The 55871-nt window shown below is 72.5% G+C and carries 53 protein-coding genes and 1 pseudogene (1 of these 54 running past the window's edge); 22 read left to right on the top strand and 32 right to left on the bottom strand.

Annotated elements, in window-relative coordinates:
- From ACIBD9_RS18965 to ACIBD9_RS18935, 7 genes are all read right to left on the bottom strand, one after another.
- Window positions 1-1006, bottom strand: the 5' portion of a protein-coding gene (locus tag ACIBD9_RS18965) for an FHA domain-containing protein (RefSeq protein WP_396719275.1). Its footprint begins 149 nt before the window's first position; only the first 1006 of its 1155 coding nucleotides appear in the window; it begins with the start codon at window positions 1004-1006; its stop codon lies off the left edge, out of view.
- Window positions 1003-1296, bottom strand: a complete 294-nt coding sequence (locus tag ACIBD9_RS18960; RefSeq protein ID WP_396719273.1) for a 4a-hydroxytetrahydrobiopterin dehydratase — start codon at window positions 1294-1296, stop codon at window positions 1003-1005. Before ACIBD9_RS18960 ends, ACIBD9_RS18965 begins: the two co-directional genes overlap by 4 nt.
- A gap of 122 nt (window positions 1297-1418) precedes the next feature.
- Window positions 1419-2468 carry a fatty acid desaturase family protein gene (locus ACIBD9_RS18955; RefSeq protein WP_387168758.1) on the bottom strand — a complete coding sequence of 350 codons (1050 nt, stop codon included), beginning with the start codon at window positions 2466-2468 and terminating at the stop codon, window positions 1419-1421.
- Between the two features lie 137 nt (window positions 2469-2605).
- On the bottom strand, window positions 2606-6064 hold the full coding sequence (locus tag ACIBD9_RS18950) for an SCO7613 C-terminal domain-containing membrane protein (RefSeq protein WP_396719271.1): 3459 nt from the start codon (window positions 6062-6064) through the stop codon (window positions 2606-2608).
- 48 nt (window positions 6065-6112) lie between these two features.
- The gene (cutA, locus tag ACIBD9_RS18945) at window positions 6113-6433 is read right to left on the bottom strand and encodes a divalent-cation tolerance protein CutA (protein WP_396719269.1); all 321 of its coding nucleotides are present in this window, start codon (window positions 6431-6433) and stop codon (window positions 6113-6115) included.
- Window positions 6434-6576: 143 nt separating this feature from the next.
- Window positions 6577-7581 carry a 1-acyl-sn-glycerol-3-phosphate acyltransferase gene (locus tag ACIBD9_RS18940; RefSeq protein ID WP_396719267.1) on the bottom strand — a complete coding sequence of 335 codons (1005 nt, stop codon included), beginning with the start codon at window positions 7579-7581 and terminating at the stop codon, window positions 6577-6579.
- Window positions 7581-8414: a patatin-like phospholipase family protein gene (locus tag ACIBD9_RS18935; protein ID WP_238661642.1), complete on the bottom strand. Its 834-nt coding sequence runs from the start codon at window positions 8412-8414 to the stop codon at window positions 7581-7583. The genes ACIBD9_RS18940 and ACIBD9_RS18935 overlap by 1 nt, the downstream gene beginning before the upstream one ends.
- Window positions 8415-8579: 165 nt before the next feature.
- On the opposite strand from ACIBD9_RS18935, the gene ACIBD9_RS18930 reads away from it, so the two are divergent.
- Window positions 8580-10079, top strand: a complete 1500-nt coding sequence (locus ACIBD9_RS18930) for a protein kinase (protein ID WP_396719265.1) — start codon at window positions 8580-8582, stop codon at window positions 10077-10079.
- Between the two features lie 18 nt (window positions 10080-10097).
- Here the strand turns inward: ACIBD9_RS18930 and ACIBD9_RS18925 are convergent, their stop codons facing one another.
- The 9 genes from ACIBD9_RS18925 to ACIBD9_RS18885 all read right to left on the bottom strand — a co-directional run bounded on the left by ACIBD9_RS18925 (window position 10098) and on the right by ACIBD9_RS18885 (window position 19470).
- On the bottom strand, window positions 10098-11153 hold the full coding sequence (locus tag ACIBD9_RS18925; RefSeq protein WP_396719474.1) for a glycosyltransferase family 4 protein: 1056 nt from the start codon (window positions 11151-11153) through the stop codon (window positions 10098-10100).
- Between the two features lie 164 nt (window positions 11154-11317).
- The gene (locus tag ACIBD9_RS18920) at window positions 11318-11986 is read right to left on the bottom strand and encodes a BON domain-containing protein (protein ID WP_387168773.1); all 669 of its coding nucleotides are present in this window, start codon (window positions 11984-11986) and stop codon (window positions 11318-11320) included.
- A 185-nt stretch (window positions 11987-12171) separates the two neighbouring features.
- On the bottom strand, window positions 12172-13794 hold the full coding sequence (locus ACIBD9_RS18915) for a trypsin-like peptidase domain-containing protein (RefSeq protein WP_396719263.1): 1623 nt from the start codon (window positions 13792-13794) through the stop codon (window positions 12172-12174).
- Window positions 13795-13856: 62 nt separating this feature from the next.
- Window positions 13857-15419, bottom strand: coding sequence for a sensor histidine kinase (locus tag ACIBD9_RS18910; protein ID WP_396719261.1), 1563 nt, complete (start codon window positions 15417-15419; stop codon window positions 13857-13859).
- Window positions 15416-16117, bottom strand: coding sequence for a response regulator transcription factor (locus ACIBD9_RS18905; RefSeq protein ID WP_110561683.1), 702 nt, complete (start codon window positions 16115-16117; stop codon window positions 15416-15418). Before ACIBD9_RS18905 ends, ACIBD9_RS18910 begins: the two co-directional genes overlap by 4 nt.
- Before the next feature lie 86 nt (window positions 16118-16203).
- Window positions 16204-16815, bottom strand: coding sequence for a PadR family transcriptional regulator (locus tag ACIBD9_RS18900; RefSeq protein WP_387168783.1), 612 nt, complete (start codon window positions 16813-16815; stop codon window positions 16204-16206).
- A complete protein-coding gene (locus tag ACIBD9_RS18895) occupies window positions 16812-17636 on the bottom strand; it encodes a DUF4097 family beta strand repeat-containing protein (RefSeq protein WP_396719259.1) in 825 nt (274 codons plus the stop codon). Before ACIBD9_RS18895 ends, ACIBD9_RS18900 begins: the two co-directional genes overlap by 4 nt.
- 125 nt (window positions 17637-17761) lie before the next feature.
- Complete coding sequence (locus tag ACIBD9_RS18890) at window positions 17762-18700, bottom strand: lysophospholipid acyltransferase family protein (protein ID WP_396719257.1); 939 nt, start codon at window positions 18698-18700, stop codon at window positions 17762-17764.
- Window positions 18697-19470 (bottom strand): GNAT family N-acetyltransferase, encoded by a 774-nt coding sequence (locus ACIBD9_RS18885; RefSeq protein WP_396719255.1) that lies wholly within the window; start codon window positions 19468-19470, stop codon window positions 18697-18699. Before ACIBD9_RS18885 ends, ACIBD9_RS18890 begins: the two co-directional genes overlap by 4 nt.
- A gap of 159 nt (window positions 19471-19629) precedes the next feature.
- Between ACIBD9_RS18885 and ACIBD9_RS18880 the strand changes: the two genes are divergently transcribed.
- The 7 genes from ACIBD9_RS18880 (at window position 19630) to ACIBD9_RS18850 (ending at window position 29774) form a co-directional block, all read left to right on the top strand.
- Window positions 19630-20277, top strand: a complete 648-nt coding sequence (locus tag ACIBD9_RS18880) for a hypothetical protein (protein WP_396719253.1) — start codon at window positions 19630-19632, stop codon at window positions 20275-20277.
- A gap of 141 nt (window positions 20278-20418) precedes the next feature.
- A complete protein-coding gene (locus tag ACIBD9_RS18875) occupies window positions 20419-21354 on the top strand; it encodes an ATP-binding cassette domain-containing protein (RefSeq protein ID WP_387168797.1) in 936 nt (311 codons plus the stop codon).
- Complete coding sequence (locus tag ACIBD9_RS18870; RefSeq protein WP_238659492.1) at window positions 21351-22175, top strand: ABC transporter permease subunit; 825 nt, start codon at window positions 21351-21353, stop codon at window positions 22173-22175. Before ACIBD9_RS18875 ends, ACIBD9_RS18870 begins: the two co-directional genes overlap by 4 nt.
- Before the next feature lie 255 nt (window positions 22176-22430).
- Window positions 22431-26186 carry a multifunctional oxoglutarate decarboxylase/oxoglutarate dehydrogenase thiamine pyrophosphate-binding subunit/dihydrolipoyllysine-residue succinyltransferase subunit gene (locus ACIBD9_RS18865; RefSeq protein WP_396719250.1) on the top strand — a complete coding sequence of 1252 codons (3756 nt, stop codon included), beginning with the start codon at window positions 22431-22433 and terminating at the stop codon, window positions 26184-26186.
- Between the two features lie 129 nt (window positions 26187-26315).
- Window positions 26316-26501, top strand: a complete 186-nt coding sequence (locus tag ACIBD9_RS18860) for a DUF6104 family protein (RefSeq protein ID WP_030490374.1) — start codon at window positions 26316-26318, stop codon at window positions 26499-26501.
- Between the two features lie 91 nt (window positions 26502-26592).
- On the top strand, window positions 26593-28662 hold the full coding sequence (pta, locus tag ACIBD9_RS18855; RefSeq protein WP_396719248.1) for a phosphate acetyltransferase: 2070 nt from the start codon (window positions 26593-26595) through the stop codon (window positions 28660-28662).
- Window positions 28659-29774: an acetate/propionate family kinase gene (locus tag ACIBD9_RS18850; protein WP_396719246.1), complete on the top strand. Its 1116-nt coding sequence runs from the start codon at window positions 28659-28661 to the stop codon at window positions 29772-29774. Before pta ends, ACIBD9_RS18850 begins: the two co-directional genes overlap by 4 nt.
- Window positions 29775-29889: 115 nt before the next feature.
- Here ACIBD9_RS18850 and ACIBD9_RS18845 read toward each other — a convergent pair whose 3' ends face one another.
- Window positions 29890-30063 carry a hypothetical protein gene (locus tag ACIBD9_RS18845; protein ID WP_238677859.1) on the bottom strand — a complete coding sequence of 58 codons (174 nt, stop codon included), beginning with the start codon at window positions 30061-30063 and terminating at the stop codon, window positions 29890-29892.
- Window positions 30064-30220: 157 nt separating this feature from the next.
- On the opposite strand from ACIBD9_RS18845, the gene ACIBD9_RS18840 reads away from it, so the two are divergent.
- Window positions 30221-31117 carry an alpha/beta hydrolase family protein gene (locus ACIBD9_RS18840; protein ID WP_396719244.1) on the top strand — a complete coding sequence of 299 codons (897 nt, stop codon included), beginning with the start codon at window positions 30221-30223 and terminating at the stop codon, window positions 31115-31117.
- A gap of 28 nt (window positions 31118-31145) precedes the next feature.
- A complete protein-coding gene (locus ACIBD9_RS18835; RefSeq protein WP_396719242.1) occupies window positions 31146-31337 on the top strand; it encodes a hypothetical protein in 192 nt (63 codons plus the stop codon).
- On the opposite strand, the gene ACIBD9_RS18830 is transcribed toward ACIBD9_RS18835, so the two are convergent.
- Complete coding sequence (locus ACIBD9_RS18830; protein WP_396719240.1) at window positions 31294-31680, bottom strand: MerR family transcriptional regulator; 387 nt, start codon at window positions 31678-31680, stop codon at window positions 31294-31296. The genes ACIBD9_RS18835 and ACIBD9_RS18830 overlap by 44 nt on opposite strands.
- 90 nt (window positions 31681-31770) lie before the next feature.
- Here ACIBD9_RS18830 and ACIBD9_RS18825 point away from each other — a divergent pair, with 90 nt between their 5' ends.
- Window positions 31771-32820, top strand: coding sequence for an aldo/keto reductase (locus tag ACIBD9_RS18825; RefSeq protein ID WP_396719238.1), 1050 nt, complete (start codon window positions 31771-31773; stop codon window positions 32818-32820).
- Between the two features lie 88 nt (window positions 32821-32908).
- On the top strand, window positions 32909-33874 hold the full coding sequence (locus tag ACIBD9_RS18820; RefSeq protein WP_396719236.1) for an alpha/beta hydrolase family protein: 966 nt from the start codon (window positions 32909-32911) through the stop codon (window positions 33872-33874).
- A 123-nt stretch (window positions 33875-33997) separates the two neighbouring features.
- On the opposite strand, the gene ACIBD9_RS18815 is transcribed toward ACIBD9_RS18820, so the two are convergent.
- The 3 genes from ACIBD9_RS18815 to ACIBD9_RS18805 all read right to left on the bottom strand — a co-directional run bounded on the left by ACIBD9_RS18815 (window position 33998) and on the right by ACIBD9_RS18805 (window position 36671).
- Window positions 33998-34960: a zinc-binding dehydrogenase gene (locus ACIBD9_RS18815; protein WP_387168820.1), complete on the bottom strand. Its 963-nt coding sequence runs from the start codon at window positions 34958-34960 to the stop codon at window positions 33998-34000.
- Between the two features lie 36 nt (window positions 34961-34996).
- Window positions 34997-36175: an NADP-dependent malic enzyme gene (locus ACIBD9_RS18810; protein WP_396719234.1), complete on the bottom strand. Its 1179-nt coding sequence runs from the start codon at window positions 36173-36175 to the stop codon at window positions 34997-34999.
- Window positions 36176-36320: 145 nt separating this feature from the next.
- On the bottom strand, window positions 36321-36671 hold the full coding sequence (locus ACIBD9_RS18805) for a S24/S26 family peptidase (protein ID WP_238687480.1): 351 nt from the start codon (window positions 36669-36671) through the stop codon (window positions 36321-36323).
- An 84-nt stretch (window positions 36672-36755) separates the two neighbouring features.
- On the opposite strand from ACIBD9_RS18805, the gene sodN reads away from it, so the two are divergent.
- The 3 genes from sodN to ACIBD9_RS18790 are packed head-to-tail and all read left to right on the top strand — an operon-like array spanning window position 36756 to window position 38172.
- Window positions 36756-37160, top strand: coding sequence for a superoxide dismutase, Ni (gene sodN / locus ACIBD9_RS18800; RefSeq protein WP_203149355.1), 405 nt, complete (start codon window positions 36756-36758; stop codon window positions 37158-37160).
- Window positions 37157-37732 (top strand): GNAT family N-acetyltransferase, encoded by a 576-nt coding sequence (locus tag ACIBD9_RS18795; protein WP_396719231.1) that lies wholly within the window; start codon window positions 37157-37159, stop codon window positions 37730-37732. The genes sodN and ACIBD9_RS18795 overlap by 4 nt, the downstream gene beginning before the upstream one ends.
- A 32-nt stretch (window positions 37733-37764) precedes the next feature.
- Entirely contained in the window at window positions 37765-38172 is a 408-nt protein-coding gene (locus ACIBD9_RS18790) for an ATP-binding protein (protein ID WP_030336681.1), read from the top strand.
- A gap of 22 nt (window positions 38173-38194) precedes the next feature.
- Here the strand turns inward: ACIBD9_RS18790 and ACIBD9_RS18785 are convergent, their stop codons facing one another.
- Entirely contained in the window at window positions 38195-38584 is a 390-nt protein-coding gene (locus tag ACIBD9_RS18785; RefSeq protein ID WP_396719229.1) for a hypothetical protein, read from the bottom strand.
- A gap of 43 nt (window positions 38585-38627) precedes the next feature.
- Here ACIBD9_RS18785 and ACIBD9_RS18780 point away from each other — a divergent pair, with 43 nt between their 5' ends.
- Window positions 38628-39578: a diacylglycerol/lipid kinase family protein gene (locus ACIBD9_RS18780; protein WP_396719227.1), complete on the top strand. Its 951-nt coding sequence runs from the start codon at window positions 38628-38630 to the stop codon at window positions 39576-39578.
- A 449-nt stretch (window positions 39579-40027) separates the two neighbouring features.
- Window positions 40028-40285 (top strand): WhiB family transcriptional regulator, encoded by a 258-nt coding sequence (locus tag ACIBD9_RS18775; RefSeq protein ID WP_007072794.1) that lies wholly within the window; start codon window positions 40028-40030, stop codon window positions 40283-40285.
- Between the two features lie 86 nt (window positions 40286-40371).
- Here the strand turns inward: ACIBD9_RS18775 and ACIBD9_RS18770 are convergent, their stop codons facing one another.
- The 5 genes from ACIBD9_RS18770 to ACIBD9_RS18750 all read right to left on the bottom strand — a co-directional run bounded on the left by ACIBD9_RS18770 (window position 40372) and on the right by ACIBD9_RS18750 (window position 44988).
- Window positions 40372-41175, bottom strand: coding sequence for a sirohydrochlorin chelatase (locus tag ACIBD9_RS18770; protein ID WP_396719225.1), 804 nt, complete (start codon window positions 41173-41175; stop codon window positions 40372-40374).
- Window positions 41157-41918, bottom strand: coding sequence for a phosphoadenylyl-sulfate reductase (locus tag ACIBD9_RS18765; RefSeq protein ID WP_396709646.1), 762 nt, complete (start codon window positions 41916-41918; stop codon window positions 41157-41159). The genes ACIBD9_RS18770 and ACIBD9_RS18765 overlap by 19 nt, the downstream gene beginning before the upstream one ends.
- Window positions 41915-42076 carry an IS1 family transposase gene (locus ACIBD9_RS18760; protein WP_124776219.1) on the bottom strand — a complete coding sequence of 54 codons (162 nt, stop codon included), beginning with the start codon at window positions 42074-42076 and terminating at the stop codon, window positions 41915-41917. Before ACIBD9_RS18760 ends, ACIBD9_RS18765 begins: the two co-directional genes overlap by 4 nt.
- On the bottom strand, window positions 42073-43785 hold the full coding sequence (locus ACIBD9_RS18755) for a nitrite/sulfite reductase (protein WP_387168842.1): 1713 nt from the start codon (window positions 43783-43785) through the stop codon (window positions 42073-42075). The genes ACIBD9_RS18760 and ACIBD9_RS18755 overlap by 4 nt, the downstream gene beginning before the upstream one ends.
- A 291-nt stretch (window positions 43786-44076) precedes the next feature.
- Window positions 44077-44988 (bottom strand): ArsR/SmtB family transcription factor, encoded by a 912-nt coding sequence (locus ACIBD9_RS18750; RefSeq protein WP_396719222.1) that lies wholly within the window; start codon window positions 44986-44988, stop codon window positions 44077-44079.
- A gap of 62 nt (window positions 44989-45050) precedes the next feature.
- Between ACIBD9_RS18750 and ACIBD9_RS18745 the strand changes: the two genes are divergently transcribed.
- Both ACIBD9_RS18745 and ACIBD9_RS18740 read left to right on the top strand, forming a co-directional pair.
- Window positions 45051-46076 carry an aldo/keto reductase family protein gene (locus ACIBD9_RS18745; RefSeq protein ID WP_396719220.1) on the top strand — a complete coding sequence of 342 codons (1026 nt, stop codon included), beginning with the start codon at window positions 45051-45053 and terminating at the stop codon, window positions 46074-46076.
- A 45-nt stretch (window positions 46077-46121) separates the two neighbouring features.
- Window positions 46122-47621: a glycosyltransferase family 39 protein gene (locus ACIBD9_RS18740; RefSeq protein WP_396719218.1), complete on the top strand. Its 1500-nt coding sequence runs from the start codon at window positions 46122-46124 to the stop codon at window positions 47619-47621.
- A 42-nt stretch (window positions 47622-47663) separates the two neighbouring features.
- Here ACIBD9_RS18740 and ACIBD9_RS18735 read toward each other — a convergent pair whose 3' ends face one another.
- Entirely contained in the window at window positions 47664-49256 is a 1593-nt protein-coding gene (locus ACIBD9_RS18735; protein WP_396719216.1) for a histidine kinase N-terminal domain-containing protein, read from the bottom strand.
- 25 nt (window positions 49257-49281) lie between these two features.
- Window positions 49282-50313 (bottom strand): SIS domain-containing protein, encoded by a 1032-nt coding sequence (locus ACIBD9_RS18730; protein ID WP_396719472.1) that lies wholly within the window; start codon window positions 50311-50313, stop codon window positions 49282-49284.
- 189 nt (window positions 50314-50502) lie between these two features.
- Here ACIBD9_RS18730 and ACIBD9_RS18725 point away from each other — a divergent pair, with 189 nt between their 5' ends.
- On the top strand, window positions 50503-52344 hold the full coding sequence (locus tag ACIBD9_RS18725) for a tetratricopeptide repeat protein (protein WP_396719214.1): 1842 nt from the start codon (window positions 50503-50505) through the stop codon (window positions 52342-52344).
- Between the two features lie 30 nt (window positions 52345-52374).
- On the opposite strand, the gene ACIBD9_RS18720 is transcribed toward ACIBD9_RS18725, so the two are convergent.
- Entirely contained in the window at window positions 52375-53964 is a 1590-nt protein-coding gene (locus ACIBD9_RS18720; RefSeq protein ID WP_396719212.1) for an MDR family MFS transporter, read from the bottom strand.
- Window positions 53965-54069: 105 nt separating this feature from the next.
- Here ACIBD9_RS18720 and ACIBD9_RS18715 point away from each other — a divergent pair.
- A pseudogene (locus ACIBD9_RS18715) lies at window positions 54070-54796 on the top strand (TetR/AcrR family transcriptional regulator).
- Here the strand turns inward: ACIBD9_RS18715 and ACIBD9_RS18710 are convergent.
- The gene (locus ACIBD9_RS18710; protein ID WP_396719210.1) at window positions 54697-55206 is read right to left on the bottom strand and encodes a GNAT family N-acetyltransferase; all 510 of its coding nucleotides are present in this window, start codon (window positions 55204-55206) and stop codon (window positions 54697-54699) included. The pseudogene ACIBD9_RS18715 and the gene ACIBD9_RS18710 overlap by 100 nt on opposite strands.
- On the bottom strand, window positions 55203-55424 hold the full coding sequence (locus ACIBD9_RS18705; RefSeq protein WP_396719470.1) for a biotin/lipoyl-binding carrier protein: 222 nt from the start codon (window positions 55422-55424) through the stop codon (window positions 55203-55205). Before ACIBD9_RS18705 ends, ACIBD9_RS18710 begins: the two co-directional genes overlap by 4 nt.
- 182 nt (window positions 55425-55606) lie before the next feature.
- On the opposite strand from ACIBD9_RS18705, the gene ACIBD9_RS18700 reads away from it, so the two are divergent.
- A complete protein-coding gene (locus ACIBD9_RS18700) occupies window positions 55607-55720 on the top strand; it encodes a 50S ribosomal protein bL37 (RefSeq protein ID WP_370453046.1) in 114 nt (37 codons plus the stop codon).
- The last annotated feature ends 151 nt before the right edge of the window (window positions 55721-55871 follow it).

Raw genomic sequence — 55871 nt, 5'->3', positions numbered from 1 at the left:
ACTGCTGCGGGGCCAGCGGGATCCGGTCCGACTCGGTCATCGAGCCGGCCGGGCGGATGCCGGAGCCGTTGGTGCTGACGTCGGTGACGATGACCTCGCCGACCCGCAGCTCGAAGCGGACGTGACCACGGCTGATCCAGCGTCGGGCCTCGTCGTTGAGCCACTGCCCGAGCATGATCCCGCCGTCCTGCTCGGGTGCCCGACCGGCCACGATCGGCTGCTCCTCGCTGAGCACGAACCGCCGCCGGACCAGGCCGCCGACGCGCACCGCGAGCACCTCGGTACGCGGACGCGGGCCGGTGTCACCGAGCCGTGCGCCGTGCCGGGGGCACGTCGGCACGCCGTTGCGCAGCGCGGGCGGCGGCTGCGCGGCGGGGCTGCGGTCGGCACCCCCGGCCAGGTCGGCGAACGCGCCACCCCCACCACCGCCGCCGAACAACGCGCAACCCGACTCCGGGCAGCGCCACTGGCGGGCCAGCAGCTTGGCACCGGTCGGCGACCGCTTGCCGGCCACCGGCGAGTGGCCACCGCCGACGTGTGCGATGAATACCGGCCCGCCGGCGCCGGGCACCGGGGCGACCACCCGACCGGGCTGCTCGACCAGCCACGGGAACCGACCGCGCAACCCGTCGAAGCGGACCCGGCTGAGCACCGGCAGACCGAGCAGGTCGGCGACCTCCAACATCCGGTCACCCGGGTTGTCGAGCACCTCGACGAGCCCGTCGTCGGCCCAGCGGCGGACGACCATCCGCTCGTTGGAGGTGAGGTCGGCGTCGGAGAGCAACGCCCGGTGCACCACCGCGTAGACCTGGACGCTGTCTTCCTCCAGCTCGCGGGAGAGCGCGTCGATGACCATGCCGAGGCGGAGCAGGCTGGCCGGGCGACCGCCGTCGATGTCCTGGTAGCGGATCACCTCGGCCAGGTCGACCACGGCTCGGGCCAGCGACGGGTCGGTGCAGACCCGTCCCTCGATGGCGTCCAGCACCTTGCTGATCTCGAATCTCATGCCGCACTCCGGACGATGTCGTCAATGTGCCGAGCCAGCTCGATGTCCCGGTGGGTGACCCCACCGGCCGAGTGCGTGACACAGCGGAAGGTCAGGGTCCGCCATCGGATGTCGATGTCGGGATGGTGGTCGAGCTCCTCGGCCACCGCCGCCACCCGGTCCACCACCGCGATGGCCGCCGGGAAACTGCCGAGCTGGACGGTACGACCAATGCCGGTCGGGTCACCCGACCAGTCGGGCAACCGGCTCAGCTCTTCTCGCACCGCGTCCGCGGTGAGCAGGTCTGCCATGCGCCGACCCTACCGGGGACGACGGCCGGCATCGACCAGCGGTAGCGGGGTGTCGATCGGCCCGATACGCGCAGGCGGGGGCGGTGCCGTTTGGCACCGCCCCCGCCATCCCCCTGGTGTGTTCAGCCGCGCAGCGGCCGCCCCACCTCGTGCAGGTGACCGAGCGCCTGCCGGTACGACTCGACCAGCCCGGTCTCGGCGTACGGGATGCCCTGCTCCACGCAGTAGGCACGGACGATCGGCTGGGCCCGGCGCAGGTTGGCGCGGGGCATGTTCGGGAACAGGTGGTGCTCGATCTGGTAGTTGAGACCGCCGAGCGTGGTGTCCACCAGTCGGCTGCCCCGCACGTTGCGGGAGGTCAGCACCTGCTTACGCAGGAAGTCCAGCTCGTCCTCGGCGGTCGGCATCGGCATGCCCTTGTGGTTGGGCGCGAACGCGCAGCCCATGTAGAGGCCCCACAGCGCCTGGTGCACGACGGCGAAGAGCAGCGCCTTGACCGGCGACATGACCGCCAACAGCAGTGCCACGTAGGCGGCGGTGTGCGCGACGAGCAACGCTGCCTCGACCGCCCGGCGCCGCATCGGGACGGTGTACTTGCCGTCCTCCCGGCCGACGATCGCCCGGATGCTCGCCACGTGCAGGTTCATGCCCTCCAGCAGGAGCATCGGGAAGAAGAGGTACGCCTGCCGCTTGGCCATCCAGCGACCGATCCCACGGGTCTCCAACGCCTGCTCGGGCGTCCACACCAGGGCCCCCGCGCCGACGTCCGGGTCCTCGTCCTCGTGGTTCGGGTTGGCGTGGTGCCGGTTGTGCTTGTCGACCCACCAGCCGTAGCTGATCCCCACCGCCACGTTGCCGGCGAGCAGCCCCACCAACTCGCTGGGCCCACGCCGACGGAACATCTGGCGGTGCCCGGCGTCGTGACCGAGGAACGCGACCTGGGTGGTGGCCACCGCCATCAGGGCCGCGAGCGGAAGCTGCCACCAGGAGTCGCCGAGCAGGAACACGGCCACCCAGCCGGCCAGGAAGGCACCGAGGGTGAACACGATGCGGGTGACATACCAGCCGGGACGCCGCTCCAGCAGGCCCGCCTGGCTGATCCGTCGGGACAACTGTGCGTAGTCACTACCTCGCCGTCGTACCGGCGGTTCCGCCACCGCTCCGAGCGCCATCGCTGCTCCCGTTCCGCTTGCGCCCGTACCGGGGTGGTTCGGGCTTATTGTCAAGTGTCCCGATCGCGGTAGCGCTGAGTAACCCCGACAACCCCCGAATGGGAGGTAGGGAGAGCCCTACCTTCCTGACTTCAAACTCAAATCAGCCGCCCAACCGCGGCGCGCAGCCGGGCCAGGTCACGACGCCGCCGCTCGTAGGTGGCGGCGAGCCCGACCAGCGCCAGCCCGCCGACCCCCAGATAGATCCACCGGGGCAGCAGATCCCACCCCCGGGCCAGTTCGTGTAGCGCCAACAGCGTCAGCACGCCGCCGCCGAGCAGCACCGGCGCCTGCCATCGGCGGGTCGCGCCGGCCAGCACCGCGCCGGTCGCCGCGGCGCCGAGGAGCAGTCGCCGCCACGGCTGCGCGTCCGCCCCGGCCAGCACCGACACGAGGCTGGGCAGCAACGCCGCGACCAGCCCCGGGCCGAGGGCCGGCCAGCTGGTCAGCCCCGGCCGGGTGCGCAGCGCCAGCAGACCCGCGCCGACGGCGAGCGCCGCGGCCGGCAGGGTGTACGCCTCCAGCACGGTGACCCCACCGGCGGCGAGCAGCACCCAGGCCCCGAGCAACTCGCTGCCGGCGGCGATCCCGGCGAACGCCCACCGCCGACCGGCCGGTTCAGCCCGGCGCAGCAGTCGCAGCGCGACGGCGACACCCCAGAGCACGCACACGGTGGCGAGGTGCCGCGCCACCTCGACGGCGAGCACCGCCGCCACCAGCGCGACGGCCTGCGCGGCAGCGTCCAGCACCCGTCCCAGCCGGGCCCGCGCCGGGGTGACCGCCGCGGCGGCCAGCACCAACGCGGCCACCGCCAGCAGTGGGTACGCGGCAGCCCGCACCGGTAGCCCACCGGCGAGCGGGGCGGTCACCGCCAACGCGGACGCCGCGCCCACGGCGGCGAGACAACCGGCGACCCGTACCGCGAACCGGCGCGCCCCGACGGCGACCGCGACCGCCGCCACCAGCAGCGTCCCCTCGGCCGCGAGCGTCCCGGCCCGGGTGGCCAGCAGACCGAGCACACCGGAGGCCACCAGCACCACGCCCACCGGTACGGCGACCGGTGCGGGCGCCGGGCGGGCCCCGGCCAGCGCGGTGAACAGCAGCGCGGCCAGGCCGGCGAGCAGGACGGCGGCCGGCAGCACCGGCCACGGCGCGCCGATCGCGATGAGCAGCACCGGCAGCGCCGCCGCCACGAACGGCAGCGCGGGCGCCACCGGCAGGCCGACCCGCCGACCGGCCAGCACGCCGGCCACCGCCAGCACGACCAGCGCGAACCCGACCGGGAGCACCGTCGGGTCGGCGACGACTGTGGGCACCCCCGACCACACCCGGTCCCGAACGCCGTAGGGCGACCAGAGCGCGGTCAGCACCGTCGGCAGGGCCGCCAGCACGGCGACCACCGCCAGCGTTCCGCCGGCCGCCAACAACAGCGCCGACCGGGTCGGCTCACGCCCGTCGGCCGTCGGCCGCTCCCCGAGGGCCGCCCGGCCGGAGGCGCTCGCCGACGGCAGCAAGTAGGCGACGAACGCGACGCCGAGCCCGGCCAGCGCGGCGTACAGCGTGAGCGGCTCGTCACCGGCCCCGACCAGCGGCGCGAGGCCGGGCACGGCTACCGCCACGACGGCGCCGGTCACGGCGTACCCGATCAGCTCCACCCTGTGGCGACGCGCCGCGAGCGCCGCGACCAGCGACAGCCCGGCGGCGGCCAGCGCGAGCCGGGCCTGCCACCACGGCGGCGCGCCCGCCGCGAACAGCGCCACCGCCGCGATCCCGGGCAGCGCGAGCTGCCCCACCAGCAGACCCGTGCCGGCCACCTCCCGGTACGCCCCGGCCCCCCGTCGTACGGCCAGTGCCAGCCCGACCACGGCGAGCACGCCGAGCGCCACCAGGGCACCGGTCGGGGCGGCCAGGGCGACAAGCAGCCCGTGCCCGAGCAGGACGGCACCGCCGAGCGCACGGGTGCGCAGGGCGATCGATGGGGTGGTCGGGCGGGCCAGTACGGCGAGCAGCAGCGCGACCCCGCCGACCAGATCGATGGCCACCACCTGAGGCCAGGACACCGCCCAGCCGGCGGGCACGGCGAACAGCACCGCCACCGCACCGGCCGTGGCGAGCACCGCCCGCGCGTTCCGGGGCAGCAGGAGCACCGTCGCGCCGATCGTCAGCGCCACGGCGGGTGCCAGCTGCCAGCCCCAGCGCAGGTCCGGCCCCGTCCCGGCCCCGCCCCAGGGCGGCAGCGACCGGCCGACGGCCACGACCGCCAGCCCGACGGTGATCAGCACGGTGACCTGTGCCGTCCCCGCGGCGACGAACAGCGCACCGGCACGCGGGCCGGTCCGCCAACCGCCGCCACCGTCCACCGCCGGCAGTAGCCGCACGGCAACGGCCAGCCCGAGCGCCACCGTCGCCGCCGCGAGCAGCAGCAGGGACGGCCGCAGCTCCGCCACCGGACGCAGCAGCGCGGCGGCGAGCACCGGCACCAGCAGCCCGGCCGCCACCGCCCGCAGCGCCCGCCCCCCGACGAGCCAGGCCGCACCGAGCCCGGTCAGCGCGACCAGCACCAGCGGCACCCCGGCCAGCAGTGGCGAGCCCCCCGCCCGCCCACCGACCAGCGGCACCACCGCGCACGCCGAGGCGCCAACCACCGCGGCGACGTGACCCGCGCCGGCCAGCACCCGGCCGACGAGCTGCGCCGCCCCTCCCCGGCCACGCAGCGCGGTCAGCACGGCCAGGTTCAGCAACGCCACCCCGAGCAGGACCAACGCCCACCCCGCCGCACCCAGCCCGGCCTCGGCGGCGAGCAGCGGCAACGCCGGCTGGACGGCCACCAGCGCGGCGAACCAGGGCCCCGTCAACCCGCTCCACCGGCCGTACGCCACGGCCACCGCCGCGCTGGCCCCCCCGACCAGCGCGGCGTACCGGCTGCCCGGCCAGTCGGCCACTCCGGCCAGGTCCACCGACCAGGCCGCGTAACCGTCCAGCACTACCAGCAGCAACCCCACCGCGGCGAACGTCTCCGCCGTACCCCGCAGCCCCCGGCGGACCGCCAGCAGCGGTACGCCCAACGCGAGCGCGGTGAACGCCGCCAGGATCAACGCCCGACCGCCGACCCCCACCGCCGCCCAGGCGACCGCGGTGAACACCACCGCAGCGGTGCCCAGCAGGAGTCCACCGAGGACGAAGAGCAGACCCTGGACGGTCCGGGTCGAGGTCTCCGCAGCACCCGGCCGCGAATCCGCCGCGACCCCGGGACCCGGGCCGATGGACGGCTCCGGCCCGACCAGAGACGCCGGGCGCGCCACGACCGGGGCAACCAACCCGGCACGGACGACCGCCGCCAGTTCGGCCCGCCGTCGCGACACGGCCGACAGACGTCCGGCCAACTCGGTGTACGCGCGGCGGGCCCGCTCCACCTGCGGCTCAAGCTCGGCGGCCTCCCGGCTGAGCCGAACCACCTCGGCGGCGATCGGGTCGGGCGCGCGCCGGCAACCGGAGCAACCGGCACTCAGATCGGCCGGCGCACCGCAGGCGGGGCAGGGGTAACGGGTGTCGTCCACCCGGTCATCATCGACAGCCGACCGGGGTGCGACCCAGAGTGCGCGTACTCAGGTTCTGGTGTGCTCGTACACCCAGGTGGCGTAGTCGGGGTTGCCGCTCTCCACCCTGGACACCAGGATCTCCGGCACCTCGTACGGGTGGCTGACCCGGATCTGGTCCAGCAGCGCGGTGAGCCGATCCGGTGCGGTCTTGAACTGCACCGACCACTCGGTGCTCGTCTCCATCCCGGACCGCCACCAGTAGGTGCTGTCCACCTGACCACCCACCTGGGCGCAGGCGGCGAGCCTGCCGGCGACGGCCGCAGCCGCCAACACGTCGGCGACCGACCGTGCATCCACCACCGTTGTCACCACGCAGATCTCGTCCACGCCCGCACCCTACGCGGCCAAACGCCGCGGAGCCCGCCTTTCGTTCGCGACTGCGGGGCTCCGCTTCGCTACACTCCTCGCGCTCACCGGAGCCCGCCTTTCGTTCGCGACTGCGGGGCTCCGCTTCGCTACACTCCTCGCGCTCACCGGTTAGCGGCGATCCAGGCGTCAATCTGCGCCCACCAATCGAAGAGCCAGTCGATGCGTTGCTGCCGTCCGGTCGGTACGTCCTCCGGTGGCACGGACCAGAACCGCATCACGATCCGCTTGTCCATCGGCAGTTCCCGCCACACGTCGGCGACGGTGAGCATCCGGTCCAGCCCGGTGTGGGCGACAAAGATGACCCCGGCGTCCGGGGCGGCGTCCAGTGCGGCGAGCATCCCACCGGGCTGCGGGGCGAGCACGTGGCGCATCCGCTCGGCGCGCAGGGCCATCCGTTCCAGGCCGAGGGAGCGCAACCGGGCGATGGCACGCAGCCGTCGTTTGGGGGTGAAGTTGCCACCCTCGGGGAAGATCACGAACGCGTCGTTGTCGTCCAGGCCGGTGGCCAGGTGCCCGACCTGGCGTACCGTCTCCTCGCCGCGCTCCGGGGTCGGCGCGATGAACCGGTTGGGTAGCCGGTTGAGCAGCACGTCGATGGCCGGATCCCACTGGAGGCTGTCCTTCAGGACGATCCGTGGCTCCCGGTGGAACCAGTTGACCAGCCCGTGGATCAGGATGAACGAGTCGCCCGGCCCGGCGTGCCGACAGAGCACCAGCTCGGGCCGACCGGGCAGCGCGGTGTCCGGGTCGGTGCCCACCACGTCGATGCGCAACCGCAGTGTCCAATGTGCCTGCCAGAACAGCACCCGCAGGAACCAGCCGGCCAGCACGTAGTGCGCGCGTTGGAAGGCCGGCGACCGGGTCCGCCAGCCGAAACCGGAGACGACCCACAGCACGAAGAGCGCGAGCAGCGCGGCAGCGTCCCAGACCAGGTAGAAGCAGCCGATCCAGAGCAGTCGCAGCGGGCGCAACCGGCCCGGGACCAGCGGGGACGCGGCTGCGGCGAGCAGCGCCCAGATCGGCAACGTGGTGACCACGAGGAAGGCGAGCAGCACGACGGCGGGGGCGAGTAGCAGCCGACGCAGCCACCGGGGAGGCAGCGGCATCACCGCTCCAGGTGGGTGGCGAGATAGCGCCGGGAGGCGGTGTACGCGCGGCTGATCCGCCGTCCCACCGCCGCCATGTCCCGGTACGCCCACGGCGTGTCGTCGCGGGGGTTGAGCCCGCCGGTCGGCAGGACGTGCACCTCCACCCCCTCGGGCAGCGCCGCCATCTCCCGGAAGAAGCGGTGCCGGCGGGAGATCTCGAACGCGACCTGCGCGATCTCCCACGGCCGGCGGGGCGGGGTCAGCTCCCGTTCGATCCGACCCACCTGGAGGACGTAGATCCGGCGGGCGCCGACGGCCACCGCCTCGCCGATCGGGATGGAGTTGACGATCCCACCGTCCACGTAGTGCGCGCCGTCGATCTGCATCGGCGGAAGCAGGCCCGGCACCGAGGCCGACGCCATCACCGCCGGCACCACCGGACCGCTGTCGAACCAGTGCTCGGCGGCCCGCTCGATGTGGGCGGCGCAACAGCGGAACGGCACCCGCAGGTCGGCGAAGGTGGTGTCCACCCCCAGCTCGGTCTCGAGCAGGCGGCGCAGCGGCCGGGGCGAGTGCAGGTGGGTGCGGGCGGCGAAACGGCGCAACTGCCGGGCGACCGAGTCGCCGTACACCTCGCTCGCCTCTGGTGAGGCCCAGAGCCGGACCAACCGGTCGGTCACCGCCTCGGACGGGTCGGCGGCGACCAGCGCGCCGTTCACCGCGCCGATCGAGGTGCCGAGCACCATGTCGGGTTGGATGCCGGCGCGGAACAGCGCGCGCAACATGCCGACCTCGACCGCGCCGAGCACTCCCCCGCCGCCGAGCACGAACGCCACCGGTCCCCCCGCCATGCCTGTCATCCTGGCACGGGCCCGCCGCCGACCGGTGGGCCGCCGTCAACCGACGGTCAGCGCACGGCAGGCGCCGCCCGTCGACGGCGGGTGGCGACGGCGTTGACAGGCAGGACACATTCGCGCAACCTGATACGGCTCCCACCCCTGAGGCAGGTGCGATCCGTGAAGGCAGCACTGCATCCGGGCCGATTGCTGGCTCGCAGATACCGACTTCTGGACCAGATCGGCGCCGGTGGCATGTCGGTCATCTGGCGTGCCCGGGACGAGGTACTGGACCGGGTGGTCGCCCTGAAGGTGCTCGCCCCGTCACTCGCCGCCGACGCGCGGTTCCGGGGCATGGTGCGCGAGGAGGCCCGCGCCGCCGCCCAGCTGGTGCACCCGCACCTGACCTCCGTGCACGACTACGGCGAGACGGTCGACCCGGACGGCTCGATCACCTCGTTCGTGGTGATGGAGCTGCTCAGCGGCGAGGAGTTGAAGCTACGGCTCACCGAGGGGCCGTTGCCGTGGGCCGAGGCGGTCCAGGTGGGCGCGCAGGTCGCGGACGCGCTGGCCGCCGCGCACCGGCTCGGCATCGTGCACCGGGACATCACCCCGGCCAACGTGATGATGACCGGGACGGGCGTCAAGGTGCTCGACTTCGGCATCGCCACCCGGATCGGCGCGCCCGACGAGGACGAGGACGGCGAGACCTTCGGCACCCCGGCGTACGTCGCCCCGGAACGCCTCGACGGCGCGCCGGCCCAGCCGTCCACCGACGTCTACTCGCTCGGCGTGCTGCTGCACGAGGCACTTACCGGCCGGGTCCCGTACCCGGCGGACACCTGGGAGCAGCTCAGCGCCGCGCTGGCCAGCGGTCCGCCGCCGACGCTGGCCGACCTACCGGACCTGCCCCCACCGGTGGCCCAGATCTGCCTGCGCAGCCTCGCCCGGAACCCTGCCGACCGGCCGACCGCCCGGCAGGTCGCCACCGCGCTCCGTGACCACTCGCTGCCCGCCGAGCCCCCGACCGCGACCATCCGGGTGCCCACCCAGCCCCTGCCACCGCAGTCGCCCGCCGTCGCGACGGCCAGCGTCGCGGCGCCCGCCCCAGCGACGGGGGACGCACGGAGAGCGGACGACGCCTCCGACGCGGGCGGGCCGGCGACCGCGTCGGGCTGGTCCCGGCGGCGGTTGGTGTTGCTGCTGGTGCTGGCCGTCGGGGTGACGCTGGCCGGGGTGGCCCTGCTGCCCGAACAGCAGCCGGCCCGCCGGGCACAACCCTCCGCTGGTCCGGTGACGACCCCGTCGACCGACCCGCCGGCCCCCGAGACGTCGGCGCCGATCACGCCGACCCCGCCGACCACGCCCCCGTCGAGGAAGCCGACGACCGGCGCGCCCACCTCGAACCCGGGCACCCTGACCGAGGTCGCGAACCGGGTCGACGGGCTGATCGGCGCCGGGCTGAGCGCCGGGGAGATCCGCGACGACGTGGCCCTCGACCTGCGCAACGAGCTGCGCAACCTGACCGTGGCGGTCAGCTCCGGCCGCGAAGAGCTGGCGCCGCCGGTGGCCCGACTGCGCGCGAAGGTCACCGTCCGCCTCGGTGAGGGCGGCATCAGTCCTGCGTACGCCTCTCGGCTGGACGCCGCCATCGCCGAGTTGGGCGCGACCGGGGCCTGACCCGGCGACACGGGTGGGTCAGCGCACCGGCACCCGGGCCGGTTCACGGACGTCGTGCCGGCCGAGGGCGAAGCGCCGATAGATCTCCGCGTAGCCGCTCGCCATCCGCTCGACCGAGAAGTTCCGCGCGACGTGCGCCACGCAGTCCTCCGGGTCGAGTCGCTCCGCGGCGAGCAACGCCGCGGGTAGCTCCTCCGACTGCTCGACGACGAGCCCGGTCAGCCCCGGCCGAACCAGCTCCGGTACCGCCCCCCGGTTGAGCGCGACCACCGGTGTGCCGGTCGCCATCGCCTCCAGCATCACCATGCCGAACGGCTCGTCCCACTGGATCGGCATGATCAGGCAGCGGGCGTCGACAAGCATCCGCAGCGTCGTCGCGCGGTCCGCGTTGAGCACGACTGTCACATCCTCGTCGACCATCGGCGCGACGACCTGCTCGTAGTAGCGGCGCTCGGCCGGCTCGTTGCACTTGCCGGCCAGCAGCAGGGGCAACCCGGCCGCCCGGCACGCCCGGATGGCGGTGTCCGGGCCCTTGTCCGGGCTGAACCGTGCCAGCCACAGCACCGGCCCCGTGCCGGGCGTGTGCTTGCGCGGAAAGCCCCGGATGTCCAGCGCGTTCTGCACCGTGCCGGCCCAGGGCAGGTTCGGGTTCAGCCGACGCTGGGCGTGCGAGATGGCCGCCAGGGCGACGCCCGAGTCGATGTCGCTCAACACGTCGCCGTACTCCCCCACGGGGTTCCCGTGCACCGTCGCGACCGTCGGCACGGCCCGGCGGCCGGCGACCAGCGGACCGATGGTGGTGTGGTCGTGGATCACGTCGAAGTCGGCCGCGGTGATCAGCCGATTCACCCTGGCCAGGTGTGCCAGCTCGGGCAGTGACTCACCGAGCCGCTCGTACTGGACCTCGGCGACGGTGGAGACGAAGCCGTCGGCCGCCGTGCCGTGGTCACCACCGGCACCGAACAGGGTCACCGCGTGCCCCTGCCCGGTGAGCGCGTCCACCAGAGCGGCGACCACCTGCTCAAGGCCGCCGTAGCCGGGCGGCGGTACGGACAACCACGGCGGAACCACCATCGCGATGCGCAGCGACCGCTCCTCGGGGCGGCCCGCAGGCGGGTGGTTCACGGCCACGAGTCCTCCCCGTTGCTCCCCGGTGCGGCTGGCCCCCGGTGCGGCGGCACCGCCGGTCGGCGGCGGTTTCCCGGTGGTGTCCCGGGTAAACCGGACATGGCGGACGATCACCCGCCGACCAGGAGTTGGTCGTGGACCGCCCGCACCCCCGGAGCGGACCACGCCACCCGCTCGACCTGATCGCGTTCCCACCAGGAACGGACCACCCCGGCGAGGACCAGCGTGTCGCCGTCCACCTCGACGGTCACCCGCTCGCCGCCGAGCGTGCGCAGTAGCGCCCGCTGGACGTCCCGCCGCAGCCGTTCGGCCGGTGGCGCCGCAGGTCGTACCTCGATCAGGTTGGTGATCCCCCGTACGCCGTCGAGTCGACGCACCTCGCCCTCGGCGGCCCGCCGCTGCCACCCGAACTCGACCTCACCGCGCAGCATCAGCCAGCCGTTGGCCACGGTCACGTCCAGCCGTTCGGCGGGCACGAAGCTGTCCCACTCCAACGCGCGGGTGGCGGCGATGGCCACCTCGGCGTCGGTACGCCCCGGAGTGCCGGGCAGCCGCACCTCCATCTCGTCGGCCACCGCCCGTACGCCGCGAACCCGCTGTGCGCATCGTGTCGCGGCCCAACCGCGAGCGGCACCGTCCACGAATCCGGTCAGGGTGACCACACCCTGGTCGACGGTCACGCCGATCTCGTTCGGTTGCAGCCGGGCGTCCCAGGCCAGCTCGGCCAGGACGTCGCGTTGGATCCGCTGGTCGTCTCGGACACCCACCACCTCGGTCATGGCACCCCACCCCCGGTTCCGGTCGCCGAGACTCGCCCTCCGAACCTGCCGGGCAGACGGGTGACGGCGGTTCACCCGATCTGGGTGAACCGCCGTCCGGGCGGAAAAAAGCGGCGGGTGGCGGAGCCGACCCCCTCGGCCCCGCCACCCGCCGCCGGAGGGAGGAAGCAGGTTCAAATAGCTGGTTAGGACGTCTCGGCGAGCGTCACGGTTGCCGACTTCTCGACACCGTTGCGCTTGAACTGCACCTCGACCCGGTCGCCGACCTTGCCGGCCTGCACCGCGCCGACCAGGTCGTCCGAGTCGTTGACCGGCTTGTCGCCGAACCGGGTGACGACGTCGCCACGCTGGAGGCCGGCCTTCTCGGCCGGGCTGCCCGGGGTGACCGACGCGACGAGCGCGCCGCCGCCCTCGGCCTGGTTGACGCCGACCCCGAGCGACGGGTGGCTGACCTTCTCGCCGCGCTGGAGCTTGCCCGCGACGTCCTTGGCCTTGTTGCTGGGGATGGCGAACCCGACCCCGATGTTGCCGGTGCTCTGCCCGGAGGTCGCGATGGCGGTGTTGACGCCGATCACCTCGCCCCGGGTGTTGACCAGCGCGCCACCGGAGTTGCCGGGGTTGATCGGCGCGTCCGTCTGGAGCAGGCCGGAGATCGAGCTGACCGCCTGGCTCTGCTGGGTCGGGTCCTGCTGCTGACCCTCACCGGCCCGGATGGTGCGGTCCCGGGCGCTGAGGATGCCCGAGGTCACCGAACCCTGCAGGCCGAGCGGGCTGCCCAGGGCGAGCACCTGGTCGCCGACCTGCATGGCGTCGCTGTCGCCGAACTTGGCCGGCTTGAGGTCGCTCACCCCGTTGGCCTTCACCACGGCCAGGTCGGTCTTCGGGTCGGTGCCGATGATCTTCGCGTCGGCGGTCTTGCCGTCGGCGAAGACCACCCGCACGGCGTCGCCCGCGGCGGACGCGACCACGTGGTTGTTGGTCAGCACGTACCCGTCGGCGCTGAGCACCACCCCGGAGCCCTCACCGCTGTCGGTGGTGATCGAGACGACGCTGTCCTGCACCGCCGCGGCGATCTTCGGCAGGTCGGCGCCATTGATCACGGGAGCCGCGGAGTAGGTGCGGGTGATCCCGCCGTTGTCGCCGTCGAGGGCGAGCGCGAGCGCCCCACCGGCAACACCGGAACCGAGCATCAGGGCGAACACCGCGACGCCGGCACCGGCGAACTTGGCGATCCGGCCCGGTCGGGGGCCGCTGCCGGGCGGCGCGACCTGCGGGCCCCACGGCGGGACCGGCTGGCCCGGGTGCTGGGGGTGCTGTCCGAGGTGCTGGGCGTGCTGACCGGGGTGCTGCTGGTGCTGGGCGTACGCCATGCCCGGCTGGCCCCCGCCGGCCCAGCCGGACTGCTGCCCCGCGTACCAGGGGGCACCGGGGTAGTGGCCGGCGGCCGGCTGTGGGTAGCCGGGTTGGCCGGGCGCCGGGTGACCGGAGACCGGGTACGGCGGCGCGGACGGAGTGGCGGCCGGGGGCTCGTAGCCGGTCGGCGGCTCGTAGCCGGTCGGCTGGGCGGTGGCCGGCGGGCCGGCGGGCGCGGAGGAGCCGGCGTACCCGGCGGGGGTGACGGCGGTGGTCTCCGGGTCACCGGCGGTCGAGGCGACCGTCGGGTCACCGGTGGTCGACTGGACCGGTACGGGAGTGGTCGGGGAGTCGGACTGCACGCGCTCGTCGCGCGGCAGCTCGGCGGTGGGGTGCGACGGCTCGGCGTCGGTGGGGGCCGGCCGGCGCTGCGGGTCGGACTCGAACTCGGTCATGGCACTACCTTCTCCCTCAGCACTGCAACCAACCTGGAACCGTCCTGGAAGTTGGCTGAAAGTCACTCGCCCGCTCCGTCGACCTGCGGCAGCAGCGGCAGCCGGACCCGGAAGGTGGCTCCCCCGCCGGGTGTCTCGGCCACCTCGACCGAGCCGTGGTGGGCGGCGACCAGCGCCGCCACGATGGCCAGGCCGAGGCCGGTGCCGGTGTTGCCGTCGGCCCGTCGGGTACGGGCCGCGTCGGCCCGGTAGAACCGTTCGAAGACCCGTTCCGACTGCTCCGCGGAGAGGCCGGGGCCGGTGTCGGCCACCTCCACCACGGCGAAGCCACCCGGTTCGGCGCGCAGCCGTACCCGGATCTCGGCCTCCGCCGGGGTGTGGGTGAGCGCGTTGGTGACCAGGTTGCCGATCACCTGCCGCAGCCGCGCGTCGTCGGCGGAGACAACGAGTGGCCCCGACTTCGGCTCGATGTCCAGCTCGATCTGCCGTTCCGGTGCCATCGCCCGCGCGGCCTGCACCGCGTCGGAGGCGAGCACCGGCAGCTCCACCGGGGTCAGCGAGAGCGGCCGTTCCATGTCCAACCGGGCGAGCAGCAGCAGGTCCTCCACCAGCAGCCCCATCCGGGCCGCCTCGTCCTCGATCCGGCGCAACAGACCGGCCGTCTGTTCCGGCGCACGGGCCGCACCCTGCCGGTACAGCTCGGCGAAGCCGCGAATGGTGGTGAGCGGAGTCCGCAGCTCGTGGGAGGCGTCCGCGACGAACTGCCGCATCCGCTCCTCGGAGCGGATGGCCCGCGCCTCGGACGCCTGAGCGGCGGCGGCGGCATCCCGGGCGGCACTCTCCGCCCAGCGCGCCGAGGTCTCCGAGGCGGCTCGGGCGGTGAACGCCGCCTCGATCTGGGTGAGCATGGCGTTCAGCGCACGGGAGAGCCTGCCCAGTTCCGAGGTTGGCTCGTCCTGGCCTTCCTCCGGGTCGGGCACCCGCTGGGTCAGATCACCCCCGGCGATCGCGGCGGCGGTGCGTTCGATCTCGACGAGGGGCTTGAGGCTGGTTCGGACGATCGCCGCGCCCACCGAGGCCAGCATGATCAGCACCGACCCCCCGACCAACAGGTCGATCCAGGCCAACCGTTTCACGGCGAGGTCGACATCGGTCAGGTGTTCGCCGATCGCCGCCATCTGGCCGTCGGGCCGCTCTATGTAGAACATCCGCCAGCGCACCGAACTGTCTCGGGCGCGGATGGTGCGTGGCTTGCCATCCTGGGCCTTCTCCTGCGCCTCGAACCCGGCCGCGTCGCTCGGCCAAGGCGGCAGATCGGCCGTTCGGAAGCGGGACGTGTCGTACGCGAAGTCCCTCACCTTGCCGGTGGTCGGGCTGGTCAGCACGACCACGTAGTCGCTGGGCAGCGAGACGCCGTTCGACGACGGCATGATGGACTGGATCCGGTCCGCCGACTCGCGCAGCTCAAGGTCGATCTGCTCGACCAGGTAGTTGTGCAGGAAGTACGCGGTCGAAACACTGATCACCACCAGGGCGCCGGAGACGAGCGCGAGCACCGAGGCGACCAGCTTGATCCGCAGTGGTACGCCCCGCACCCGTCCCTTCGCCTGCTGGACCGCGTTCACGCCGCCGGCTTGCGCAGCACGTATCCGACGCCGCGGAGGGTGTGGATCAGCCGGGGTTGGGTGGTGTCGACCTTGCGCCGCAGGTACGAGATGTAGGACTCGACGATGTTGTCGTCGCCCCGGAAGTCGTAGTTCCAGACGTGGTCGAGGATCTGCGCCTTGGACAGCACCCGGTTGGCGTTGAGCATCAGGTACCGCAGCAGCTTGAACTCGGTCGGCGAGAGCTGCACCCGCTGGCCGGCCCGGTGCACCTCGTGGGTCTCCTCGTCCAACTCCAGGTCGGCGAAGGTGAGCCGGGACGGGGCCTGCTCGCCGGTGGTGGTGCGGCGCAGCACGGCGCGGATCCGGGCGGTCAGCTCCTCCAGGCTGAACGGCTTGGTGACGTAGTCGTCGCCGCCCAGGGTGAGCCCACGGATCTTGTCGTCGGTGGCGTCCCGGGCGGTCAGGAACACCACCGGGGTACGCGTGCCGCCCTCGCGGAGCATCCGGATGACCTCGAAGCCGTCCAGGTCGGGGAGCATCACGTCGAGCACCACCAGGTCGGGCCGGTGGTCCTTGGCGGCGTGCAGCGCCGCGCTCCCACTTGTCGCGGTGGCCACGTCGAAGCCCGCGAACCGCAGGCTCGCGGAGAGCAGTTCGAGGATGTTGGGGTCGTCCTCGACGACAAGCAGTCGCGCCTCGGTCTGGGTAGCGGGCATGCGCCCATCATCGGTGACATCACTGCGCCAGCGCTGGACGCTTCCTGCAAAAAGGCTGTGAGTCGCCGGACGCTCGGCGACGTCGCTCAGCGCAGCAGGCGACGCAGCCCGTCGAGGGCACCGTCGAGCAGTCGGATCGCGGTGCGCAGCTGGGTGTCGCTGAACTGTCGGGCACGCATCAGCCGCCCCACCTCGGCGGTGAACGCGGCCAGCCGCTTGTCGAGTTCGTCGAGCAGCTCGGCCTGCGGCCCGGCTGTCGACGCCGGCCGGGGCGGCGGTGTGGGCGCCTCCCACCGGGCCCGCCGGGTCTGCCGGGTGGCCTCGCTCAGCTCCCGCTTGAGGTCGCGGACCGATCCGCGTACCTCGCTGCGGATCTCGCCAGCCAGGCTGGAGAGGTCCGCCACGGAGGCCGCGATGTCCGTTTCCAGCGCGGTCAACTCGCCGGCCCGTTGGCGCAGCTCCGCCCGGCCGGCGTCGGTGATGTCGTACGTCTTGCGGCCGCCGGCCGCGGTGTGGCTGACCAGGCCCTCGACCTCCAGCCGTTGCAGGCGGGGGTAGATGGTGCCGGCGCTGGGCGCGTACAGCCCGAGGAAGCGATCCTCCAGCAGGCGGATCAGCTCGTACCCGTGCTTCGGGCCGTCGTCGAGGAGCTTGAGCAGGTAGAGCCGGAGCCGCCCGTGGCTGAACACGGCGGTCACGGCAGCTCCTCCCCATCGTCGTCGACGGCTCGGGCGAGCAGGGCGATGCTCCCCGAGGTCGCGGAAGCCCAGAGCTTACCTTCGCCGGCACCGAGGACCCCCTCGCTGCTGGGCAGTGGGAACGTCGACGTGCGCACCTGCGGAAAGCCGCTGGTGATCCGGCCGGAGGCGGTGTTCAGCTGGACGGCGAGGTCGCTGTCCGCGCGGACCCGGACGGTGATGCTGCCCGAGATGGTGGTCAACCGGATCTCGCTGCCCCGGGGGTTGTCCAGGTCGCAGGTGATGGCGCCGGAGACGGTCTGCGCCCGCACCCGGTCGACGGCGCTGTCGGCGAGGATGACCTCTCCGGAGACCGTCTCCAGGGTGAGGTCGCCGCGGACGCCGAGCGCCTCCACCGGCCCGGAGGTGATCTTCGCGGAGGTGTTGCCGCGCAACCCCATCAGGGTGATCTGACCGGCGACGACGTGGACCGTGGTCTGCCGGCGCAGGCCGGAGGCGACAAGCGAGCCCGCGACCAGGCCCAGATCGGCGAGGACGTCGGCGGGCACGGCGACGGAGACGTCCACCCGTGGGTAGCGGTGGATCATCCGGAACCACCGCAGGACGTCCGACCAGCCCCGACCGCGCTCCTGCCGGATGCTGAGCCGGCCGTCGGTGTGGTCGATGAGGACCGGCCGACGGCCGACCTGGGTCACGTCGATCCGGGTCGGCCCGTCGGTGGCGACCACGTTGAGCCGTCCACTGATCAGTCGAACGTCCAGCCGGATGACCGGACCGTCCAGGGTGAGCCGCTGCGGGCTCTCGACCGTCCATCCGGCCATGGCGTCCCCCTCTCGACGACGCGCGGGAGGCACGCCGATCAGGAGGAGAATGTAACGCGATACATCGCGACACCACAAGACAGGTCGCGAGTTGGTAGCCGGCTCGGCGGTCGGCGTCGCTCCCCTCAGGCCGCCAGGTCCAGCCCCCGATCGGCGACCGGCGTCCGCAGGGGAACGGCGGGGGTCACCGTCGGCACCGGCCGCAGCCGGGTCCGCGCCACGGCGCTCGCCGTCGGCAACAGGTGTACGGCCGACTCGGCGGCCCGGGCCAGCAACCTCCGATCGGCGTCACGGGCCGGGTGCAGCGCGCCGGCGATCGTCACCGAGACCACCAACTCCCGTGCCGTGACCACCCGTGCCACCGAGCGCAGCAAGGTGTCCGCACCGAGGAAGGCGGCCGCTGTGGTGGTCGACCCGGTGGCCTCGCAGCGATAGCTGAGTCGCAGCGGCACCACCGGGCTGCCCGTGTCGATGGCCGCCTGGAACGTCGCGGGCCGGAAACCACCGCCGGGGCGGCAGTCGGTGGCGCCGTTCCCGGCGCACCACGTCGTACCCTCCGGAAAGACCGCCACCGAACGCCCGGCGCGCAGCGCGTCGGCGACCCGCCCGACGGTCCTCGGCAGCTCCAGCGGCCGGGAACGGTCCACGAAGACCGTGCCCGCCGCCGCGGCCAGCAGACCGACCACCGGCCAGGAGCGGATCTCCCGCTTGGCCACCATCCGGGTGGGCGCGACCGCCAGCACCGCGAGGATGTCCAGCCAGGAGACGTGGTTGGCGACCAGCAGCGCGCGCCGCCGGGGCAGCCGACCCTTGACCACGAGGCGGACGCCGAAGGCGCGGGCGGTGCCCCGTGCCCAGCCGCCCACCAGCGCCTGCCGTTCCCGGGTGGGGAGCACGGGCAGCAGCAGCACCACGGCGATCCCGGTCAGCAGCATGCCGAGCGCGGCGACCAACCGGAGCACCCGGCGGGCCACCGGCACCGTCGGCACCTCGCCGGCCGCCGGCAGGCAGTCGTCGTCGCAGCCCGAGGAGGGCCGCCACAGGTCACGCGGCACGGCGGTCACCGCTGCTCTCCGCCCAGGAAGTGCCGCAGGTAGCGCGGGTTCATCCGGTCCAGCGAGAAGAGGACGTAGAAGTCCGCGCACCCGAAGTCGGGGTCGTACGACGGCTCACCGCAGATCCACGCGCCGAGCCGGAGGTAGCCCCGCAGCAGCGGCGGAACCGCGACCCGCCCGGCCGGGGCGGCGGCGACCGGGCCGGCGGCAGCGGCCTCGGCGAACCAGGGCCGCAACGGGCTGACCCGCAACGGCGGCGGCGACAGGTGCCGGGCCTGGGCCTGGGTCCACACCTCGGCGACCGTCCGCCCGGCGTCGGCCACCGGCACCGACGCGCAGCCGCCGAGCCAGCGGGAGCCGCGCAGGTGCAGGTACCGGATGATGCCCGCCCACATCAGGTTGATCACCGCGCCGGTGCGGTGGTCGGGGTGCACGCAGGACCGACCCGCCTCGACCAGGTCGCCGCCGAGGGGGTCGAGCGGGCTCAGGTCGAACTCGTCCTCGGCGTAGCGCCGATTGGTACGCCCCGGCGGCAACAGCCGGTACGTGCCGACCACCTCGCCGGTGCTGTCCTCGCGGACGATCAGGTGGTCGCAGTACGCGTCGAAGGGGTCCACGTCCAACCCGGCCCCGCCGGGTAGGAGGGTGGCGCCGAGCTCGGTGGCGAACACCTCGTGGCGCAGGCGTTGCGCGGCCGCGACCTGGGTGGGGTCGTCGGCGATCAGCAGGGTGTATCCGCTGGTCTTCAGGGGTGTGCCAGCGGCATGCAGAACGGCCATGGGATCTGTGTAGGTGCCCGGGTTGCCATTCACGGGGACCACCGGTGTCGATCGGATGAACGCCGGCAGGCGAGACCGCTAGCGACGCCCGGTGCAGACCGTGCGAGGCTGCCCGGGCAGGCCGGCGAAGGCGCCGACACGCACCATCGGAGGTCGACGATGCGCATCGAGTCCCGCTACAACGGGCCCGCCGGCTCGGGCAACGGCGGCTGGAGCGCGGGGATCTTCGCGGCCGGGGCGGGCGGCGGTGGGCCGGTCGAGGTGACGCTGCGCCGGCCGCCACCGCTGGAGACCGAGCTGACCCTGGCCGACGGCGAGGTCCGGGACCCGGCCGGCGAGCTGGTGGCCGAGGTACGCCGGGCCGGCGTGATCGATGCCGTCGTACCCCCGGTCGACCTGGAGACGGCGGTGGCCGCCGCGGCCCGCTACCCCGGCCTGGTCGAGCATCCGTTCCCCAGTTGTTACGTCTGCGGGCCGCAGCGGGCCGACGGGCTGCGGATCTTCCCCGGCCGGCTGCCGGATGGCCGGACCGCCGCGCCGTTCCACGCACCCGAGCGGGTCAGCGGGGCCACGGTCTGGGCGGCGCTGGACTGCCCCGGCGGTTGGGCGGTGCTCGCGCCGGGCCGCCCGTACCTGCTGGGCCGGATCGCCGCAGTGGTGGCGGCGCTGCCCGAGCCGGGCGACGAGTGCGTGGTGACCGGGGCGTTGCTGCGCGTCGATGGGCGCAAGGCGCTCGTGCACACCAGCCTGTACGGCCCGGACGGCGCATTGCTCGGGGCGGCCCGGGCAACCTGGATCGCCCGCTGAGCCCGGCCGTCGTCCGCAGGGATGACACGCCTCCACCCCGCGACGGAGACGAACGTACCGATCGCGCCTGATTGACCTTGTTGCCACGGGCCGTCACGCTGTGCCACGGCGTACCTCGACGCCACACACGGGAGGAGAACGATGACTGACGGGCAGCGAAGCCCCACCAGCGACGGTCAGATCGTGGTGTCCGGTCTGACGAAGCAGTACAAGAGCGTCCGGGCGGTGAACAACCTGTCCTTCACCGTGGCGCCGGGGCGGGTGACCGGCTTCCTCGGCCCGAACGGCGCCGGCAAGACCACCACGCTGCGCATGCTGCTGAACCTGGTCACGCCAACCGCAGGCACGGCCACCATCAGCGGCCAGCGGTACGCCGACCTCGCCGACCCGCTGCGGCAGGTCGGAGCGGTGCTGGAAGCGTCCAGCGCGCACAAGGGCCGCACCGGCATCAACCACCTCCGGGTCATCTGCGCGGCGGCCGGGCTGCCCAAGCAGCGGGCCGACGAGGCGCTGGCCCTGGTCGGGTTGAGCCCGGCGGCGAAGCGCAAGTTCAAGGGTTACTCGCTGGGCATGAAGCAGCGGCTCGGCATCGCCGCCGCGATGCTCGGTGACCCCCGCGTGCTGATCCTCGACGAGCCGGCCAACGGGCTGGACCCGGAGGGCATCCGGTGGATGCGTGGGTTCCTGAAGAACCTCGCCCACGAGGGCCGTACGGTGCTGGTCTCCAGCCACCTGCTGTCGGAGATGCAGCTGCTCGCCGACGACGTGGTGATCATCGCGGCCGGGCAGCTGGTCCGGCAGGGTCCGGTCGAGCAGGTGCTCGGGTCGATGGCGCAGGGCGCCCGGGTCCGGGTCCGCACCCCGCAGGCCGAGGCGCTGACCGCCGCCCTGAAGGCACAGTCGGCGACGATCGAGACCGACGAGCACGGCGTGCTGCTGGTCGGCGGGGTGGACGCCCCGACGATCGGCCGGTCCGCCCTCGCGGCCGGGGTGGAGCTGCACGAACTGACCACCGAACGGCCCGATCTGGAACGGGTCTTCCTGGAGCTGACGGCCGGAAAGGCGGGCATCCGATGAACCTGGTCCGATCCGAGCTACTCAAGATCCGCACCACCAACACCTGGTGGATCTTCGCGCTGATCAGCCTGCCGCTCTGGGCGCTCACCCTGCTCATCAACTGGTTGCAGGCCGACACCCTGACCAGTGGCAACCTCGGCGACGTGCCGCCCGACCAGGCCGACACCTTTGCGGCGGCGGCCCACCCGGACGCCCTGTCGTCGAACCTGTTCACCACCGGGCAGTTCTTCGGCCTGCTGATCGTGATGCTGCTCGGCATCATCGTGGTGACCAGTGAGTTCTTCCACCAGACGGTGACCACCACGTTCCTCACCAACCCGCACCGCACCGCCGTGATGAGCGCCAAGCTGGTCGCGGCCGGCGTGCTGGCGCTGCTGTTCTGGCTGGTCACCACCGCGTTCAACCTGGTCGCCGGTTCGGCGGTGCTGAGCGCGATCGGGATGGAATCCCAACTGGGCAACGACGCGGCCTGGCGGGCGATCGGGCTGAACCTGCTCGCGTACCTGCTCTGGGCGGTCTTCGGCGTCGGCATCGGCGTGCTGATCCGCAGCCAGATCGGCGCCACCGTGACCGGCATCCTGCTCTACCTGGGCGGCTCGATCGGCGCCATCGTGGTGATCAGCATCCTGGCCGAGCGCTGGGGTGACTGGATCAACAACCTGCAACTGCTGGTGCCGTCGCTGGCCTCGTCACTGATGGTCACCGGGGCGGACATCCCCGGCAACCCGCCGCGCTGGGCCGGCGCCGCCGTGCTCATCGGGTACGCGGTGGTGACCGGCGTGGTCGGCACCCTGCTGATGCGTCGACGCGACATCTCCTGACGGTCCCGGGGTGGCGGCGGCACGGCCGCCACCCCGGATCCCGTAGCAGTCGTCTGCCGTAGCAGTCGTCGACGGGGCGCGCAGGCGTTGCTGAACTTCTGGCATCTTCTGTGAAACCGGCCACGGGACCGAGGCGGAAATGCCTGCGGGATCGGTACGGCGTAGCCTGGGAGCCGTCCAGTCCGTGCTCCTAACCGGGCGCGACGGACACACCGCGTGCCACACAAACCCGCGTGAAAGAGGCGATTACCGGCCGTGTCGACCCAGCAGACTTCGCAGGAGAACCCACTGGCGGGTTTCGGCCCGAATGAGTGGATCGTCGAGGAGATGTACCAGCGCTACCTCGCCGACCCATCGAGCGTCGATTCGGCCTGGCACGACTTCTTCGCCGACTACCGACCGGCACCGGGCGCGGGGACCCCGCGCGGCGCCGAATCGTCGGACAAGCCGGCCGCCGCTCCCGAGCCCGACGGCCAGCCGGAGGCAGCCGCCACGGTCGCCCAGCCGAGCGCCCCGGCCAAGCCGGCGACCGCGAGCAAGCCGGCCGCCGCCCAGCCCGCGCCGGCCAAGCCCGCCGCTCCGGCCGCGCCCAAGGCCACGCCGGAGAAGGCCGCCCCGGCCAAGCCGGCCGCCAAGGCCGCCGCGCCGAGCGCCGACGGCGCGCAGACCACGCCGTTGCGGGGCGTCGCCGCGAAGATCGTCCAGAACATGGACGCCTCGCTGAGCGTGCCCACCGCGACCAGCGTGCGCGCGGTCCCGGCCAAGCTGCTGGTGGACAACCGCATCGTGATCAACAACCACCTCGCCCGTGGGCGGGGCGGCAAGGTCAGCTTCACCCACCTGGTCGGCTACGCGATGGTGCGCGCGCTGGTCCAGCACCCCGAGATGAACAACTCCTTCGCCGAGGCCAACGGCAAGCCGGCGGTGGTCCGCCCGGCACACGTCAACCTCGGCATCGCGATCGACCTGGCCAAGCCGGACGGCAGCCGCAACCTGGTGGTCCCCTCCATCAAGGGCTGCGAGCAGATGGACTTCCGGCAGTTCTGGCAGGCGTACGAGGACGTGGTCCGACGGGCGCGGCGTAACGAGCTGACCATGGAGGACTACTCCGGCACCACGATCTCGCTGACCAACCCGGGCGGCATCGGCACCGTGCACTCGATGCCGCGGCTCATGCAGGGGCAGAGCGCGATCATCGGCGTCGGCGCGATGGAGTACCCGGCCCCCTACCAGGGGATGTCCGAGGCCACCCTGGCCGAGCTGGCGGTCAGCAAGATCATCACGCTGACCAGCACGTACGACCACCGGATCATCCAGGGCGCGCAGTCCGGCGAGTTCCTCAAGGTGATGCACGAGCTGATCCTGGGCGAGCACGGCTTCTACGACCAGATCTTCACCGCGCTGCGCATTCCGTACGAGCCGGTGCGCTGGATGCGCGACGTCGCGGTCAACTCCGAGGGTCAGATCAACAAGACCGCCCGGGTGCACGAGCTGATCCACGCGTACCGGGTGCGCGGTCACCTGATGGCCGACACCGACCCGCTGGAATTCAAGATCCGCAAGCACCCCGACCTGGACGTCCTCCAGCACGGGCTCACCCTGTGGGACCTGGACCGCGAGTTCCCGGTCAACGGCTTCGCCGGCCGGCAGCGGATGAAGCTGCGCGAGATCCTCGGCGTGCTGCGCGACTCGTACTGCCGCCGGGTCGGCATCGAGTACATGCACATCCAGGACCCGGAGGAGCGGCGCTGGGTCCAGGAACGGATCGAGCGCAAGTACGAGAAGCCGTCCGCCGACGAGCAGAAGCACGTGCTCAACCGGCTCAACGCGGCCGAGGCGTTCGAGACCTTCCTCCAGACGAAGTACGTCGGCCAGAAGCGCTTCTCGCTGGAGGGCGGCGAGTCGCTGATCCCGCTGCTCGGTGAGGTGCTGGAGTCCTCCGCCGAGAACGGGCTGGACGAGGTCGTCATCGGCATGGCCCACCGGGGTCGGCTCAACGTGCTGGCCAACATCGTCGGCAAGCCGTACGAGAAGATCTTCTCGGAGTTCGAGGGTCACCTGGACCCGCGCTCGACGCAGGGCTCCGGCGACGTGAAGTACCACCTGGGTCAGAACGGCAAGTTCACCACTCCGGACGGCGAGCACGCGGTCAAGGTGTCGGTGGTGGCCAACCCGTCGCACCTGGAGGCCGTCGACCCGGTGCTGGAGGGCATCGTCCGGGCCAAGCAGGACCGGATCGACCTCAAGCTGGAGGGCTACACCGTGCTGCCGCTCGCGGTGCACGGTGACGCCGCCTTCGCCGGGCAGGGCGTGGTGGCCGAGACGCTCAACCTGTCGCAGCTGCGCGGCTACCGCACCGGCGGCACCGTGCACGTGGTGGTCAACAACCAGGTCGGTTTCACCACCGCCCCGGAGTACAGCCGGTCCAGCCTCTACAGCACCGACGTGGCCCGGATGATCCAGGCGCCGATCTTCCACGTGAACGGCGACGACCCGGAGGCCGTGGTCCGGGTGGCCCGGCTGGCGTTCGAGTACCGGCAGACGTTCAACAAGGACGTCGTGATCGACATGGTCTGCTACCGCCGGCGCGGGCACAACGAGGGCGACGACCCGTCGATGTCCAACCCTCAGATGTACAAGATCATTGACTCGAAGCGCTCGGTCCGCAAGCTCTACACCGAGGAGCTGATCGGCCGCGGTGACATCACCGTGGAGGACGCGGAGGAGCTGCTGCGCGACTACCAGGCGCAGTTGGAGAAGGTCTTCAAGGCCACCCGGGACGCCGCCTCGGCACCGCGCCAGCTGAACCGGCCGCGCCGCGAGGAGGAGCCGGAGCCGCAGGTCGACACCGCCACCGACGCGTCCGTGGTCAAGGCCATCGGCGAGGCGCACATCAACCTGCCGGAGGGCTTCACCCCGCACAAGCGGATCCAGCAACTGCTGGACCGGCGGGCCAAGATGTCCGTCGAGGGCAACATCGACTGGGGCTTCGGCGAGATCATCGCGCTCGGGGCGCTGCTGCACGACGGGGTCACCGTCCGGCTCGCCGGCCAGGACTCGCGTCGCGGCACGTTCGTGCAGCGGCACGCCTCGGTGGTCGACTCCCGCACCGGCGACGACTACCTGCCGCTGAAGTCGCTCACCAGTGACGGCGAGCGCTCCCGGTTCTTCGTGCACGACTCGCTGCTCAGCGAGTACGCGGCGATGGGCTTCGAGTACGGCTACTCGGTGGAGAACATCAACGCCCTCGTCGCCTGGGAGGCCCAGTTCGGCGACTTCGTCAACGGCGCCCAGTCGGTGATCGACGAGTTCATCTCGTCCGGTGAGGTGAAGTGGGGCCAGCGCTCCGCCATCACCCTGCTGCTGCCGCACGGCCACGAGGGTCAGGGCCCGGACCACACCTCCGGCCGGCCGGAGCGGTTCCTGCAGATGTGCGCCGAGGACAACATGCGGGTGTCCATCCCGACCACCCCGGCGAACTACTTCCACCTGCTGCGCCGTCAGGCCCTGTCGCCCAAGCGCAAGCCGCTTGTGGTGTTCACGCCGAAGTCGCTGCTGCGGCACAAGCTCTGCGTCTCGTCGGTGGAGGACTTCACCACCGGCACCTTCCAGCCGGTGCTGCGCGACACGGCCGCCCCGGCATCGGAGGCGGTGAAGCGGGTGCTGCTCTGCTCCGGCAAGGTCTACTACGACCTGTTCCAGGCCCGCCAGGAGCGCGGCGTCACCGACACCGCGATCCTCCGGCTCGAGCAGCTCTACCCGCTGCCGGTGGAGGAGATCCGGGCCGCGCTCGCGCAGTTCCCGAACGCGGAGGACTTCGCCTGGGTGCAGGAGGAGCCGGCCAACCAGGGTGGCTGGTCCTTCGTCGCGCTCAACCTGCTGGAGCACCTCACGGACGTGCGGCTGCGACGGATCTCCCGCCCGGCCGCGGCCGCCCCGGCGGTCGGCTCGGCCAAGACCCACGAGGTCGAGCAGAACGCGCTGATCGAGGCGGCTCTCCCCCGCCCGTGACCTGACCTGAGCACGGAGCCGGGGCAGAACCGTTTCACCACGGTCCTGCCCCGGCTCTCGTAGGTCCCCGCCGGTCCACCACCCACCCACCGCCCGGTCCGGAGCCGGGCCGAGCACGAGGACGTACCCATGTACTTCACCGACCGCGGCATCGAGGAGTTGGTCGAGCGCCGGGGCGAGGAGCAGGTGACCCTGGAGTGGCTGGGCGAGCGCCTGCGCGACTTCGTGGACCTCAACCCCGACTTCGAAACCCCCATCGAGCGCCTGGCAACCTACCTGGCCCGCCTAGACGACCCCGACGACGAAGACGCCTAACCCGTTCCGTACCCGGTGATCAAGAAGTTTCGGTCACGATGAGGGCCGGAGCTGACGCAAACTTCTTGATCAACGGGCAGGGGGTGGGAACGTGGCTCGGAGTGTTTACCTCACGAGCGTGGGGTCCGGCGGGGGCAAGTCGACGATTGCCCTCGGGCTGGCGGAGCTGCTGTCCCGCCAGGTCGGACGGATCGGCGTGTTCCGGCCGCTGGTGGCCGACAGCGGCCAGGACCCGATCCTCGCCCTGCTCAGCGAGCGGTACCGGGTCGAGGTGCCGCTGTCCGAGTTGGCCGGGGCGAGCTACGCCGAGGCCGCGGCGCTTGTCGCCGACGGTCGACGGGAGGAGCTGATCTCCGCCATCGTCGAGCGCTACCGGGCGGTGGAGCGGCAGTGCCCGGCGGTGGTCGTGGTGGGCAGCGACTTCGACGACCCGGGCGATCCGGCCCGCCCCCGGGAGCTGGCCTTCAACGCCCGGCTGGCCACCGAGTTCGGCAGCGTGGTGGTGCCGGTGGTGGACGGCTTCGGGCAGGAGCCTGCGGCGGTCGCGTCGGCCGTGCGGGGGGCGTACCACGATCTGGCCGACCTGGGCGCGACAGTGCTCGCGGTGATCGCCAACCGGGTGACCGAGCCGATGACGCTGCCCGACCTGCCGGTGCCCGCGTACGCCATCCCGGAGGTGCCGAGCGTCTCGGCGCCGACGGTGGCCGAGGTGGCGGCGGCGCTCGGCGCCACCCTGCTGGCCGGGGACGACGCCGCGCTCGGTCGCGACGTGCTGGACTTCGTGGTCGGCGCGGCGCATGTGCCGACCCTGCTGGGCCACCTCACCGAGGGCGCCCTGGTGATCACCCCTGGGGACCGGGCCGACCTGCTCGTCGCCGCGAGCGCGGCGCACGTGGCCGGGCAGGTGTCGGTGGCCGGGCTGGTGCTCACCCTCGGCGAGCAGCCCGACCCCCGGGTCATGCGGCTGGTGGAGGGGCTCAACACCGGGCTGGCGGTGCTCTCCGTACGCAGCGACAGCTACGACACGGTGGCCGCGTCCAGTCGTATCGAGGGTCGGCCCAGCGTGGCCAATCCCCGCAAGGTGGAGGCCGCGCTCGGCGCGTTCGAACGTTGTGTGGACACCGACGACCTGGCTCGTCGGCTGCGGGTCAGCCGGTCGGCGCGGGTCACCCCACTGATGTTCGAGAACGAGCTGATCGACCGGGCCCGCTCCAAGCCCCGGCACCTCGTGCTGCCGGAGGGCACCGACGAGCGGATCCTGCGCGCGGCGGAGATCCTGCTGCGCCGTGGGGTGGCTGAGCTGACGGTGCTCGGCCGGCCGGACGACATTGCCCGGCGCACCCGCGAACTGGGCATCGACCTCGGCGACGCGCAGGTGGTCGACCCGGTCACCAGCGGGTGGCGCGACGACTTCGCCGCCGAGTACGCCCGGCTGCGCGCCCACCGTGGCGTCACCGCCGAATTGGCGCACGACATCGTGGCGCAGCCCAACTACTTCGGCACACTGATGGTGGCCACCGGCCGCGCCGACGGCATGGTCTCCGGTGCGACGCACACCACCGCCGCGACCATCCGACCGGCGTTCGAGATCATCCGTACGCTGCCGGACGTCTCGGTGGCCTCCAGCGTCTTCTTCATGCTGCTCGCCGACCGGGTGCTGGTCTACGGCGACTGCGCGGTCAACCGCGACCCGGACGCGGCCCAGCTCGCCGACATCGCGATCTCGTCGGCCGACACCGCCGCCCGGTTCGGCATCGAACCCCGGGTGGCCATGCTGTCGTACTCCACGGGCAGCTCCGGTGCGGGCGCGGACGTGGAGAAGGTCGCCGCGGCCACCGCGCTGGTCCGGGAGCGCCGGCCCGACCTGCTGGTCGAGGGGCCCATCCAGTACGACGCGGCGATCGACCCGGCGGTGGCGGCGACGAAGCTGCCGGGCAGCCCGGTCGCCGGCCACGCCACGGTCTTCATCTTCCCGGATCTGAACACCGGCAACAACACGTACAAGGCGGTGCAGCGTTCCGCCGGGGCGGTCGCCGTCGGCCCGGTCATGCAGGGCCTGCGCCGTCCGGTGAACGACCTGTCCCGGGGCGCCGGAGTGCCGGACATCGTCAACACGGTGGCGATCACCGCCATCCAGGCGGCCACCGAGGAGGCGTCGTGAGTCGGGTGCTGGTGCTCAACTGCGGGTCGTCGTCGGTGAAGTGGCGCCGCTACGACGGTGACCGGGCGCTCGACCACGGCACCGTCGAGCGGATCGGTGAGCCCGGTGGCGGCCCGGCGGACCACGCCGACGCGGTCCGGCAGATCCTGGACGGGCTGGACCTGACCGGGCTGGCGGCGGTCGGGCACCGGGTGGTGCACGGTGGCCGGACGTTCAGCGCGCCGGTGCTGGTCGACGACGCGGTGCTGGCCGCGATCAAGGACCTGGTGCCGCTCGCCCCGCTGCACAACCCGGCCAACCTGGCCGGCATCGAGGTGGCCCGCGCGGCGCTGCCGGACGTCCCGCAGGTCGCCGTCTTCGACACCGCGTTCCACCACACCCTGCCGGAGGCCGCCGCGACGTACGCGATCGACCGGGACACCGCCGAGCGGTACGACATCCGCCGGTACGGCTTCCACGGCACCTCGCACGCGTACGTGTCCCGGCGCACCGCCGAGTTGCTGGGCCGCCCCTACGAGCAGGTCAACACGATCACCCTGCACCTGGGCAACGGGGCCAGCGCCTGCGCGGTGGCGAACGGTCGCAGCGTCGCCACCTCGATGGGCATGTCCCCGTTGCAGGGGCTGGTGATGGGCACCCGCAGCGGCGACGTGGACCCGACAGTCATCTTCCACCTGCGCCGGGAGGGCGGGCTGTCGGTGGACGACATCGACGACCTACTCAACCACCGCAGTGGCCTGCTCGGGCTGACCGGCGTCAACGACATGCGCGAGGTGCTCGAACGCCGAGCGGCCGGTGACCGGGCGGCGGCGCTGGCCTTCGACGTGTACTGCCGGCGCATCACCGAGTACGTCGGGGCGTACTACGCGCTGCTCGGCCGGGTCGACGCGATCACCTTCACCGCCGGGGTCGGCGAGCACGCCGCGCCGGTGCGGGCTGCCGTGCTGGCCGGCCTGGGCCGGCTCGGCATCACCGTGGACGACGCCCGCAACGACGGCGAGGGCGACCGGTTGATCTCGCCCGATGGTGCCGAGGTGAGCGTCTGCGTCATCCGCACCGACGAGGAGCGGGAGATCGCCCGGCAGACCCGGGACGTGGTCGCGGCGGCCTGACGCCACTGCGGCGCACACCCCCGGGAGGCCCGAGGGTGCGCGCGAATCGGTAGATCCGTTCAGCCAGTCGCCAGCCAGGCGACTCGATCAGCCGGTCGCCAGCCAGGCGACAGGATCAGCCAGTCGCCAACCAGGCGACGAGTGCCACCAGCACCACGACGACCACTGCCGCACCGATGATGAGCGGCAGGCGGGACGGGGCCTCCGTCGGCGCCGCGGCCTCCGGCGTCTGGTTGAAGGCGCGGAACGCCTCGGTGTTGCCGCTGGGGTCCGTGTAGTTCTCAGGCATGTCGGTGACCCTAGCGAAGCTGGTCACGCGGCACCGTCCCCGGCCCACGGCGTCCCAGGGGTGGACCCGGCCGGCGGAGGTGACCCGACCGGGTGGCGTAAGCACCCGAGCCAGACGGCGGGGCCGCTACGCCCGCCCGGGCACCTACCGTGGAACGATGGGGGCGGGCCGGCTGATGGCCGTACTGGTGACAGCGCTGCTGGCCGGTTGTGCGCCGGCCACGGCCGTGGCCGGCGGGGCCACCGGGCCGGTGTCGGCGCGCCGGGCGCCCGAGGGGTCGTACGCCGTCGGCGTGCGTACGCTCACCCTCGATCCGCGCTCGGCGCGCCCCCTGCCGGTGACGATCTGGTATCCGGCGTCGACCGGTCGGGTGGCGGCCGGGCGGTTCCCGGTGGTGGTCTACAGCCACGGGCTGGGCAGCCTGCCCGAGCTGCACGCCGGCCTGACCACCCGCTGGGCGGCGGCCGGTTTCGTGGTGGCCGCACCCGCGTACCCGCACACCCGCCAGGGTGCCGCCCACTTCACCCGGGCCGACGTACGCCACCAGCCGGCCGACGCCTGGCGACTGATCCGGTACCTGGGCGGCCTCGACCGGAACCGCGCCGATCCCCTCGCCGGGCACCTCGACCTGACCTCGGTCGCCGCCGCCGGGCACTCGGCGGGCGGCTTCACCACCACCGGCATGTTCAGCGAGGGCCACCCGGCCCCGCTGCGCGCCGGGATCGTGATCGCCGGCGGCGGGCTGCCGGGCAGCTTCGCCGGGCCGGCCGCGCCGGTGCTCTTCGTGCACGGCACGGCCGACCCGGTGGTGCCGGTGACGGTCGGCCGGGCCGCGTACGCGCGTAACCCCGGGCCGGCCGCGTTCCTCAGCCTGCTCGGCCAGGACCACGGCGCCTACCTCACGCCGGGCCACCCGGGTTTCGCCCCGGTCCTCGCCACCACCACCGACTTCCTGCGCTGGACCCTCTACGGCGACCGCACCGCCGGTGCCCGCCTACCCGCCGACGCCCACTCCCCCACCCTGACCAGTTACGAGTCCCGCCCGGCCCACTGACCCGGCCGACGCACCCACTGCCCGCGGGATGCTGGACGCCCCGCCCGGCCGGATCGGCCCGCTCACCGTGCCGACCATCTCGGTGGCGGCCCAGATCGAGTTCAAGCAGATGTACCCGGTCTGGATGCCGGAACGCCCCCGCCGCCCGAAGGACGCCGACGACCTGGTCCGGCTGCTCACCGTTCCGGGTCGAGCAGATCCTCGTACACCCCGACCTTGAAGGTGATCAGGTCCAGACACTGGGTGAGCCTGTCGAGCTGGGTGGTGACCTGCCCGTGGTGCTCGCGCAGCAGCGCGAGTCGTTCCTCCTCGTTGCCGGCGCCTTCCCGAACGAGCTCGGCGTAGCGGCGGAGCGCGGGAAGTGGCATGCCGGAGGCGCGAAGGATGATGCAGACGCCCAGCCAGTCCACGTCGTCCTCGGTGTAGCTGCGCCGCCCACCAGGCCCCCGGCGCACCGGGCTGACGAAGACGCCCTGCTGCTCGTAGAAGCGGAGGGTGTGCACGCTCAAGCCGGTGCGTTCGGCGACCTGACCGATGCTCAAAGTCGCGGTGACCTCAGCCATGCCGAGCAGGGTAACGAGGGTTGACCTAGAGCCGACTCTAGCTCCTAGGGTGCGCGGTGATCGTCACTCAATCAGCCAAGGAGCATCGACATGCGCTATCGCACCCTCGGCGGCACCGGCATCGAGGTCAGCACCCACTGCCTCGGGACCATGATGTTCGGCGCCGTCGGCAACCCCGACCACGACGACTGCGTCCGCATCGTCCACACCGCCCTCGACCAGGGCATCAACGTCGTCGACACTGCCGACATGTATGGCCGGGGTGAGTCCGAGGAGATCGTGGGCAAGGCGCTGCGGGGGCGCCGGGACGACGTCGTGCTGGCCACCAAGGTGCACTTTCCGATGGGCGAGGGCCCCAACCAGGGTGGCAACTCGCGGCGGTGGATCCTCAAGGCCGTCGAGGGCAGCCTCCGGCGGTTGAACACCGACTGGATCGACCTCTACCAGATCCACCGTCCCGACCCCTCGACCGACATCGAGGAGACCCTCTCGGTGCTCACCGACCTCGTCCGCGACGGGAAGATCCGCGCCTTCGGCTGCTCGACGTTCCCGGCCGAGGAGATCGTCGAGGCGCACCAGGTGTCCGAGCGTCGTGGCCTCGGACGCCTCCGCACCGAACAGCCGCCGTACTCGATCCTGGCCCGCGGGGTCGAGGCGTCGACCCTCCCGGTCTGCCAGCGCTACGGCATGGGAGTGCTGGTCTGGAGCCCGCTCGCGTTCGGGTTCCTCAGCGGCAGGTACCGCAGGGACCAGCCCATCGACTTGTCGACCGGGCGGGCCGTGCTCCGGCCGGCGCAGTTCGACCCCACGATCGCCGAGAACGCCGCCAAGCTCGACATCGTGGAACAGCTCGTCGACCTCGCGGCGAGCATCGGCTGCACGCTCCCGCAGCTCGCCATCGCCTTCACCGTGGCGCATCCGGCCGTCACCTCGGCGATCATCGGACCGCGAACCATGCCGCAACTGGAGGACCTGCTCAAGGGCGCCACGCTCACCCTGGACGACGCGACCCTCGACCGGATCGACGAGATCGTCCCGCCCGGAACGAACCGGTACAACCCCAATGCCGCCTTCCCCCCGCGCGCACTGACCGACACCGCACGACGGCGACGCCCGCTCGCCGAACGGGCCGCGGCCTGATGTCGGCCGCGCGGCGCCAGGTGAGCGGTCGAGCACACCGCGCCGAAGTCCGCCGGGCACGTCAGCGGGGCAAGGCACAATCGGAGTCATGCCACGTCGCGTCACCCCCGCCATGCTGGCCAGCGCCGTGCTCATGGCCGGTCTGGTCGGCTGCTCGGCGGACGCCAGGAACACCGAGGGCCAGCAGGCGCCCGTCGAACCACCGCCCGCCGCCACGCCGACACCGCAGGTTCCGCCCGGAAAGGCACCGCAGCGTGCCTTCGCGGTCGGCGTACGCCAGCTGAAGCTGAACCGGGACGGCCGCGCGCTGCCGACGACGCTCTGGTACCCGGCGGCCGGGCAGTCCGGCGGCGCGGCCAAGCGGTCGGCGACGGCGGCGGAGGGCCGGTTCCCGGTGGTGATGTTCAGTCACGGCCTGGGTGGGCGGCCGGACGACTACGCCACGCTGCTGACCCGCTGGGCGGCGGCGGGTTTCGTGGTGGCCGCACCGACGTTCCCGCACACCTCCCGAGGCGCGGACAACAACGTGCTCGACGTGCTGAACCAGCCCGCCGACGTGTCGTACGCCTTAGATCAGGTCTTGGCGTTGGACGGCAAGGCCGGCGACGCGTTGCGGGGCCGGTTGGACGGCGAGCGGGTGGCCGCGGCCGGGCACTCGGCGGGCGGGGTGACCACCATCGGCCTGTTCACCGCGAGCCGGGACGAACGGCTGGACGCGGGTGTGGTGTTCGCGGGCACGGCGCTCGGCGTGGGCACCGCGTTCGCCGGTGCGGCCGCCCCACAGTTGTTCGTGCACGGTGAGTTGGACGAGGTGGTCGAGTACGCGGCGGGCAAGGCCGCGTACGACAAGGTGCCCTGGCCAAAGGCGATGCTGAGCCTGCCCAAGGGCGACCACGGGCGGGCGCTGCTCGGCGACGGCGCGACGCTGCGGGTCGTCTCGGACACGTCGGTCGAGTTCCTGCGCTGGTCGCTCTACGGCGACCCGGACGCCAAGAAGCGCATCTCCACCGACGCGACGCGCGGCGACATCGCCACCTTCGACGACCACCTCTGAGGCCCGCCGGTCGACTGACCGAAGATCCGCCCAACATCAGGGATGTTGCTGCCTTACCGCGCCAGGAGGCAGCAGTTTCCCTGATGTTGGGCGGATCTTGCCGCGAACGCCCGGAGCCGGGGGTCAGGCGGTGTGGTCGATGACGACCTTGCCGAAGGCGTCGCCGGAGTGCAGTCGGGCGAAGGCGTCCTCGACCCGGCTGAACGGGATGACGCTGTCCACCACCGGGCGCACCTCGTTGTCGGAGCAGAACGCCAGCAGCTCGTACAGCTCGCCGGGCGTGCCCATCGAGGTACCCAGGATCTCCAGCTGCATCGCGAAGACCCGGCGCAGGTTGACCGACGGCTCGTGCCCGGCGGTCGCGCCGGAGACCACGATCCGGGCCATCGGCGCGGCCGACTTCAGCGAGTGGTCGAAGGTGGCCGCGCCGACCGTCTCGATCACCACGTCGACCCGTTCCGGCAGCCGGGCACCGGGCTCCACGGCGATGGCGCCGAGGGCCGAGATCCGGTCCCGCTTGACGGCGTCGCGGCTGGTCGCGTACACCCGCTTGCCCATGGCGACGGCGAGCGCGACGGCCGCGGTGGCCACGCCACCGCCCGCGCCCTGGACCAGCACGCTGTCGGCGTCCGCGACGCGGCCCTTGGTGGTCAGCATCCGCCACGCGGTCAGCCAGGCCGTGGGCAGGCACGCCGCGTCGGTCGCCGCCATGCCGTCGGGCAGCGGGATCAGGTTCGATCGGGGTACGGCCACCCGCTCGGCGAGCGTCCCGGCAAAGTGCTCGGAGAGGATGGAGACCCCGCGCGGGTCACCCGGAGTGACGACCACCGGGTAGACGACCACCAGGCGCCCCTCCGGGTCCAGGCCGACCGCGTCGCAGCCGAGGATCATCGGCAGCTGGGCCTCGGTGAGACCCACCCCACGCAGCGACCAGATGTCGTGGTGGTTGAGCGAGGTGGCCCGCAACTGCACGGTCACCCAGTCGTCGGCCGGAGGGGTCGGCTCGGGCCGCTCGCCGACGGTGAGCGCGGCGAGCGGATCGGCGTCGTCGAAACGGGAGGCAAAGGCAGCACGCATGATCGGCACGGTAACAAGCTGAGCGCTCGTTAAGAAGGCGTGCGCTCAGCGGCGGGCGACGCCGTCGCGGCGGGCGGCTTCGGCGACCGCCTCGGCCACGGCCGGCGCGACGCGCGGGTCGAGCGGGGACGGGACGATCGCGTCGGCGGTCAGGGACTCCGCCACCACACCGGCGATGGCGTCCGCCGCGGCGACCTTCATTCCCTCGGTGATCCGGGTGGCACCGGCGTCCAGCGCGCCGCGGAACACCCCGGGGAAGGCCAGCACGTTGTTGATCTGGTTGGGGTAGTCGCTGCGCCCGGTGGCCACCACCGCGACGTGCCGGGCGGCCACCTCGGGGTGCACCTCGGGGGTCGGGTTCGCCAGCGCGAACACGATCCCGCCTGGCGCCATTCCGGCCACCGCGGCCTCGGGAATCTGCCCGCCGGAGACCCCGACCAGCACGTCCGCGTCGCGCAGCGCCTCGGTGATGTCGCCGTGGCGGCCCTCGGCGTTGGTGCTCGCCGCCAGCTCGGCCTTGGTGCCGGTCAGTTCGGTGCGGTGCCGGCCGATGATCCCCTTGGAGTCACAGACCACCACCTGGTCGGGGTTGACGCCCCCGGCGATCAGCATCTTCGTCACGGCCACGCCGGCCGCGCCCGCACCGCTCACCGCCACCCGCAGGTCACCGAGCTTGCGGTCGAGCAGCGTCGCGGCGTTGCGCAGCGCGGCGAGCACCACGATCGCGGTGCCGTGCTGGTCGTCGTGGAAGACCGGGATGTCCAGCGCCTCGTCGAGCCGACGTTCGATCTCGAAGCAGCGCGGCGCGCTGATGTCCTCCAGGTTGATCCCACCGAACGAGGGCGCCAGCGCCCGCACCACCGCGACGATCTCGTCCACGTCCTGGGTGTCCAGGCACACAGGCACCGCGTCCACCCCGGCGAACTGCTTGAACAGCACCGCCTTGCCCTCCATCACCGGCAGCGCGGCCCGGGGGCCGATGTTGCCCAGCCCGAGCACCGCCGAGCCGTCGGTGACCACCGCGACCGTGTGCGACACCCAGGTGTAGTCGTCCACCAGGGCGGGGTCGGCGGCGATCGCCTCACACACCCGGGCCACCCCCGGGGTGTACGCCAGGGAGAGGTCCTCCCGGCTGGTGAGCGGCACGGTCGAGGTGACGGCCATCTTGCCGCCCCGGTGCAGCAGGAAGACGGGATCAGCGGGGTCCACGGTGGACGAAGACATGGTGGTGACTCCAGGATCTGTCGAGCAGATGTGAGGCGGCCGGCCACGCCGCGAGGTGGGCGGCGAGCGGTGGCACGCGGTGCGGGGGGTCACCCGGGCACTTTCCGAGCATAGTGTCGACACCACCCCTCGGATGTGAGCAGGGTCATAACTGACGGCGAGGCACCCGTCCGGGGCGCGGCCAGTAGCGGGCCACCACCCGTCCGCGCACGTCGGCCACCCCGTACGCCCGGGAGTCGTCGGTGATCAGGTCGTTGTCGCCACGCAGCCACCAGCCGCCGTCCTGCGGCCGGACCGCACGCTTCACCACCAGCAGATCGGGCCGGGTCCGGAAGACCGCGACCACCACGTCGCCGGCGCGAATCGGGCGGCCACCGGGACGAACCAGTACCGCGTCGCCATGCCGCAGGGTCGGGGCCATGGACGGGCCGGTCACCAGAACGGCGGTCAGCGGCCCGCGCAACCGGGGCACCTCAGCCGGGTGATCGGCGGCCACTGGTTTCACCTCCACCCGGTTCGGGGAGCATTCCCAGGAGTAATGTCGCCTTTGATCATCGCAAACTTCCCATGGAGGATCCCGATGCGACTTCCGCGCATCCTTGCGCCCCGCGTCACCGCGAGCGCTCACTGCGACCTGCCGTGCGGTGTCTACGACCCGGCTCAGGCCCGGATCGAGGCCGAATCGGTCAAAATGATCTGCGAGAAGTACCAGGCGAACACCGACCCGGAGTTCCGCACCCGCGCCATCATCATCAAGGAGCAGCGCGCCGAGCTGGTCAAGCACCACCTCTGGGTGCTCTGGACCGACTACTTCAAGGCCACGCACTTCGAGAAGTACCCGCAGCTGCACCAGCTGTTCAACGAGGCCACCAAGCTCGCCGGCGCCGGTGGCGTCAAGGGCAGCCTCGACCCGGCCACCGCCGACAAGCTGCTCGGAAAGATCGACGAGATCTCGAAGATCTTCTGGGAGACCAAGAAGGCGTGACCTCACCGGTCATCCCGACGATCCGGCCGGCACGTCCCGAGGACGTGCCGGCCGTCGTCGCCATGGTGCACGAGCTGGCCGAGTACGAACGCGCCCCGCAGCAGTGCCACCTCACCACCGAGCAGCTGACCGCAGCCCTGTTCACGACTGCTCAGGGTCGCGGCGTGGCGTCAGACGCGCCGAGCTGGAGCGGTCGTACGACTGCTCCGGCGCTCTTCGGTCACGTCGCGGTGGACGAGCACGACGAGCCGGTCGGCTTCGCGCTGTGGTTCCTCAACTTCTCCACCTGGGCCGGCGTGCACGGCATCTACCTGGAGGACCTCTACGTCCGGCCGGCCGCCCGGGGCACCGGCGCCGGCCGACTGCTGCTCGCGACGTTGGCCGACATCTGCGTACGACGCGGCTACCGGCGGCTGGAGTGGTGGATGCTCGACTGGAATCCGGCCGCCGGCTTCTACGCCTCGATCGGCGCGGAGCAGATGAGCGAGTGGATTCCGTACCGACTCAGTGGCGACGCGCTCCGCGAGCTGGCCGACCAGGCCACCACCGCCGGCACGCGTACGGGCGACTGACCGGGTAGAGTCCCCGACCGGGGGGATGAGGCGTGACTCAACTGACTGGCCAGCCAGCAACCGACGACGACGTGGTGCACCTCACGGTGCCTGCCGACGGCGGTTACCTCGGCGTGCTTCGCACCGCCACCGCCGGTCTCGCGGCCCGGTTGCAGTTCGCGCTCGACGAGATCGAGGATCTGCGGATCGCGGTCGACGAGGCGTGCGCCATGCTGCTCGCCATCGCCACCCGTGACGCCGAGTTGGAGTGCCGCTTCGCGGTCACCGAGGACGCGCTGACCGTCGAGGTGACCGTGCCGACCGTGCGTGGTGCCACCCTGCCCGCCGAGTCGTCGTTCGCCTGGAAGGTGCTCACCGCGCTGACCACGTCGGCGTCCGCCACGTCCGCCGACGGTCGGGCCACGATCGCGCTGCTCACCCGCCGCTCCGGCGGTTACTGACCGACCCGACGGGCCGGCGTGGTCACTCGAAGCCGAGGGCGCGGGTCGTCGGAGGGCAGATCAGCAGCCAGGCCACGCCCAAGCCGAGCGCCATCAGTGGCACACCCAGCCAGCCCAGCCCCGCCTGGATCATGAACCACCCGATCGGCAGCAGCATCAGCTGAAGCACGATCGCGGGGGCCCGTGCGCCCGCCTGACGGCGCAGCAGCGCCCGGCCCAGCGCCCAGAGCGCCACGGCCGCCCCGATGGCGAACACGGTCACCAGCAGCGCCGCCAGCAGGTCGGTGCGCGTGGCCGTGAGATCGGCCCAGACCAGCCCGACCGCGATCAGCCCGACGACGGCCGCCTCCGCCCACAGCAGCCGGACCGCCCAGCGGAGCGTGACGGGGATCGGGTCCGAGTCGATGGTCACGCGCGCCACGATACCCGGGCCGCCGAGAGGTACAGTGCCGCCCATGCGGGCCGTCCTGGTGGTCAATCCGAAGGCCACCACCACCAGCGAACGCAGCCGGGACGTGCTCGTCCGGGCGCTGCGCAGCGAAGTCGATCTCAGCGTGCGCTACACCCGTCGGCGCGGGCACGCCGTGGCGTTGGCCCGGGAGGCAGCCGCGGAGGGGGTCGACCTGGTCGTCACCCTGGGTGGCGATGGCACGGTGAACGAGGTGGTGAACGGCCTGATGACGGCCGAACCGCCGAGTCGCACCGGCGGTGCCCCGATGGCCGAGCGGCTGCCCGCGCTGGCGACCGTCCCCGGTGGCTCGACAAACGTGTTCGCCCGCGCGGTGGGCCTGCCCCGGGAGTGGCCGGAGGCGACCAGCATGATCCTGGAAGGGCTGCGGCTGGGCCGGAGCCGGACGGTGGGGCTGGGCCTCGCGGACGACCGCTACTTCACCTTCTGTGCCGGGTTCGGCCTGGACGCCGCGGTGATCCACCGGGTGGAGCAGGCTCGGCGGAAGGGGCGGGTGTCCACGCCGTCGCTCTATCTGCGTTCGATCATGAACCAGTACTTCCTCGCCTCGGACCGGCGGCACCCGGCGATCGTCCTGGAGCGTCCGGGTGAGGCGGCGGAGGCCGAGCTGGCCACCGTCATCATCCAGAACACGGCGCCCTGGACGTACCTGGGCGACCGGGAGGTCAACCCGAACCCGGCGGCGTCGTTCGATCTCGGGCTGGATGTGCTGGCGTTACGTCAGCTCCGGGTGGCTAGCACAACACGGACAGTGACGCAGTTCCTGTCCCGGCAACCGAATCCTCGCGGCCGGCAGGTGTTACGACTCCATGACACGGCGGAGTTCACGCTGGTCTCCAGCCGCCCGCAGGCGTTCCAGCTGGACGGGGACTATCTCGGCGAGCGGGAGAAAGTCAGATTCACCTCCGTTCCCGCCGCACTGAGAGTAATCTGCTAGGTCTCGGGTACTGCCCTTGGTCGACACGGTGGCCGCAACCGATCGACATGGCCGCCGCCACACCGAGGGGCAGGTGCCGGAAATGTCAGCAATGTCACGCGGACTGTACTATATTGATCCTCGACTGTGGCACGGCGGGTAACCAGGAAAGCACTGGAACCCGGACAAATGGGTTGTGGGCTTGCTCACCGCCCGGAGTTTTTCCGAGCGTCACCCTTGACATCACGACTGTTCGTGAAAGTATTCACAAGCGAACTTGAGTTACCGGGACATTGCCTGGATATGCTCGTCAGGTTGAGCTGTTCCAGCAGGTCCCCGGCGATCACTGCCTGCTCACGCACTGCCGAATGGTCGGACGCTAACTGTCACCACCGGCACTGCGGATGCATATAGGAAAAGCACGACTAGCAATTGTTTGCCACCCATCCAGAATGAGGAGTGTTGCCGCCATGGACTGGCGTCACCATGCTGTCTGCCGCGACGAGGACCCGGAGCTGTTCTTCCCGATTGGGACGTCCGGACCGGCTCTCCTGCAGGTCGAGCAGGCCAAGGCCGTCTGCAGGCGCTGCTCCGTGACCGACCAGTGCCTTCAGTGGGCACTCGAGTCTGGTCAGGACGCCGGCGTCTGGGGCGGAATGAGCGAGGAGGAGCGGCGCGCTGTCAAGCGGCGCGGCGGTCTCCGGGTGCTGCGCGCTCACTCCGCCTGATCCCCAACGACACAGCTGTACGCCCCGGTGGGTTCGCTCACCGGGGCGTTCCGCTGTCCGGCGCCGGGTCACCGTGCCGGCACGGGTCAGCCCGTCGACGCCAGCACGGGCCGATCGTCGACCCGACGCAGCACCAACTCGACCAACTCCGGTGCGTCGGTCAACGGCGCGGCGACCGCCACCGCGCCCGCCGCCCGCGCCGCCTCGGTCACCGCGTCGTGGAACAACCCCGGTGCCAGGAAGTACGCGGACACCGCGACCCGGCGCGCGCCGGACGCCCGTAGCCGGGACACCGCCACGCCGGCCGCCGGTGGGGCCGCCGACGCGTACGCCACCCGGCAGGGCACCCCGAACTCCACGCCGAGCGCGTCGGCGACCCGACCCACCGAGCGGCGCGCCCGCGCGTCCCGCGTGCCCGCCGCGGCCAGCACCAACGCGTCGAAGCGGCCCGGACGTGTCTCACCCAGCCGACGGCACAGCCCGGCCAACAGGCCAGGATCGGGCGTGTCGTCCGCCGGGCCGAGCACATCGGTCACCCGTACCGCCAGCGGTGGCCCGGACCGCGTCGCCGCGGCGACCGCCGCCGGAATGTCCACCCGATTGTGGTACGCGGCGGTCAGCAGCAGCGGCACCAGCACCGCCCGGCGGTGGCCGGCCACGGCCAGGTCACGCAGAACCTCGGTCGGCCCCGGCTCGGTGTGGTCCAGCCAGCTCGCCCACACCGGTGTGCCCGGCCGGGCCGCCGACACCGCCCGAGCCAGCGCCCGGGTGGCGTCGGCCGCCCGTGGGTCACGGCTGCCGTGCGCGACCAGCACCACCGGGTCCGCCCCGCCGGCCGCACCGGGGCCGGTCCGGGTCGTCGCCGGCGAGGTCAGACGTGCAGCCCGCACTCGGTCTTCTCGAACATGGCCCACCGGCCGGCCCGCGCGTCCTCGCCGGCCTTCGTCCGGCGGGTGCACGGCCAGCAGCCGATCGACCCGTAACCCTGCTTGAACAGCTCGTTGACCGGCACATTGAAGCGGGCGATGTAGGCGTCCACGTCCTTCTGCGACCAGGCCGCGATCGGGTTGACCTTGACCTTGCCGCGGCGCGCGTCGAAGGTCACCACCGGCGTGTTGGCCCGACTCGGCGACTCGTCCCGCCGCAGACCGGCGGCCCAGGCGTCGTACCCGGTCAGCGCCCGCTCCAGCGGCTCCACCTTGCGCAGCTGGCAGCAGTCGTCCGGCGACTTGTTGAACAGCCGGGGACCGTACTGGCCGTCCTGCTGGCCGACGGTGAGCCGGGGGCGGATCGACCGGACGTTCACCGGCAGCGTCCGAGCGACCTCGTCGCGTACCCGCAGCGTCTCGGGGAAGTGCAGGCCGGTGTCGAGGAAGACCACGTCCACCCCGGGGGCCACCCGGGACACCAGGTGCGCCAGCACGGCGTCGGCCATCGAACTGGTGACGCAGAACCGCTCACCGAAGGTCTGCGCCGCCCAGCGGGCGATCTCCAGTGCCGGGGCGCCCTCCAGGTCCCGAGCGGCCTGCTCGGCCAGGGCCCGCAGCTCGTCCGGGTCGCGTCGGGCCGGGTCGGCCGGCGTCGAACCGCCCGGGCCCACCAGGCGCAGGCTCGCGGCCGAGACGAGACTCATGACGTCACCGTCCGACTGAGCAGCCCGGTGAACTTCACCGAGAAGACCCGGGTGCAGGCGTGGCACTCCCAGGCGCCGTGCCCCGCCTCGTGCGGCCGCAGGTCCTCCTCGCCGCAGTACGGGCAGTACAGAGGTGCCGCTCGGTTCTCGCTGCTCATCGCAGTTCCTCCTCGTCGACTCTGATCACCCAGTTGGCGAACGTCTCGCCCTCGCTCCGACCGGCCAGGTAGCGACGGGCCAGCCGTTCCACGTACTCCGGAAGCTCCTCGGCGGTGGTCTTCAGGCCGCGCAGCTTGCGGCCGAAACCGGCGGTCTGCCCCTGGGCCATGCCCAGCCCGCCACCCAGGTGCACCTGGAAACCCTCGACCTGCCGGCCGTCCGGGCCGACCACCAGTTGGCCCTTGAGCCCGATGTCGGCCACCTGGGTGCGCGCGCACGCGTTCGGGCAGCCGTTGATGTGGATCGAGATGTCCGCGTCGAAGTCGCGCAGCCGCTGCTCCAGCCGGGCCACCAACTCCTCGCCGCGGGCCTTCGTCTCGACGATGGCGAGCTTGCAGTACTCGATGCCGGTGCACGCCATCGTGCCGCGCCGCCAGGCCGACGGCCGGGCCTCCAGACCGATCCCGCGCAGCGCGTCCACCAGCGACTCCGTCCGCTCCGACGGAACGTCGAGCACCAGCAGCTTCTGGTACGGGGTGAGCCGCACCCGGTCGCTGCCGTGCGCCTCGACCACGTCGGCCAGCTGGCTGAGCTGTGCGCCGGAGACCCGCCCGACCACCGGGGCGGCGCCCACGTAGTGCCGCCCGTCGGCCTGCTCGTGCACGCCCACGTGGTCGACCGGCTTCGACGGCAGGACCGGCGCCGGGCCGTCGAGCAGCGTACGACCGAGGTAGTCCTTCTCCAGGACCTCACGGAAGCGCTCCACGCCCCAGTCGGCCACCAGGAACTTCAACCGGGCCCGGTTGCGCAGTCGGCGGTAGCCGTAGTCACGGAAGATCCCGACCACGCCGGCCCACACGTCCGGCACCTCGGTCAGCGGCACCCAGACGCCGAGCCGCTTGGCGAGCATCGGGTTGGTGGAGAGGCCCCCGCCGACCCAGACGTCGAAGCCGGGCCCGTGCTCGGGGTGGTCGACACCGAGGAAGGCGATGTCGTTCGACTCGTACGGGGTGTCCACCAGCCAGGAGATCGACGTCTTGAACTTGCGGGGCAGGTTGGAGAACTGCTTGTCGCCGACGTACCGGGAGACGATCTCGTCGATCGCCGGGGTCGGGTCGAGCAGCTCCTCGCGGGCCACCCCGGCGACCGGGCTGCCCAGCACGATCCGTGGGCAGTCGCCGCACGCCTCGGTGGTCTGCAGGCCGACCGACTCCAGCCGGCGCCAGATCTCCGGCATGTCCTCGACCCGGATCCAGTGGTACTGGATGTTCTGCCGGTCGGTGATGTCGGCGGTGTCCCGCGCGAACTCCCGGGAGATGTCCGCGATCACCCGCAGCTGGGCCAGGCTGAGTTGGCCGCCGTCGATGCGGACCCGGAGCATGAAGAACTCGTCCTCCAGCTCGTGCGGCTCCAGCACGGCGGTGCGCCCACCGTCGATGCCCGCCTTGCGCTGGGTGTAAAGGCCCCACCAGCGGAACCGCCCTCGCAGGTCCTGCGGGTCGATGGAGGCGAAGCCGCGGTGCGCGTAGATGTTCTCGATGCGGGCCCGGACGTTGAGCGGGTCGTCGTCCTTCTTGATCCGCTCGTTGGGGTTGAGCGGCTCGCGGTGGCCGAGCGCCCACTGACCCTCGCCCCGTGGCCGGCGCGGCGCTCGGGTCGGGCGAGCCGTCGGGTCCTCGGAACGGGCCGGGATGCTGCTGACCGCCATCGCGGCGTCCTCCGTTGTCTGCTGTGCCTCGGGTACGCGGGGCGCGGCGGCCGGCCCGGCGAAGCGGGCGGGACAACGGTGTCTTCAGACAGCCGGCGCGGAGCGCGCCCGAGACAGAATGGTCGGGCGTCGTCAGTAGGCCGGACAGATCGCGCTGCGCACGCGGCCGTAATCAACGTGGCGACGTGCCACGAAGCGGCGGACGACTGCGGCGGTCATGGGCCCATGCTGCCACACCTCAAGGGGGCCGGCCAATGTCCACGTGCTCGATCCCACATCACGGGCCGGAGGTCAGCCGACCAGCTGGTCACCAAGGACAGTTCGGGCATAACGCACCACCCGCCCCTGTCGTACGCCGGCGATCAAGCCGTTGTCCCGCAGCGTGGTGAGGTGGTGCGACGCGGTCGCCGGCGCGAGACCCAGCATCGCGGCCAACTCGCCGGTACTCAGCGGCGAGTCGAGCAGGCTGAGCGCCGCCGCCCGGGTACCGCCGAGCAGGGCGCCCAACGCCGGGCTGGGCGGCGGCGAATCCCACAGCCCGCCCAGCCCGGTGGGCGGATAGCAGAGGGCGGGCCCGGCGTCGCCCTCCATGATCGCGTGCACCGTCGGTCCGGAGAACGAGGTGGGCAGCAGCGTCCACGGGCGTCCGTCCAGGCCGGTCGGCCGGGTCGTGCCGACGGCGACCCGCAGCGCCGCGCCGTCCCACCGGATCAACTGGTGCACGTCGCGGAGCAGGGTGCGTCCGCCCTGCTCGGCGGCGAGCAGCGTCCGCCGCCGGATGTCGGCCAGCGCGAGCGCCCGCAGCCGGGGCCAGTCCGGTGCGATCAGCAGGGTGAAGTACCTGTGGAGCTGCACGACCAGCTCGTCCGGGGTCAGCCGGGGTGCGCCGGCCCGCTCCAGTTGCCGCCGTACCCGGGACGGGTCGGTGCCGACGACCGCCCGCAACTCGGCGGCCAGGTTCGGCGCCACCCCGATCGGGGTGAGGAAGTCCGGCACGTAGCCGTTGGACGACCCGAGCACCGCCAGCAGCGGTTCCAGGCCGGCACCCGGAAGCAACCGCTCCGCGCGCTCCCGCCACGGACGGTGCATCCAGTACTTCGCCGGCTTGCGTAACGCCCAGGAACTGGCCACCAGCTCGGCCAGGGGCGAGTGCAGAAACCGGACCCGGCTCAGGTCGTCGGGCGAGAACCGAACCTCGATCACCCACGGATTCGACCACGTTCGAACGGTTCGGCGACAGCGCGGAGCGGCCCGACGATCCTCATATGGAGTACAGGCAACTGGGCCGGTCGGGCCTGCGCGTCAGCGCGGTCGCGTACGGCAACTGGGTCACCCACGGCAACCAACTCGACGACGATGCGGCGGCCGCGTGCGTGGCCGCCGCCCTGGACGCGGGCATCACCACGTTCGACACCGCCGACCGGTACGCCCAGGGGCGGGCCGAGGAGGCGTTGGGCAAGGCGCTGAGCGGCGTCCGGCGCAGCTCGATCGAGCTCTGCACGAAGGTGTGCCTGCCGGTCGGGCCGGGGGCCAACGACGCCGGGCTGTCCCGCAAGCACATCATCGAGGGCTGTCACGCCTCGCTGAGCCGGTTGGGCACCGACTACGTCGACCTCTATCAAGCGCACCGGTACGACGACAGCGTGCCGCTGGAGGAGACGATGCTCGCCTTCGCCGACCTGGTCCGCCAGGGCAAGGTGCTCTACGTCGGCGCCTCCGAGTGGACCGCCCCGCAGTTGCGCGCGGGCCTGCGGCTCGCCGCCGAGCTGCACATCCCGTTCATCGCCAACCAGCCGCAGTACTCGATGCTGTGGCGGGTGGTGGAGGCCGAGGTGTCGCCCGCCTGCGCCGACCTCGGCCTGGGCCAGCTCGCCTGGGCGCCCCTCGCGATGGGTGTGCTGACCGGTCGGTACCAACCTGGCGGACGTCCGCCCGCCGGCTCCCGGGCCACCGACGGCTTCGGTGGCTCGTTCATCGCCCGCTACTCCTCGGAGGTGCTGCTCTCCCGGGTACGCCAGCTCCGGCCGATCGCCGAGGCCGCCGGCTGCACGATGGCCCAGTTGGCGGTGGCATGGGTGCTGCGCCGGCCGACCGTGGCGGCCGCGATCGTCGGCGCGTCCCGGCCCGAGCAGCTCGCCGAGACGGCCAAGGCCGCCACGGTACGGCTCGACGACGAGCTGCTGGCCCGGATCGACGCCGTTCTCGACGAGCTCGTGGAGCGCGATCCGGCGAAGACCGCCCGACCGAACGACGTGATGCCCGCCTGGCGCCCACCGCCTGCCGCCGGCTGACGCCCACGGAGGGGGCGGCCGTGGCAGGCTCGGACCGTGGGGCAAATGTCCGAGAGGTCGGCCGGGGCGGCGTGGGAGCACCTGCGCCGCCTGCCGGTCTGGCTCCCCCCGGCGCTGTTGACCCTGGCGGTGACCCTGACCGGGCTCGGCTCCGCCCAGCTCTGGCGCGACGAGCTGGCGACGTGGAGCGCGGCCACCCGGTCGCCCGGCGACCTGGCCCGGCTGGCCGGCACCATCGACGCCGCCACCGGGCCGTACTACCTGCTGATGCACGTCTGGACCAGTGTCTTCGGTGACTCCACGATCGCGCTGCGCGTACCGGCCGCGCTGGCGATGACCGTGGCCGCCGGGCTGCTCGCCGTGCTCGGCGCGCGGCTCGTCGACCGGCGCGGCGGCCTCTTCGCCGGGCTGCTGTTCGCGGTGCTCCCCGGCACCTCCCGCTACGGGCAGGAGGCTCGCCCGTACGCGCTGGCCACCATGCTCGCCGTGCTCGCCACCCTGCTACTGGTGACCGCGTTGCGTCGACCGAGCTGGGCCCGTTGGTCCGGTTACGCCGTCGCCGTCGCCGCTCTCGGGCTCATCCACCTGATCGCGCTCACACTGCTCGCCGCCCACGCGCTGGTCGTCCTCATCGCCTGGTGGCGCGGCCCGGCGCCGGCCGGCATCGCCACCCCGGCACACCTCGACGCCGAGCGGGACCGCCGGGTGTGGCGGTGGCTGGTCGCCGTGGTGCCGGTCGCGCTGCTGGCCGGCCCGCTGCTGGTCAAGGCCCGGACCCAGCAGTCCCGGCAGTTGAACTGGGTCCACCTGGCCCGGCTGGACGACCTGACCGCGCTGCCCGGCGGCGTGGCCCAGAGCAGTGTGGTCGGTGGCCTACTGGTCGGGGTCGCCGCGCTGGGCGCGGCCCGGCTCGGGCGACGCGCCCTGCTGCCGGTCAGCGCGGTGCTGCTGCCCGTACTGCTGCTCTTCGCCGCCGGCACGGTCGTACCACTGTGGGTGCCCCGGTACCTGGTCTTCGTGGTGCCCTTCGCGTGTCTGCTGGCGGGCGCGGCGCTGGCCGCCGTGGCCGCACCGGCCGCGCTCGTGGTGGTGGTGCTGGCCGGGCTGCTCGGCCTACCCGACCAGGCCGCGCTGCGACGGACCCACGAGTGGCCGCGCAGCGCGCCGGTGGACTACGCCGGGGCGGCACGGGTGATCGCCGACGGTCAACGGCCGGGGGACGCGGTGGTCTACTCGCCCCGGCACAGTTGGCTCTTCCTCGACCTCGGCATCGAGTACCACCTCGGCGACCCGCCACGCGACGTGCTGGTCACCGAGGACGAGGTGCGCCGCGGCGATCTGTGGGCCGCCGAGTGCCCCCAGCCAGCCCAGTGCCTGGCCGGTACGTCACGGGTGTGGCTCGTTGTCTCCGGCCGGCACGCCGAGCCGCTGGCCGCCGTGCCCGGTGCCAAGGGCGACGCCCTACGCACGGACTTCACCGTCACGCAGGTCTGGCAGCGCCCCGGCCTCACCGTCGCCCTGCTGACCAGCCGCCCCGACCGCTGACCAGTTCACAGGCCGGCAAGCCGCGGCCGGGCGGCGCGGCGGTCAGGCCTGCGCGCGGCCGTCGTGGGCGTTACGGGCCAGCGGGACGACCAGCATGGCCTCGGTGCCACCGTTGGCGCCGGCGCGCAGTTCGATGGTGCCGCGCAGTTCCCCGGTGATCAGGGCTCGGACGATCTGGAGGCCGAGCCGGCTGCCGCGTTCGGCGTCGAAGTCCGGGGGTAGCCCGCGACCGTTGTCGGTCACCGAGACGTGCAGCATCTTGCGGAACCGGTGCGCGGAGACCACCACCTCGGGTCGCAGCGACGGGTCGACCTCGGGTGCGGCGACCGGCACCATTCCGGAGGCGGCGGGTACGGGGGCCTCCTCCGCCTCGTCGGCCGGCGGGAAGCCGTGCTCGACGGCGTTGAGCAGCAACTCGTTGAGGACCATCACCAGCGAGGTGGCGATCTCCGCCGGCAGTACGCCGAAGCTGCCCCGCCGCCGCATGCCGACGCTCACCTCGGTCGCCGCGACCTCGGTGGCCGCGCTGGCCACCCGGTCGACGATGCCGTCGAACTCCACCGCCTCGTCACTGGACATGGAGAGCGTCTCGTGCACCAGGGCGATCGAGGCGACCCGACGGACCGACTCCTCCAGCGCGACCCGGGCCTCCGGCATGGACACCCGGCGGGCCTGCAACCGCAGCAGCGCGGCCACCGTCTGGAGGTTGTTCTTCACCCGGTGGTGGATCTCCCGGATGGTGGCGTCCTTGGTGATCAGTGCCCGGTCCCGGCGGCGGACCTCGGTGATGTCCCGGACCAGCACCAGCGCGCCGATCGGCACCCCGGCCGGCATCAGCGGCAGTGCCCGGGTGAGCATCGTGGCACCTCGCGCGTCGATCTCCCGGCGGGGCGGCGCCTCACCGCGCAGCGCGGCCAGGATCCCGTTCGAGGCCTCGGTGCCGTCCAACGGGTCACCGGCCAGCCGGCGGTGCAGCGCGGCCAGGTCCTCCCCCACCAGATGGGAGGCGTAGCCCAGTCGGCGGTACGCGGACTGCGCGTTCGGGCTGGCGTAGGTGACCTTCCCGCCGGCGTCGAGCCGGACCAGGCCGTCGCCAACCCGGGGCGCCGAGGTGGTCTCACCCGGATGCCGCGGCGGCGGGAAGGTACCGTCCGCGATCATCTGCGCCAGGTCGTCGGCCGTGGTCAGGTAGTTGAGCTCCAGCTGGCTGGGCGTACGCGCGGTGGAGAGGTTGGTGTCCCGCCCCACCACGGCGATCACCTCGCCGGCCTCCCCCTCGGCGGTCCGCAACCGCACCGGGATCGCCTCGTGCCGGGCCGGCACGTCGCCGTACCAGACCGGGTCGCCCTCGCGCCAGATCCGCCCCTGGGAGTACGCCACGCCCAGGTGGGCCACCTCCGGCCCGCCGACGATCCGACCCACCTGGTCGTCCTGGTACGCGGTGGGTGCGGTGGTCGGACGGACCTGGGCGACGCAGAGGAACGTGCCGTCGGCGTCGACCGGCACCCAGAGCAGCAGGTCAGCAAAAGACAGATCGGAGAGCAGTTGCCAGTCGCCGGCGATCCGGTGCAGGTGGTCGATGTCGGCCGGACGGAGATGGGTGTGCTCCTCGGCGAGGTCGCGCAGCGTGGACACGGTGACCAGGGTGCCACGCCGCGCCTCACATCGTCGCGGTGACCTTCTTCAACCCGCGCGGCGCGTCCGGGTCCTCGCCCCGGGTGAGCGCCAGGGCCAGCGCCAACCGCTGCATCGGCAGGATGTCCAGCAGCGGGGCGTACCGCTCGTCGACCTCGGGAACGGCCAGCCGGGTGGCGCCCGGCACGTCGGCGGAGCCGACCACCACGACGTCGGCGCGGCGTTCGCCGAGGCGAGGCAGCACCTCACCCATCGAACGGCCACCGGGGCCGGAGCCGACCACGGCGAGCACCGGGACCTCCGGGTCGGTCATCGCGAGCGGGCCGTGCAGCAGGTCGGCACCGGAGAAGGCGAGCGCCGGCAGGTACGAGGTCTCCATCAACTTCAGCGCGGCCTCCCGGGCGGTCGGGTAGGCGTACCCCCGGCCGGTGGTGACCAGCTGACGGGCGAACCGGTAGCGCGGGGCGAGCTGGGCCGGGGTGCCGTCGGCCAGGGTGCGGGTGGCCAGCTCGGGCAGCGCGCCGAGCGCCTCCCGTTCGGCCTTCGGGAGCACGCCGTCGCCGGCCCGGATCCCCTCCACCAGCATCAGCAGGGCGAGCAGCTCGGCGGTGTACGTCTTGGTGGCGGCCACCGCCCGCTCGTGCCCGGCGGCGATGTCGACGCTCAGCTCGGCCACGTCGACAAGCGGCGAGTCGGGGGCGTTGGTCACCGCGAGGGTCAGCGCCCCGGAGGCTCGGGCGGCGCGCAGCACCTCGGCCAGGTCGGGCGAGCCGCCGCTCTGGCTGACCCCGACGACCAGCGCGTCGGACAGGTCGGGGCGGGCCCCGAACAGGGTGACGACGCTGGGCGAGGCGAGCCCGGCGGGCAGGCCGAGCCGGATCTCGGTCAGGTAGGCCCCGTAGAGGGCGGCGTGATCGGAGGTGCCCCGTGCGGTGAAGACCACGTGCCGTGGCCGACGTTCGGCGATGACCGCCGCCACCCGGGCGATCTCGGCGGCGTTGGCAGTGGAGAGCAGGCGCGCGTAGCCAGCCGGCTGCTCCTCGATGTCGGCGGCCATACCAGCCCCTGCACGTGTCACGGAAACCCCTCCCCCTGCGCGGTTGCCGCGCGATTCTTGCTCAGTCTTGCACTTTTAAGCGTATCTCAGCAATCGAACGAGCAGGACTGCGCAGGTGATCACCAGTTGATCTCAACATCAACTAAGCTTTACCCGCTGCACCCGGTCTGACTGCCACGAGAGGACGACGTGCCCGAGGGAACGGACGATCCCGCGCTCTCCGCGACGGAGGAGCTGGCGCTCGCCCGGCTGGCACTCGACGAGGGCGACCTGCACCACGCCGCCGGCCACCTCGCCGGCGCGTTGGCACGGGCCCCCACCCTCCCGGAGGTGCACGAGACGCTGGCGCGACTCGCCGCGACGAGCGGTGGTGGTCTCGACCTCTTCCCGATCAACCACCACACCTTCGTGGGTGCGGTCGTCGCCCGCGCCCACCTCCTCGCCGCCGCCGGCCGTCCCGCCGAAGGGCTGGAGCTACTGGCCGCGGCGACGGCGCACGCGCCCGACACCGAGTGGGCCGGCGTTCCCTGGGTCACCGCGCCCGAGCTGACCGAACGGCTGAACCCGGAGCACATCGCCCGCGTCCTCATGCAGGTCTGCGCCGTCCTGCCCGACCCGGTGCCGCGGGTCGCCCGGACCCCGCTGACCCCGTACCTCACGCTCGCCCGCAACGCGGCCACCGTCCACCCCGAACACGGCCTGCTGCTGGGCGCGGCGTCCGCGCTGGCCCGGCGCCTCGGCGAGGTCGAGCTGGCGGTCCGCTGGGCCACCCGAGGGGTACGCGCACAGCCCTCGAAGATGGGCGAGGTGTGGCTCGGGTACGCGTACCGCAGCTCGGGCCGCACCCGCGACGGCCTCGCGGCCCTCGGTCGGGCCGTCGAGCTGGACCCCGACGACCTGGCGATCTACGCGGACATCGCCGGCACCCTGGCCGAGATCGGCCGGCTCGACGAGGCGCTGGAGTGGACCGAGCGGGCGCTGGCGCGCGATCCGTCGTTCGACTGCGCGGTGCACACCGCCCACCGCCTGCGGCACCTGCGCGACGGTGACCTCGCCCACCTGGTCGCGCTGGCCGACTTCGTGCGGGACCACCCCGACGACAGCCACGAGCACGGCGACCTGGCCCAGTGCTGCCGAGGCCGGCCCTGGCTCGGCCAACTCACCCCGGCCGGCGGGCCCCTGGTCGACGCGATGCGCCAGGCGGTGGCCGATGACGACAACGGTCTCGGCGGTGCCGTACGCCTACCCGCCGCCGCTCCACCGAGCGCGGTCGGTACGGCGATCTCCACCGCCCCCGGGCTGCGGATCGAGGTCGTCGGCGCGTTGGAGCCCGACCCGCGTGAGCCCCGACGGGCGACCGCTCAGCGCTTGTGGCACTACGCGGACGCCGTACCCAAGCCCGCGCTGGCGGCGCCGTCGGCGACAGCGGTCGAACGGATCGGGCAGATCGCCCACCCGGCGTGGGCGCACCCACCGGCGGCGTACGACGCGGCGGTGGGCCTGGCCGGCCTCGATCTGGCCGACCTGCTCGGCCTGTTGGTGCACCCGCCGGCGGCGCCGGCCAACGCGGTGGGCCGGCTGCTGGCCGCCCACGACCCGTCGGTCTGGGTCCGTGGTGTGCAGGTGTGGGCCTGCCTGGGGCTGCTGCACCACCGCACCGACGAGCCGTGGGAGGGCTCGACCCGGCGCCGGGTGCTGCTCGACCTGATCTGGGGCGTCGAGGACTGGGTCACCGAGGCGGCGCTGTTCGCCCTGGTCACCGCCGCCTGGGTGGACCCGTCGGTGCGGTCGGACGTGGCCCGGGTGGTGGCGGAGCGGCTGGCCGACGCGGCTGCCGTGGCACGGAGCCGACCGGTCCCGATCGCCGCGTCGCTGGCTCACGTGGCACTCGCCGCCCCACAGTTGGACCCGGCGACCGCGGCACTGGCCACCGAGCTGCTCGCCGCCCACTCCCCCCGGCTTCCCCGCCCCCGCAACCCCCTGCGCCGCCTCTGGCAACGTCTGAGCAGGGGCGCGCCGCGCCGACCGTGACGGTCGACGCGGCGCTTTTTCGCGGTTGGGTCAGGCGACCGGGGCGGCCTTGCCGAGGGCGACCTCGGCCTCCTCCTCCGGGGTGGCCTGCGGCGGCGCCTCGTTCGCGGTGCGCAGCGGGATCTCCTTGATGAACCAGGCGAGCACCGGGATCACGATGGTGAACAGCACCGCCCAGAGGAAGACGTGCGAGATGGCGTCGGAGAGACCACCGAGCACCGCCTCGCGCGCCTGGGCGGGCAGGTCCTTGAGCTTCTCCAGGTCCATCCCGGCGCCGGCCTCGCCGCCGCCGAAGGCTCGACCGCCCTCGGAGCTGGCCAGCCGGTTGGCGAAGATCGCGCCGAACAGCGAGATGCCGAACGAGCCACCGATCGACCGGAAGAAGGTCGCCGCGCCACTGGCCGCGCCGAGGTCCTTCTGCTCCACGCTGTTCTGCGCGATCAGCATCGAGGTCTGCATGAGGAAGCCCATGCCGACGCCGAGCACGACCATGTACAGCGAGGACATCAACTTGCTGGTGTCGGTGTCGAGCATGGACAGCAGCGCCATGCCCCCGGTCATCACCACGCCACCGATGATCGGGTACGCCCGGTACTTGCCGTTGCGGGTGATCGCCCGGCCGATGACCAGCGAGACGACGAGCATGCCGAACATCAGCGGCAGCAGCAGCAGACCACTGTTGGTCGCCGACGCCCCCTGCACGGTCTGCTGGTAGAGCGGCAGGAAGTTCATCGCGCCGAACATCGCGAAGCCGAGCAGGAAGCCGATCACCGAGATCAGCGCGAAGTTGCGGTTGGCGAAGAGCGCCAGCGGCAGGATCGGTTCCTGGACCCGGCGTTCCACCAGGCCGAAGGCCACCAATGCGAGCACGGCGAGCACGGCCAGGCCGAGGATCTGCGGCGACGTCCAGTCGTACTCGTTGCCACCCCAGGTGGTGATGAGCACGATCGCGGTGATGCCCACCGAGAGCAGCCCGGCGCCGAGCCAGTCGATCCGGTGCTCGGTGCGGTACTTCGGCAGGTGCATGGTGGTGATCAGCACGAGCAGCGCGACGCCACCCAGCGGCAGGTTCACGTAGAACGCCCAGCGCCAGGAGAGGTGGTCGGTGATGAAGCCGCCGGCCAGCGGGCCGGCGACCATGGCGATGGCCATGATGCCGGCGATCATGCCCTGGTAGCGCCCGCGCTCGCGGGGCGGGACCAGGTCACCGATGATCGCCATCACGCCGACCATGAGGCCGCCGGCGCCGAGGCCCTGCACGGCCCGGAAGGCGATGAGCTGGACCATTCCGTCCTCCGGGCCACCGAGCATCCCGGAGCCGGCCATGCCGCAGAGGGCGGAGCCGACCAGGAAGACGACAACCGAGGTCAGGAAGACCGACTTGCGGCCGTAGAGGTCACCGAGCTTGCCCCAGATCGGGGTGGAGACGGTGGTGCCCAGGACGTACGCGGTGACCACCCAGGTGAAGTGGTTGAGCCCGCCGAACTCGCCGACGATCCGCGGTAGCGCGGTGCTGACGATCATGTTGTCGAGCATCGCGAGCATCATCGCGATCATCAGACCGAACAGCACCACCCGTATGTTGTTGGGTCGCGTGCCGGCCTGCGTTGCCTGAGTCATGGGTAAGCTCCCCCCGAGGATTGCCGTACTTACTTGCCGCCCGGCTAGTCACCTTACTAGCCGCACGGTAAGTTGGGTACGAGCAACGGTCAAGCCATTTGGAGGGTGTGGGTGAGCGAGAGCACAGGCGGCGGAACGCGGGAACGGATCAAGGCCGTCGCGCTTGAGCTCTTCACCGAGCAGGGGTACGAGAAGACCTCGCTCCGGGAGATCGCCGAGCGCCTCAATGTGACCAAGGCCGCCCTCTACTACCACTTCAAGAGCAAGGACGACATCGTCGCCAGCTTCGTCGAGGACCGGCTGGAGCGGATGGACGCGCTGACCGCCTGGGCCGCCACCCAGCCCGCCACCCTGGCCACCCGACGCGAGCTGATCTCCCGGTACGCCGACACGATGTTCGACGGCACTCAGCCGTCGGTGATGCGCTTCTTCGAGCAGAACCAGACCGCGCTCAAGAGCCTCTCCTCCGGGCAGAAGATGCGCGGTCGGATGTTGGAGCTGGCCGAGGCGCTCTGCCGGGGCGACGACTCCCCCGCCGCCCAACTGCGCGCCGCGCTGTCCCTGTTCGCGGTGCACACCAGCTGGTTCGCGGTACGCGCACCGCACATCAGCGACGACGAACGCCGCAAGCTCGCCCTGGAGGTGGCCGACGAGCTGCTGGCCGCCATCGGCACGCAGCCCGACGCCTGACCCGGGCGTGCTCGTTCCGGCCCGGGCTCGTCGGTCGGCGGTTCAGCCGCGGGTCAGCTCCAGCCGCAGGCCGAGCAGGTCCACGCCCGGCGCCGGTGACCAGTCCTTCTCCGGCGAGCGGACGAACCCGCGCCGCGAGTAGAGCCGGTGCGCCGGATCGGCCATCCCGGCCCGGACACAGATCACCACCGCCGTGCAACCCAACTCGGTCGCCCGGTCGACGCACGCCTCGACCAACGCGGCACCGACACCCCGCCCCTGCGCACCCGGGTCGACCGCGAGCATCCGGAACTCCGCCTCGCCCGGCCCGGACAGCTCGGCGAACGGGGTGCCCGGCAGGACGAACGTGACCGAGCCGAGGACCGCCCCGGTCATCTCGTCGACCGCGACCAGCACCTCGCCGCTGCCGGCCCGGGTCGACACGTCGGCCAACACCTCGCCGTACCCGTGTTCGCCCTTGAGCTGGCCGTCCGCCTCGTACGCGGCCACGGTCAGCCGGGCCACCGCCGGGAAGTCGGCCGGCTCGGCCGAACGGACCCGCAACCCGGTCAAGCGATCACCGCGATCAGGTCACCGTCCTGCACGACGTCGCCCTCGTTCACGGCGAGCTGCTGGAGCACACCATCGGACTCGGCGATGACCGGGATCTCCATCTTCATCGACTCGAGGATCACCAGGGTGTCACCCTCGGCCACGGTGTCACCCGCCGTGGCGACGACCTTCCAGACGTTGGCCACCATCTCGGCGCGGATCTCCTCGGCCATGTCCAGGCCCTCCCTCTTCGCGACGTGCCTGCCGGTGTATCCAATCATGTGTCGACCGACGGTGGGCCCGCAGCGGCACAGCCGGGATGGCAGGCCCGCCCTGGGGAAGGCGGCGGCGGCCGACCGCACTACCATCAGCGGGTCGGACCCGACGCCGGACCGCCGGTGGCCGCATCCGCGCCGAGGTCGTGCGCAGGACGGATCCGACCCATCACGAGGAGGTCAGCATGGCGAAGAAGTCCCGGAAGAAGAAGGCTCGTAAGAAGAACGCCGCGAACCACGGCAAGCGTCCCAACTCCTGAACGGGTCGACGGGCCGGTTGCCCGTCGCCGCTCAGTCCGGCCGAGGCCGGGTACACCGGTGGGGGGGGGGGGGCGCGCCGCCCCCCCCCCCCCCCGCGCCCCCGCCCCCCCCCCCCACCCACCACCCCCCCCCCCCCCCCCCCCCCCGGCG

The organism is Micromonospora sp. NPDC050784 (assembly GCF_044456765.1).
Classification (GTDB): domain Bacteria; phylum Actinomycetota; class Actinomycetes; order Mycobacteriales; family Micromonosporaceae; genus Micromonospora; species Micromonospora foliorum.
Note: the sequence above shows the minus strand (reverse complement) of the source record. Positions and strands in the feature narration are given on the sequence as shown.

Excerpts from the sequence above, each read along its gene's own strand:
- ACIBD9_RS18820 (WP_396719236.1), top strand. The coding sequence starts at position 32,909 with ATGCCACGTCGCGTCACCCCCGCCATGCTGGCCAGCGCCGTGCTCATG.
- ACIBD9_RS18835 (WP_396719242.1), top strand. The coding sequence starts at position 31,146 with ATGCTGGACGCCCCGCCCGGCCGGATCGGCCCGCTCACCGTGCCGACC.
- ACIBD9_RS18760 (WP_124776219.1), bottom strand. The coding sequence starts at position 42,076 with ATGAGCAGCGAGAACCGAGCGGCACCTCTGTACTGCCCGTACTGCGGC.
- ACIBD9_RS18875 (WP_387168797.1), top strand. The coding sequence starts at position 20,419 with ATGACTGACGGGCAGCGAAGCCCCACCAGCGACGGTCAGATCGTGGTG.
- ACIBD9_RS18730 (WP_396719472.1), bottom strand. The coding sequence starts at position 50,313 with ATGGCCGCCGACATCGAGGAGCAGCCGGCTGGCTACGCGCGCCTGCTC.
- ACIBD9_RS18920 (WP_387168773.1), bottom strand. The coding sequence starts at position 11,986 with ATGACCGAGGTGGTGGGTGTCCGAGACGACCAGCGGATCCAACGCGAC.
- ACIBD9_RS18895 (WP_396719259.1), bottom strand. The coding sequence starts at position 17,636 with ATGGCCGGATGGACGGTCGAGAGCCCGCAGCGGCTCACCCTGGACGGT.
- ACIBD9_RS18755 (WP_387168842.1), bottom strand. The coding sequence starts at position 43,785 with ATGGCGGTCAGCAGCATCCCGGCCCGTTCCGAGGACCCGACGGCTCGC.
- ACIBD9_RS18845 (WP_238677859.1), bottom strand. The coding sequence starts at position 30,063 with ATGCCTGAGAACTACACGGACCCCAGCGGCAACACCGAGGCGTTCCGC.
- ACIBD9_RS18745 (WP_396719220.1), top strand. The coding sequence starts at position 45,051 with ATGGAGTACAGGCAACTGGGCCGGTCGGGCCTGCGCGTCAGCGCGGTC.
- ACIBD9_RS18915 (WP_396719263.1), bottom strand. The coding sequence starts at position 13,794 with ATGACCGAGTTCGAGTCCGACCCGCAGCGCCGGCCGGCCCCCACCGAC.
- ACIBD9_RS18780 (WP_396719227.1), top strand. The coding sequence starts at position 38,628 with ATGCGGGCCGTCCTGGTGGTCAATCCGAAGGCCACCACCACCAGCGAA.
- ACIBD9_RS18905 (WP_110561683.1), bottom strand. The coding sequence starts at position 16,117 with ATGCCCGCTACCCAGACCGAGGCGCGACTGCTTGTCGTCGAGGACGAC.
- ACIBD9_RS18955 (WP_387168758.1), bottom strand. The coding sequence starts at position 2,468 with ATGGCGCTCGGAGCGGTGGCGGAACCGCCGGTACGACGGCGAGGTAGT.
- ACIBD9_RS18925 (WP_396719474.1), bottom strand. The coding sequence starts at position 11,153 with ATGGTGGTTCCGCCGTGGTTGTCCGTACCGCCGCCCGGCTACGGCGGC.
- ACIBD9_RS18775 (WP_007072794.1), top strand. The coding sequence starts at position 40,028 with ATGGACTGGCGTCACCATGCTGTCTGCCGCGACGAGGACCCGGAGCTG.
- ACIBD9_RS18885 (WP_396719255.1), bottom strand. The coding sequence starts at position 19,470 with ATGGCCGTTCTGCATGCCGCTGGCACACCCCTGAAGACCAGCGGATAC.
- ACIBD9_RS18940 (WP_396719267.1), bottom strand. The coding sequence starts at position 7,581 with ATGCCGCTGCCTCCCCGGTGGCTGCGTCGGCTGCTACTCGCCCCCGCC.
- ACIBD9_RS18765 (WP_396709646.1), bottom strand. The coding sequence starts at position 41,918 with ATGAGTCTCGTCTCGGCCGCGAGCCTGCGCCTGGTGGGCCCGGGCGGT.
- ACIBD9_RS18830 (WP_396719240.1), bottom strand. The coding sequence starts at position 31,680 with ATGGCTGAGGTCACCGCGACTTTGAGCATCGGTCAGGTCGCCGAACGC.
- ACIBD9_RS18960 (WP_396719273.1), bottom strand. The coding sequence starts at position 1,296 with ATGGCAGACCTGCTCACCGCGGACGCGGTGCGAGAAGAGCTGAGCCGG.
- ACIBD9_RS18720 (WP_396719212.1), bottom strand. The coding sequence starts at position 53,964 with ATGACTCAGGCAACGCAGGCCGGCACGCGACCCAACAACATACGGGTG.
- ACIBD9_RS18840 (WP_396719244.1), top strand. The coding sequence starts at position 30,221 with ATGGGGGCGGGCCGGCTGATGGCCGTACTGGTGACAGCGCTGCTGGCC.
- ACIBD9_RS18870 (WP_238659492.1), top strand. The coding sequence starts at position 21,351 with ATGAACCTGGTCCGATCCGAGCTACTCAAGATCCGCACCACCAACACC.
- ACIBD9_RS18880 (WP_396719253.1), top strand. The coding sequence starts at position 19,630 with ATGCGCATCGAGTCCCGCTACAACGGGCCCGCCGGCTCGGGCAACGGC.
- ACIBD9_RS18740 (WP_396719218.1), top strand. The coding sequence starts at position 46,122 with ATGTCCGAGAGGTCGGCCGGGGCGGCGTGGGAGCACCTGCGCCGCCTG.
- sodN (WP_203149355.1), top strand. The coding sequence starts at position 36,756 with ATGCGACTTCCGCGCATCCTTGCGCCCCGCGTCACCGCGAGCGCTCAC.
- ACIBD9_RS18825 (WP_396719238.1), top strand. The coding sequence starts at position 31,771 with ATGCGCTATCGCACCCTCGGCGGCACCGGCATCGAGGTCAGCACCCAC.
- ACIBD9_RS18860 (WP_030490374.1), top strand. The coding sequence starts at position 26,316 with ATGTACTTCACCGACCGCGGCATCGAGGAGTTGGTCGAGCGCCGGGGC.
- ACIBD9_RS18810 (WP_396719234.1), bottom strand. The coding sequence starts at position 36,175 with ATGTCTTCGTCCACCGTGGACCCCGCTGATCCCGTCTTCCTGCTGCAC.
- ACIBD9_RS18935 (WP_238661642.1), bottom strand. The coding sequence starts at position 8,414 with ATGGCGGGGGGACCGGTGGCGTTCGTGCTCGGCGGCGGGGGAGTGCTC.